Genomic DNA, 55,825 nt, shown 5'->3' on the forward strand with positions numbered 1-55,825 from the left:
GCCCCCGGGAGTTCAACTCCCGGGGGCCCGGCCCTTTCGTGTCCGTGGCGCCTCGGCGCTCCGCTGGATGTGGAGTGTTTCCGCCGCGGGCACGTCGTGGCCGGTCGCGCAGTTCCCCGCGCCCCTTCAGGGCGCTGCCCTGTCGCACCGGACTGCGGCGGGACCGCTCGGCCGACGAGGGGAGCGCCGGGTACGGCGATGCCCCCGGCACAGGGTGTGCCGGGGGCATCGCCGTGGTGCGTTACGCCTTGCGGAGGCGGAAGGTGAGCCCGAGGGGCTCGTCGGTGAAGGGGGTGCCGTAGGTGTCGTCCGCGTCGCCGGGGGCGAAGTCCGTGGCCAGGACCTCGTCGGCGATGAGGGCGGCGTGGTCGGTCAGGGCCGTACGCAGCTCCTGGTCGGCGGACTGCCAGCGCAGGGCGATGCGGTCGGCGACGTCCAGGCCGCTGTTCTTGCGGGCCTCCTGGATCAGGCGGATCGCGTCACGGGCCAGGCCGGCGCGGCGCAGCTCGTCGGTGATCTCCAGGTCGAGGGCGACCGTGGCACCGGAGTCGGAGGCCACCGACCAGCCCTCGCGCGGGGTCTCGGTGATGATGACCTCGTCGGGGGTGAGGGTGACGCGCTCGCCGTCGACCTCGACGGCGGCCTCGCCGGAGCGCAGCGCCAGGGACAGCGCCGCCGCGTCGGCGTCCGCGATCGCCTTGGCCACGGCCTGGACGCCCTTGCCGAAACGCTTGCCCAGGGCACGGAAGTTGGCCTTGGCGGTGGTGTCGACGAGGGAGCCGCCCACCTCCGAGAGGGAGGCCAGCGAGGAGACGTTGAGTTCCTCGGTGATCTGGGCGCGCAGCTCGGGGGAGAGGGACTCGAAGCCGCCGGCCGCGACCAGGGCGCGGGAGAGCGGCTGGCGGGTCTTGACCCCGGACTCGGCGCGGGTGGCGCGGCCCAGTTCGACCAGCCGGCGCACCAGCACCATCTGCGCGGACAGCGCCGGGTCGATGAGGGCCTTGTCGGCGGCCGGCCAGGTGGAGAGGTGGACGGACTCCGGGGCCTCGGGGGTGACCGGGACGACGAGGTCCTGCCAGACCCGCTCGGTGATGAAGGGGGTCAGCGGCGCCATCAGGCGGGTGATGGTCTCGATGACCTCGTGGAGGGTGCGCAGCGCCGCGGCGTCGCCCTGCCAGAAGCGGCGGCGCGAGCGGCGTACGTACCAGTTGGAGAGGTCGTCGACGAAGGCGGACAGCAGCTTGCCGGCGCGCTGGGTGTCGTACGCCTCCAGGGACCCGGTGACCTGCTCCACCAGGGTGTTCAGCTCGCCGAGCAGCCAGCGGTCCAGGATGGGGCGGTCGGCCGGGGCCGGGTCGGCCGCGGTGGGCGCCCAGTTGGAGGTGCGGGCGTACAGGGCCTGGAAGGCGACGGTGTTCCAGTACGTCAGGAGGGTCTTGCGGACCACTTCCTGGATCGTGCCGTGGCCGACGCGGCGGGCCGCCCACGGGGAGCCGCCGGCCGCCATGAACCAGCGGACCGCGTCGGCGCCGTGCTGGTCCATCAGCGGGATCGGCTGGAGGATGTTGCCCAGGTGCTTGGACATCTTGCGGCCGTCCTCGGCGAGGATGTGGCCCAGGCAGACCACGTTCTCGTAGGAGGACTTGTCGAAGACCAGGGTGCCGACGGCCATCAGCGTGTAGAACCAGCCGCGGGTCTGGTCGATGGCCTCGGAGATGAACTGCGCCGGGTAGCGCTTCTCGAAGAGGTCCTTGTTCTTGTACGGGTAGCCCCACTGCGCGAACGGCATCGAGCCCGAGTCGTACCAGGCGTCGATGACCTCGGGCACGCGCACGGCGGTCAGCGAGCAGCCGTCGGCGGAGCAGGTGAAGGTGACGTCGTCGATGAAGGGGCGGTGCGGGTCCAGCGCGGACTGGTCGGAGCCGGTCAGCTCCGACAGCTCGGCCAGCGAGCCGACGCAGGTGAGGTGGTTCTCCTCGCAGCGCCAGATGGGCAGCGGGGTGCCCCAGTAGCGGTTGCGGGACAGCGCCCAGTCGATGTTGTTGTTCAGCCAGTCGCCGAAGCGGCCGTGCTTGACGGAGTCCGGGAACCAGTTGGTGTTCTCGTTCTCGCGCAGCAGGGCGTCCTTGACGGCCGTGGTGCGGATGTACCAGGACGGCTGGGCGTAGTAGAGCAGCGCGGTGTGGCAGCGCCAGCAGTGCGGGTAGCTGTGCTCGTAGGCGATGTGTTTGAAGAGCAGGCCGCGCGCGTCCAGGTCGGCGACCAGGGCCTCGTCGGCCTTCTTGAAGAACTGGCCGCCGACGAGGGGGAGTTCCTCCTCGAAGGTGCCGTCGGGGCGGACCGGGTTGACGACCGGGAGGCCGTAGGCCTTGCAGGTCCTGAGGTCGTCCTCACCGAAGGCGGGGGCCTGGTGGACCAGGCCGGTGCCGTCGTCGGTGGTGACGTAGTCGGCGTTGACGACGAAGTTGGCGTCCGCCAGCTCCACGAGGCCGAAGGGGCGCTCGTAGGCCCAGCGCTCCATCTCGCGGCCGGTGAAGGACTGGCCGGTGGCCTCCCAGCCCTCGCCCAGCGCCTTCTCCAGCAGCGGCTCGGCGACGACCAGCTTCTCGTTGCCGTCGGTGGCCACGACGTAGGTGACGTCCGGGTGCGCGGCGGCGGCGGTGTTGGAGACCAGGGTCCAGGGCGTGGTCGTCCAGATCAGGAGGGCGGCCTCGCCGGCCAGGGGGCCGGAGGTGAGGGGGAGGCGGACGTAGACGGAGGGGTCGACGACGGTCTCGTAGCCCTGGGCCAGCTCGTGGTCGGAGAGGCCGGTGCCGCAGCGCGGGCACCAGGGGGCGACGCGGTGGTCCTGGACCAGCAGGCCCTTGTCGAAGATCTGCTTCAGGGACCACCAGACCGACTGGATGTAGTCGGGGTCCATGGTGCGGTAGGGGTTCTCCAGGTCCGTCCAGTACCCCATGCGCTCGGTCAGCTCGGCGAAGGCGTCGGTGTGGCGGGTCACCGACTCGCGGCACTTGGCATTGAACTCGGCGATGCCGAACGCCTCGATGTCCTTCTTGCCGTTGAAGCCCAGCTCCTTCTCCACGGCGAGCTCGACCGGGAGGCCGTGGCAGTCCCAGCCGGCCTTGCGGTCGACGTGGTAGCCCTGCATCGTGCGGAAGCGGGGGAAGACGTCCTTGAAGACGCGGGCCTCGATGTGGTGGGCGCCGGGCATGCCGTTGGCGGTCGGCGGGCCCTCGTAGAAGACCCACTCGGGCCGTCCCTCGGACTGTTCGAGGGTGCGGGCGAAGACCTTGTGCTCGCGCCAGAAGTCGAGCACGGCGTGCTCGAGGGCGGGCAGGTCTACCTGGGCGGGTACCTGGTGGTACTGGGGTGTGGAACTCATCGAGGTCTTCCTCCGGCGGACACGGTGTGCGTTCTCCGTCCGGAGGGACGAGAGCCTGGGCTCCCGCGGTACCACCCTCCTTGGCGGCAGGGCTCCGGCCCGCCGCCCCCTCATTGAGGTCGCGCTGCCGGTTCTACTCGCCCGCGGTGCCGCAGGGCACCGGCAGGGGGCTTTCTTCCGGCGGCTCCGGGGTGATCTTCATGTCGCGCACACCCCCGGGCTCACACCGTCCCCGGGTCGCTCATGGCTGCGTGCGGCACTACTCGTCCCATCAACGCCTTGTCGCTCCGCCCAGTGTACGGGGCGATACGGCGGGCGGCCGACCGGTTTTGCGGGCTGCGCCGAGTGAGGTAGCGCCCGCTGAGGGCTTGACCCGAATGGCGATACGCAGTGCGCCGGAGTGCGAAGGGCATGCGGCGCGCGTGCCTCGGCGTCCGGGCGTACCTGGTGGGCCGCCGGATTACCCGGCCGGGAGTGGGGCACAACGGATGCAGACCGGGCTCCCGGGCGGGGAGGCCGGGCGTCACAGGGCGGTGCGTCCCGTTGCCGCGTGCCTTGAGTCGATTTATCGTTCCGGTCACGATTCGCGCGCAAGATCACATACGTGAAGGGGTCGCGGCCATGGTGGCGAAAAAGACCACCGCGAAGAAGAGCACGGCGCCAGCCAAGAAGGCCGCGGCGAAGAAGCCCGAGCCGGCGGTGAAGAAACGTGCAACCGCTGCCACGGCACCGGCGAAGAAGACCACGGCGAAGAAGACCGCCGCCAAGAAGGCGGCGGTGAAGAAGGCCGCACCGGCGGAGCAGGCCGCCGAGGCGCCGGCCGCGGCCAAGAAGACCACTGCGAAGAAGGCCGCGGCCAAGAAGACCGCACCGGCCCACACGGCGGTGCCCGCGAAGAAGACGGGAGCCAAGACGGTGGCGAAGAAGACTCCGGGTGGGGCACCGGCCGCTGCGGCGGGCCACGGTGGGAGCAAGGACACCAAGGCCGCCGCGGTACCCAAGGCGCGCACGGTCGCCGGTACCCCCGGCGAACTGGCCGTACGGCCCGGCGAGGACCCCTGGACGCCCGCCGAGGTCGCCGAGGCACGCACCGGGCTGATGGACGAGGCGGGGCGGCTGCGCACCGAGATCCTGGCGTCCGAGGACGCGATCGCCGGGCTGATGCGGGACTCCGGCGACGGGGCGGGCGACGACCAGGCCGATACGGGCACCAAGAACATCACCCGCGAGCACGAGATGGCGCTGGCCTCCAACGCCCGCGAGATGCTGCTGCAGACCGAGCGGGCCCTGGAGCGGCTGGACGCGGGGACGTACGGACTGTGCGAGAACTGCGGCAACCCGATCGGGAAGGCGCGAATGCAGGCCTTCCCCAGGGCGACGCTGTGCGTGGAGTGCAAGCAGAAGCAGGAGCGCCGCTACTGACCGGTGCGTCCGGCGGCCGGCGCGGGGTGGTCCCGTGCCGTGCCGTGGGCGCGTACCCGGAGCTGCGGCGTCCGTACGGGTGTGCCGTACCCTCGTGCTCAGCCGGGCGCGGCCTGGCGCGCGGACTTCGACGGGCTGAGGGACTCACACGTGGCAGAGGCGGAACGCATCACCGGTACGCCGGACCCCGGAGGGGAACGGCAGACGGAGACGTCACAGCAGGCGGAGACGTCGCAGCAGCCGGAGGACGGCGCGGGCACGAGCGCGCCCCAGGGCAAAGGCAAGCGGCGGATCGCCGTGCTGCTGCTGGTCGCGGCCATCGCCTACGCCCTGGACCTGGGCACCAAGCTCCTGGTGGTCGCCAGGCTGGAGCACCACGAGCCGATCGACGTCATCGGGACGCTGCTGCGCTTCGATGTGATCCGCAACCGGGGCGCCGCCTTCGGCATCGGCGAGGCGCTGACGATCTTCCTCACCATCATCGCGGCGGCGGTGATCGTGGTGATCGCCCGGATCGCGCGCAAGCTCTACAGCCTGCCCTGGGCCATCGCGCTCGGCCTGCTGCTGGGCGGGGCCTTCGGCAACCTCACCGACCGGATCTTCCGCTCGCCGGGCGTCTTCGAGGGCGCGGTGGTCGACTTCATCGCGCCGAAGGGCTTCGCGGTGTTCAACCTCGCCGACTCGGCGATCGTGTGCGGCGGCATCCTGATCGTGATCCTGTCCTTCAGGGGCCTGGACCCGGACGGGACCGTCCACAAGGACTGACCGCGCTCCCGGGGCGGTGCGCACGGGCGTACGGGAGTGTCGCAGGGGACTGACATACTCGGTGATGTGAGCACCATTCCCGAGATCCGCACCCTGCCCGTTCCCGACGGCCTGGAGGGCGAGCGCGTCGACGCCGCCCTGGCCCGTATGTTCGGCTTTTCCCGTACGAAGGCGGCCGAGCTGGCGGCGGCCGGGAAGGTCCGGGTCGACGGCGCCGAGGTCATGAAGTCCGAGCGGGTGCACGGCGGAGCCTGGCTGGAAGTGGAGATGCCGCAGGCCGCGCCGCCCGTGGAGATCGTCGCCGAGCCCGTCGAGGGCATGGAGATCGTGCATGACGACGACGACATCGTCGTGATCGTCAAGCCGGTGGGCGTCGCCGCGCACCCGAGCCCCGGCTGGACGGGCACCACCGTCATCGGCGGGCTGGCCGCCGCCGGCTACCGCATCTCGACCTCCGGCGCCGCCGAGCGCCAGGGCATCGTGCACCGCCTGGACGTCGGCACCTCCGGCCTGATGGTCGTGGCCAAGTCCGAGCGCGCCTACACCCTGCTCAAGCAGCAGTTCCGCGAGCGTACGGTCGACAAGCGCTACAACGCGCTGGTGCAGGGCCACCCGGACCCGATGAGCGGCACCATCGACGCCCCCATCGGGCGCCACCCGCAGCACGACTACAAGTGGGCCGTGACCGCCGAGGGCAAGCCCTCGGTCACGCACTACGACCTCATCGAGGCCTTCCGCGCCGCCAGCCTGCTGGACATCAAGCTGGAGACCGGGCGCACCCACCAGATCCGGGTGCACATGTCCGCGCACCGCCACCCCTGCGTCGGCGACCTGACCTACGGCGCGGACCCCACGCTCGCCAAGCGCCTGGGCCTGACCCGCCAGTGGCTGCACGCCGTGCGCCTGGGCTTCGAGCACCCCTCCGACGGCCGCTGGGTGGAGTTCGAGAGCTCCTACCCCGAGGACCTTCAGCGCGCACTGGACAAGGTGCGGGCGGAGAGCGCGTGAGCGACCACGAGATCCGCGTCGTCGGCGAGGAGGGCCTCCAGGGCTGCTTCGCCGTGCGGCGCGAGGTGTTCGTGGCCGAGCAGGGCGTGCCCGAAGAGCTGGAGATGGACGCCTACGACGCGCACGCGGTCCATCTGCTGGCCCGCGGTCCGCACGGAGATCCGGCCGGGACGGCGCGGTTTTTGTACGGGCCGGCCGCCCGCCGCAAATACGCCGCGGCCGGGGTCGAGGACGATGTCACGGCGGTGCTGGGCCGGCTCGCGGTCGGCAGGGCCGCCCGGGGCACGGGCCTGGGCGCCGCTCTCGTACGGGCCGTGGAGGACGAGGCCCGGCGCCGCGGCCTGACCGGGGTGTATCTGGAGGCCCAGACCCATGCGCTGGGGTTCTACGAGCGCCTCGGATACACCGCCTGCGGACCGGAGTTCGCCGAGGAGGGCACCGGCATCCCGCACCGCGCCATGCGGCGGGGGCTTTCGTCGGCATAGGTGCCATAGACGGCGGCGGAGGGGTTTGACCGGCTTCGTGGCAGGCTTGGGGCAGTGATCGACTTTCCCCGAGCCGGAGCGTAACCACCGTGGACCAGCTGGCCCTGATGTTCGTGCTACTCCTGGGGGCCGTGGTCACGGTCCCCCTCGGCGACCGGCTGGGGCTTCCCTCACCGGTGCTGATGACACTGGCCGGAGTGGTGCTGGCGCTGATCCCGCAGGTGCCGAACGTGACGGTGCCGCCGGAGTACATCCTCCCGCTGGTGCTGCCGCCGCTGCTGTACGCCGCCGTACAGCGCACCTCCTGGCGGCAGTTCACCGCCAACATCCGGCCGATCTTCCTGCTCGCGGTGGCGCTCGTCTTCGCCACCACCGCGGCCGTCGCCGCCGTCGCGCACGCCGTGGTCCCCGGGCTGCCGGTCGCCGCCGCCGTGGCGCTCGGCGCGCTGGTGGCGCCGCCCGACCCGGTCGCCGCGACCGCCGTCGCCGGAAAGCTGGGCCTGCCCCGCCGCCTGGTCTCCATCCTGGAGGGCGAGGGGCTGTTCAACGACGTCACCGCGATCGTCCTGTACCACGTGGCGCTGGCCGCCGCCGTCAGCGGCACCTTCTCCGTGCCCTCGGCGGCCGGTGCGCTGGTGCTCTCCGCGGTGGTCGCCATAGCGGTCGGCCTGGTGCTGGGCTGGATCGCCAACAAGCTGATGGGCATGCTCGGCGACGCGACGCTGCAGATCGGGCTGACCCTGCTGGTGCCCTTCGTCGCCTACGTCCTGGCCGAGGAGCTCCACGGGTCGGGCGTGCTGGCGGTGCTCACCGCCGCGCTGTTCCTGGCGGAGTACGCGGTGGACGCGGACGACGTGATGGGCCGGCTCGCCGGCTACACCTTCTGGGAGATCGTCGACACCCTCGTCACCGGCGTCGCCTTCGGGCTGATCGGCCTGGAGCTGCACAACATCCTGGGCACCGCGGACGGCCGCTGGGGCGAGCTGCTGGGCGCGAGCGCGGCCGTGGTCGCTGTCGTGGTGGGCGTACGGCTGCTGTGGCTGCTGCCGGCCGCCTGGCTGGCCAAGCGCATGCACAAGCGCCGGGACTACGACGAGGAGATCCCGATGAGCTGGCGGGAGACCATCGTCATGTGGTGGTCCGGGATGCGCGGGGTGGCGTCCGTGGCGCTGGCGCTGGCCATCCCCTTCACCATCGAGGGCGGCGAGAACTTCCCGGCCCGCGACGAGATCCTCTTCGTCGCCTTCGCTGTGGTGCTCACCACTCTCGTCGTCCAGGGCCTCACCCTGCCCTGGCTGGTCAAGAAGCTGCGGGTACGCGCCGATTCGGAGGCCGAGGAGGCCCTGGAGAAGGAGCTGGCGCTGCGCGTGATCAAGGCCTCCAAGCGGCGGCTGAAGGAGATCTCGGAGGTCGAGGAGCTGCCGGAGGAGGTCATCGAGCGGCTCTCGCGCGGCGCGTACGACATCGGGGCGCGGATCTCGCCGGAGATCGTGGACGACGAGCGGCGGGAGTCCTTCGACAAGCGGGCCAACCGCATGAAGAAGGCCCAGCGCATCCAGGCCGAGATGATGTCGGCCGCCCGCCACGAGGTGCTGGCGGCGCGCAGCGAACCGGGCGCCGACCCGGAGGTGGTGGACCGGGTGCTGCGCCAGCTGGACATGCGCAGCCTGCGCAGCGCGCCCTGAGGCTCTTTTGACGGATCTCCGCGAGGCCGCGGAGATCCGTCAAAAGTCCCTAACCCTCCGGGAGTTCGGGGGCCGGGGCGGTGGTGACGCGGGGCAGGGCGTAGGGGTGTTCGGTGCGGAGCCAGTCGAGCATGCGCTCGCGGACGGCGCAGCGTACGACCCAGATGGCGTCCGCGTCACGGGCGGTGACCAGGGCGCGGACCACCATCGTGGAGGGGGTGGTGTCGGTGACCACCAGGGTCCAGCTGCGGCCGTCCCAGTCCTCGCAGCCCTGGAGGATCTCGTGCAGCTTGTCGCGCATCTTCTCCACCGGCGCGCTGTGGTCCAGGTGGAAGAAGACCGTGCCGGTCATCTGGGCGCCGCCGCGCGACCAGTTCTCGAAGGGCTTGCTGGTGAAGTAGGAGACCGGCATGGTGATCCGGCGCTCGTCCCAGGTGCGTACGGTCAGGAAGGTCAGGGTGATCTCCTCGACCGTGCCCCACTCGCCGTCCACGACCACGGTGTCGCCGATGCGGACCATGTCGCCGAAGGCGATCTGCAGGCCCGCGAAGAGATTGCCGAGGGTGGACTGCGCGGCGACACCGGCGACGATGCCCAGGATGCCGGCCGAGGCCAGCATGGAGGTGCCCACCGCCTTCATCGCGGGGAAGGTCAGCAGCATCGCGGCGGCCGCGACCACGATCACGACGGCGGTGACCACCCGCTGGATGAGCGTGACCTGGGTGCGTACGCGCCGTACCCGGGCCGCGTCGCGCGCTCCGGAGGCGTAGCGGGAGTAGGAGGACTCCACTATGGCCGCGGCGACCCGGATCACGAGCCAGGCGGTGGCGGCGATCAGGACGAGGGAGAGGGTCTGGCCGATCCCCGACTCGTGGTCCTCCACGATCTTGATCTTGGTCCGCTCGTAGGAGCTGCGCAGCAGGGCCGTCAGCAGGACGACCTGGAGCGGTATGCGGCAGCGGCGCAGCAGGCCCCACAGCGGAGTCTCCGGGCGCCGGGCGTCGATCCGGCGCAGCACCTGGTCGACGAGCCACCCCAGCAGTAGGGTCACCACGACCGACCCGCCGAGCACGACCAGTGGACGCATCACGTCCTCCATGGACACCTTGCCACTCCTTCCGGATCCGTGCGGACCCTCTACCCGGGGGTACCTTCTCGCGTCCTCCCCGAACCGTAACTGGCACGATGGGGGCAGTGCGATCCATCGACAGGGAAGTGAATCCAGTGGCCGCCTCTACGGCATCGACCCCGGCACCGGACCAGGACACCACGAAGGGCCCGGCGCCCTCGACCGTGATCCTGTTCCACTCGACCTACGGGCTGCGGCCCGCCGTACAGGCCGCGGCGGAGCGGCTGCGCGCGGCCGGCCACGAGGTGCACGTCCCCGACCTCTTCGATGGGCGCACCGCCGAGACCTCCGAGGACGGCATGGCCATCAAGGAGGAGATCGGCACCGACGAACTGCTGCGCCGCGCGGTGGCGGCCGTGGCGCCGTACTCCGACCGGGGGCTGGTCTACGCCGGGTTCTCGCTGGGCGGTTCGATCGCGCAGAACCTCGCGCTGGCGGACGAGAAGGCGCGCGGGCTGCTGCTGTTCCACGGCACCTCCGACATCGCGGACGACGCGGCCGTGGACGAGCTGCCGGTGCAGCTGCACGTCGCGGACCCGGACCCCTTCGAGCCGCACGACTGGCTGACCGCCTGGTACCTGCGGATGCAGCGGGCGGGCGCGGACGTGGAGATCTACCGCTACGCGGGCGCCGGGCACCTCTTCACCGACCCGGACCTGCCCGACCACGACGAAGAGGCGGCCCAGTCCGCCTGGAAGGTGGCCCTGGGCTTCCTGGCCGACCTGTAGGCCGGTGCGCGGGCGGGCCGTGGGGGCGGCTCAGGGGCGGACGCAGCGCCCGCTGCCGCCGGTGCCCGCAGCGGGCGCACAGATCGCCGAGCGGTCGCCCGCGCGGTGGCTGATGTAGCGCCCCAGGCAGCCGTTCTTCTTCGTACGGCCGCGCTCGGCGCACCAGTCGACCGCCGCGTGCCCGTCGGCGAACGGGCCCGGCGCGTAGAGGACCCAGTAGCCAGGGTTGAGCGAGGCGAAGTCGTCGCTGCGCAGCATCCGGGCCTCGGGCACCTGGCGGCGGACCAGCGCCAGACGGCGGTCCCGGGCGGCCGGGCCGGTGGAGACCGGCTCGGAGTACAGCTGGGCGACCCAGGTGTTCGCGACCCCGCCGGGCGGTGGCGGCGCGGGTGTGGAGGCGGCCGGAGGCGTGGTGGGCGCCGGCCGGGCAGGGGTGTCGGCGGAGCCGGCCGGGCGGCTCGGGGGAGCTTGGGGGGTGCGGGAGGCCGTCGGCGGGGGCTGGGTGGGGGAGGCGTCCGGTGCCGGGGGTGTCGGCGCGGCCGTCCGCTCCGTGCCGGCCTGCGGTCTCGCGCCGTCGTCGGAGGAGTTCACGCCGAGGTAGGCGCCGATGGCGACGAGCACCGCCGCGAGGGCGGCGGCCGGTACGGCCAGCCGGGCACGGCGGGCGGCGGAGCGGGGCGCGGCCGGGCGGGCGGTCGTGGCGGTCGGGCGGCCGTGGATGCCGTACGGGGGAGAAGTGGGGGAGGGGTCCGTGCCGTACGGGGGAGAAGTGGCGGAGGGACCGGTTCCGTACGAGGGCGGGGGCGGGGAGTCGGGCCGGGTCGGTACGTAGCCCGGCCGGTCCTCGGCGGCCTGTGCCAGCAGGGCGTCCAGCCGCGCCGCGTCGGGCCGGGCCGCCGGGTCGCGTACGAGCAGCGCGGACAGTACGGGCGCCAGCGGCCCGGAGCGCACGGGCGGTGGAACCGGGTCTTCCAGGACCGCGGCGAGTGTGGCCAGGGTGGTGGCCCGGCGCAGCGGGGAGACGCCCTCCACCGTGACGTACAGCGTCATGCCCAGCGACCACAGGTCGGACGCCGGGAGGTCGGCGGCGGTGCGGATGCGCTCGGGCGCGATGAACTCGGGCGAGCCGACCAGGTCGCCGGTGGCGGTGAGCGCGGTGGAGCCCTGGAGGGCGGCGATGCCGAAGTCGGTCAGGACGGCGCTGGGGCCGTCGCCCGGCCGGGAAGTGGCCGGGCGCAGCAGGATGTTGGCCGGTTTGACGTCGCGGTGGTGGATGCCGGCGGCGTGTGCGGCCGCGAGGGCGGCCAGCACGTCCCGGCCGATGCGGGCCGCCTCGGCGGGCGGCAGCGGGCCGCGGTCGATCAGGTCCTGGAGGCTGCCGCCGGGCAGCAGCTCCATCACCAGCCACGGGTGCGGAGAGTCGGCCGCGTCCACGATGTGATGGATCGTCACCACGTTGGGGTGGGACAGCCGGCCGAGCGCGCGTGCCTCGCGCAGCACGCGCTCGCGCAGGACCTGTGCGGCCTGCGGGCCGTCCGCCTCCTGCGAAGGGTCCGGGGGACGGACCTCCTTGATCGCGACCTCGCGCATCAGGGCGAGGTCGCGGGCCCGCCACACCGTGCCCATGCCTCCGCCGCCGAGCCGCTCCAGCAGCTCGAAGCGCCCGTCGATGATCCGTCCGTCGCGTCCCCCGGCCATGGGATCAGCGTACGGGCCGGTCCGTGCGCTCCACCCGCTGCGTCCCCGTCAACGTCCGGTAGGAGCGGGCGAGTCGGCTGGTGGCGTTCTTGTCCCGCTTGTCGGAGATGGTGAAGAAGTCCATCTGGGTCCGCTCGGCGGTGACGTCCAGGACGCCGTAGCCGTGCTCGTCCAGATCCGCCCACTTCACGTGCCAGTTGGCCGACTTGATGGCGGCGACCGCGGCGAGCGAGACGCTGTGGGTGGGGACGTGCAGCAGGTCGTCGAGGTTGTCGGAGGTCACCGACGTCACCACGAACTCGGTCGCCACGGTGCCCGATTCGGGGTAGGTGGCGGCGTCGTTGGGCACCTCGTTGGCCCACGAGGTGTGGATGTCGCCCGTCAGGAAGACCGTGTTGGTGATGGAGCGGTCCCGCAGCAGCTGAAGGATCTCGCGGCGGTCGTCGGTGTAGCCGTCCCACTGGTCGGTGTTGACCGCGATGCCGCCCTCCGGCAGGCCCAGGAGCTTGGCCAGCGGCTTGAGGAGGTGCGCGGGCAGCGAGGCGAAGGTGACGGGGGACATCATCACCGGGTTGCCGACCAGGTGCCAGGTGGTGTCCGAGCGTTCCAGTCCGGCCTTGAGCCAGTCCAGTTGGGCGCGTCCGGTCAGGGTGCGGTCGGGGTCGTCGACCTTGCCGCTGCCCACCTTGACCTGCTCGTCGCGGAAGGAGCGCAGGTCCAGCAGGTGCAGATCGGCCAGGGTGCCGAAGCGCAGCCGGCGGTAGGTGGTGCCCTCGATGGAGGGGCGGACCGGCATCCACTCGAAGTACGCCTGCTTGGCGGCGGCCACCCGCGCCGACCAGTCGCCCTCGGTGGCCGGGGTGTGGTTGGCGGCGCCGCCCGACCAGGCGTTGTCGGCGAACTCGTGGTCGTCCCAGATCGCGATGACCGGATGGGCGGCGTGCAGGGCCTGGGCGTCCGGGTCGGTCTTGTGCAGGCCGTGCCGGACGCGGTAGTCGGCGAGCGTGATGATCTCGTGGGCGGGGGAGTGCGCGCGCACGGTGTACTTGGCCGCCGGGTATTCGCCGGACCGGTACTCGTATATGTAGTCGCCGAGATGGAGCACCGCGTCCAGGTCGTCGCGGGCCGCCAGATGGCGGTAGGAGGAGAAGTGGCCCGCCTCCCAGTTGGCGCAGGAGACCGCGCCGAAACGGATGTTGGGCGCCGCGGCGTCGTGCGCGGGGGCGGTGCGGGTACGGCCGACGGGGGAGTGGGTGTCCCCGAAGGTGAAGCGGAAGTAGTAGGAGGTGGCGGGGCGCAGGCCGCGTACATCGGTCTTGACGGTGTGGTCGTGGGCGGCGGAGGCGGCCGCGGTTCCCCGCGCGACCACGTCACTGAAGGCCCGGTCCGTCGCCACCTGCCAACTCACCTGCGCAGCAGGGCCCTTGCCGGAGCCGGGGGCGGCCTCGGCGGTCGGGGTCAGGCGGGTCCACAGCAGGACGCCGTCGGGGAGCGGGTCGCCGGACGCCACGCCGTGCTGGAAGTACCGGTGCTGTGCTGCCTCTTGGGCGAAGGCGAGGGAGCCGCCCGCGAACGGGAGCAGGGCGGCGGTGGCGGCTACGGCCGTAACGGCGGTACGCCGGGAGATCTGGTCATGATCATTCACGGCGGATCACATTACTGGCCGGTATGGGCGATGGGGAGGGGGAATGCGCCACATTCCCCTTCCCTTCATCTCCCTACCTCTTTGTCACTTCTTCAACGTTCACGGTCACTTCTTCTTCGCCGGTCCGAACTCGTCGTCCAGCATCTTCTTGAAGTTGTCCTGCGAGGCCTTCGTGTACTGCGCCGGCGTCATCTGCTGTCCCCTGGGGACCTCGGCCATCGTCAGTTTCTTCTCGCCGTGCATGAAGGTCGGGGTGCCCTTGACGCCGTTGCGGCCGAACAGCGCGGTCATCTCCAGCGCCCAGCGGTCGTACGTGCCGTTCTCGACCGCCGCCCGGAAGGTCCTGTCGCCCTTCAGCTCGGGCACTTGGTCGGCGACCTTGAGCAGGGCGGAGTCCTTGGCGTACGCGTCGTCCCGCTCGTCGGGGTGGTTCTTGGCGGAATACAGCGCCGTCTTGTACTTCAGGAACGCCTCGGGGCTCTTGTTCAGGGCCGCGCCGAGCGCGCTGAGGGCGTTCTTGGAGCCCTCGCCGCCCGCGTTGGGGTCGATGAAGGTGTACATCGTGAAGCGGACCTTGAAACGGCCCTCCTCGATCTGCTGGTTGAGGATCTCGCCGTTGATCTGCTCGAAGGACGCGCAGGCCGGGCAGCGGACGTCCTCGAAGACCTCCAGGGTCTCCTTGGCGTCCTTCTTGCCGATGACGATCTCGGTGCCGTTCTTGCCCTGGGTGTTCTTCGGCGCCACGAGGTCGGCCTCCTTGGCCGCGTCCCAGCCGGTGGGCTCGTTCGCCTTCATGATGCCGAAGCCGATGCCGCCGGCGACGACGAGGACGCCGACCACGGCGCCCGCCACCAGGAGTTGGCGGCGTATCTTCGCGCGCTTCTTCTGGCGCTCGCGCTCGGCGCGTATGCGCTCGCGGGCGGCCTGCTTGCTGGCCTGGCTGTTGCGGTTGCTCATGGCTGCTTCCCCATTTCCTGATGCCCGCGGCGGGCGGGAGTGGACTGGTCGCCGGGTGGGTTCACACGGTGGCGGCGAACCGGTGGGGAGGTCCGCGGCGTACGACGCAGTGCACGAGCTGGGGGAGGGGGCGGGCGGCAGGCAGGCGGCGTACGGGCCGTGTGCGGCGCGGCGGCGGGGGCAGGGCGGCGGACGCCAGCGCGGCGGCGGCCCGCAGCGGCCGGGCGGCCAGGACGGCCACGGCGTCCAGCAGCCGGGCCAGGGCCGCGTCGCCGCGGTGCAGACCGGCCGCGGCCAGCAGCCCGACGGCCAGGTGCGCGCCGAGCAGCAGCCAGGGAGCGGACGGGGAGCCGGCCGCCGGCAGGGGCGAGCCGGGGTGCGCCGCGAGCCGGGCCAGCGGGGTGCCCAACTCCCCGCCCCTGCACAGCAGATCGACCCCGACCTGGCGCAGCGGGCCGGCCAGCGGGCCGCCCGCCGCCCCGTAACAGGTGTGCTGCCCCGCGGTGAAGACGGTGTCGGCGGCCAGTTCCAGCGGCACCAGCAGCGCCGCGACGGGGCCGTACCCGCGCTCGCGCCCGGCCAGTGCGTAGGAGAGGACGAAGACGGCGGCGCAGACCGGGACCAGCGTCATGGCCGGCACGGGCGCACGGGAGAGCAGGACGTGGGAGCCGGTGGACAGCGTCACGCACACCGCCGTGAACAGCGCGGCGCGCACGGCCCTCGGATGCGCTCCCGTCCCCTCCATGACGGGGAAGTCTGCCACGGGCGCGGCGAGTTGACGGGTCAAGATTTGGCATCACCTGGGCGGCGCCGGGCGGTGCGAACGGCGTCGGCCGGCACGCGGTGCGCGTGCCGGCCGAGGGTGGTGCGGGGTGGTGCGAAGGGTCAGGACTTCAGTTCCTTGGCGACCATCTCGTTGTAGCTGTCAGGCGTGGAGGGCGCGATGGTGCTGCCCTGCTGGCCGGGGGTGCCGATGACCTTGCCGTTCACCTTCACCGTCGGGGTGCTCTTGACGTCCTCGGCCTTGTTGAAGGCCTCCGACATCTCCAGCGCCCACCGGTCGTAGGTGCCCTCGCTCAGCGCCTTCTTGAAGGCGTCCTTGCCCTTCAGGGCGGGGACGGTGTCCGCCACCTTGATCAGGTAGTTGTCGTCGGCGAACTTGTCGGGGCCCCGCTCGTCGGGGTGGTACTCCTTGGAGAACAGCGCCTTCTTGTACTCCACGAACGCCTCGGGGCTGACGTCCAGGGCCGCGCCGAGCGCGCTGAGCGCGTTCTTCGAGCCGGTGCCCTGGAGGTTGTTGTCCAGGAAGGTGCCCAGGTGGACGGTGACCTTGTACTTGCCGTCCTTGACGTCCTTTTGGACGGTGTCGCCGACGTTCTGCTCGAAGCTCGCGCAGCCCGGGCAGCGCGGGTCCTCGTAGAGGTCGACGCTGTTCTTGGCGTCCTTCTTGCCGATGGTGATGGTCGTGCCGTCGGCGCCGGAGGTGTTGGCGGGCTTGACCAGCTTGGCGTCCTTGGCCTTGGCCCAGGTGTCGCCGCCACCGTCGCCGCCGGAGTTGGCGACGGCGACGCCTATGCCGCCCGCGACCGCGAGGACCGCGACGATCGAACCGGCGACGACCAGCTGCCGACGGGCCCGGTCCTTCTTGGCCTGCCGCTCGCGCTCGGCGCGCAGCCGCTCGCGTGCCGCCTGCTTGTTGGCCTGGCTGTTGCGGTTGCTCATGACTGTTTTTCTCCGTGTGGGTCCGTGAAAGTGTACGAGGGGTGGAGTCCGGAATTCCGGACGCCGCGTGCTGGTGCCGGTCAGGCAGCGAGCGCGCAGGGCGGTCCACGGCGTACGACGGAGTGCACGAGAAGAGGCAGCGCGCGGGCCGGGCGCTCGTCCCGGGAGGGAGCGGCGGCCGGGCGGCGCGGTGCGGGCGAGGCGCCGACGACCGCGACCGCGATCATCAGGGGCCGGAAGGCGAAGGCGGCCACCGCGCCCACGAGCCGGGCCAGCGCCGCCTCGCCGCGGCGCAGCCACGCCGCCGCCAGCAGCCCGATGCCCAGGTGGGCGGCGAGCAGCAGCAGCCAGGTGGAGGCGGGGGCCGGGCCGTCGGTGGACAGCCTCACCAGCGGTGCGCCGAGGTCGCCGCCACCGCAGAGCAGGTTCACGCCCAGGGAGCGCAGCGGACCGGCCACCGGCCCGCCCGCCGTCCCGTAACAGGCGTGCTGCCCGACGCTGAAGACGGTGTCGGCGGCCAGCTCCAGGGGAACCAGCAGGGCCGCGATGTGCCAGAAGCCGCGCTCCCGGCCGGCCAGCGCGTAGGAGATCGCGAAGACGCCGGCCGAGAGGGCGGCGACGGTGGTCAGCGGCAGCGGCATCCGGGAGAGCAGCACATGGGAGGCAGCGGACAGCGTCACGCACAGCGCCGTGAAGAGCGCCGCGCGCACCGCCCGCAGGTGTGCCGCCGAGATGTCCATTGCAGCGAGTCTCCCACGGTCCGGGGTAAGTGCGGCTTAAGGGTTATCAAACCGGCACTTACCCCTTCTCCGGGGACGGATCTGCGCTCCCCGGGGAACGGAGATCCGCGTCACAGCCCCGGTATCCGGCCGTTGCGGAACAGGTCCACGAAAATCTGGTGGTCGGCGCGGGCCCGGGCGCCGTAGGAGTGCGCGAAGTCCACCAGCAGGCCGCCGAAGCCCTCCTCGTCGGCGGCGATGGCCGCGTCGATGGCGCGCTCGGTGGAGAAGGGCACCAGGGAGTGGCCGCTCTCGTCGTCCGCCGCCGCGTGCATCGTGGCCGTCGCGCGGCCCAGGTCGGCCACGACCGCGGCGATCTCGGCCGGGTCGTCGATGTCGCTCCAGTCCAGGTCGACGGCGTACGGCGAGACCTCGGCGACCAGCTGTCCCGCGCCGTCGAGCTCCGTCCAGCCCAGCCAGGGGTCGGCGTGATCCTGGAGGGCGCGCTGGGAGATGACCGTGCGGTGCCCCTCGTGCTGGAAGTACTCGCGCACCTGCCGGTCGGTGATGTGCCGGGAGACCGCGGGGGTCTGCGCCTGCTTCATGTAGATGACGACATCGTTCTCCAGGGCGTCGCTGTTGCCCTCCAGGAGGATGTTGTACGAGGGCAGGCCCGCCGAGCCGATGCCGATGCCGCGCCGGCCCACCACGTCCTTGACGCGGTAGGAGTCGGGGCGGGCCAGGCTCGCCTCGGGCAGCGTCTCCAGATAGCCGTCGAAGGCGGCCAGGACCTTGTAGCGGGTCGCGGCGTCCAGCTCGATCGAGCCGCCGCCGGCGGCGAAGCGGCGCTCGAAGTCGCGGATCTCGGTCATCGAGTCCAGCAGGCCGAAGCGGGTCAGCGAGCGGGCGTCGCGCAGCGCGTCCAGCAGCGGGCCCTGGGCGGTGTCCAGGCTGAAGGGCGGCACCTCGTCATTCTTGGCGCCGGCGGCCAGACAGTGGATGCGCTCGCGGTAGGCGGCGGCGTAGATCCGCACCAGCTCGGTGATCTGCTCGTCGCTGAGCGCCTTGGCGTAGCCGATCAGCGCGATCGAGGCGGCGAAGCGCTTGAGGTCCCAGGTGAAGGGGCCCACGTACGCCTCGTCGAAGTCGTTGACGTTGAAGATCAGGCGGCCGGTGGCGTCCATGTAGGTGCCGAAGTTCTCGGCGTGCAGATCGCCGTGGATCCAGACCCGGCCGGTGCGGTCGTCCAGATACGGGCCGCCGTGGCGCTCGCGCTCCAGGTCGTTGTAGAAGAGGCAGGCCGTGCCGCGGTAGAAGGCGAACGCCGAGGCCGCCATTTTCCGGAACTTCACACGGAACGCCGCCGGGTCGGCGGCGAGCAGCTGCCCGAAGGCGGTGCCGAAGACGGTGAGGATCTCCTCGCCGCGCTCGTCGGCTCGCGCCTGCTGGTTCGACATCGCTGGGTGCCTCCTGAGGGTCTCGCACGGGAACGGATGTCCCGCTAGAGACCAACGCGCGAAACGACCTGCGCGGTTCCACGCCGGGACCGCTCCGTGCCCCGGCGCGGGGCCTGGCTGACAGTGGGGCCCGGTAACCTTCAGAGCTGTCCCCGCCGACCCGTCACCGACTCTTCCCCGGAGGTCTCCCGCTGTGGCAGCCCCGTCCAGGCCCCCGTTCACGCACCTGCACGTCCACACCCAGTACTCCCTGCTGGACGGTGCCGCGCGGCTGAAGGACATGTTCAACGCCTGCAACGAGATGGGCATGACGCATATCGCCATGTCCGATCACGGCAACCTCCACGGGGCGTACGACTTCTTCCACTCGGCGAAGAAGGCGGGGGTGACGCCGATCATCGGGATCGAGGCGTACGTGGCGCCGGAGTCGCGGCGCAACAAGCGCAAGATCCAGTGGGGCCAGCCGCACCAGAAGCGGGACGACGTGTCCGGTTCGGGTGGTTATACCCACAAGACGATCTGGGCGGCGAACAAGACCGGGCTGCACAACCTCTTCCGGCTGTCCTCGGACGCGTACGCCGAGGGCTGGCTGCAGAAGTGGCCCCGGATGGACAAGGAGACCATCTCCCAGTGGTCCGAGGGGCTGATCGCCTCGACCGGCTGCCCCTCGGGCGAGGTGCAGACCCGGCTGCGGCTGGGGCAGTTCGACGAGGCCGTGCAGGCCGCCAGCGACTACAAGGACATCTTCGGCGCGGGCCGGTACTTCCTGGAGCTGATGGACCACGGCATCGAGATCGAGCGCCGGGTCCGCGACGGGCTGCTGGAGATCGGCAAGAAGCTCGGCATCCCGCCGCTGGTCACCAACGACTCGCACTACACCTACGCCCACGAGGCGACCGCGCACGACGCGCTGCTGTGCATCCAGACCGGCAAGAACCTCTCCGACCCGGACCGCTTCCGCTTCGACGGCACCGGCTACTACCTGAAGTCGACGGACGAGATGTACGCCATCGACTCCTCCGACGCCTGGCAGGAGGGCTGCCGCAACACCCTCCTGGTCGCGGAGCAGATCGACACCAACGGCATGTTCGAGAAGCGCGACCTGATGCCGAAGTTCGACATCCCGGAGGGCTTCACCGAGGTCACCTGGTTCCAGGAGGAGGTGCGCCGCGGCATGGCCCGCCGCTTCCCCGGCGGCGTCCCCGAGGACCGGCAGAAGCAGGCCGAGTACGAGATGGACATCATCATCCAGATGGGGTTCCCGGGGTACTTCCTGGTCGTCGCCGACTTCATCATGTGGGCCAAGAACAACGGCATCGCGGTGGGCCCGGGCCGTGGCTCGGCGGCCGGCTCGATCGTCGCGTACGCCATGGGCATCACCGACCTCGACCCCATCGAGCACGGCCTGATCTTCGAGCGGTTCCTCAACCCCGAGCGCGTCTCCATGCCCGATGTCGACATCGACTTCGACGAGCGTCGGCGCGTCGAAGTGATCCGGTACGTCACCGAGAAGTACGGCGCCGACAAGGTCGCCATGATCGGCACGTACGGCAAGATCAAGGCGAAGAACGCCATCAAGGACTCGGCCCGCGTGCTGGGCTACCCCTACGCGATGGGCGACCGCCTCACCAAGGCCATGCCCGCCGACGTCCTGGGCAAGGGCATCGACCTCTCCGGCATCACCGACCCCAAGCACCCGCGCTACAGCGAGGCGGGCGAGATCCGGGGGATGTACGAGAGCGAGCCGGACGTCAAGAAGGTCATCGACACCGCCAAGGGTGTGGAGGGCCTGGTCCGGCAGATGGGTGTGCACGCGGCCGGCGTGATCATGTCCAGCGAGCCCATCGTCGACCACGCCCCGGTCTGGGTGCGGCACACCGACGGCGTGACCATCACGCAGTGGGACTACCCCCAGTGCGAGTCGCTGGGCCTGCTGAAGATGGACTTCCTGGGCCTGCGCAACCTGACCATCATGGACGACGCCGTCAAGATGGTGGAGGCCAACAAGGGCGTCAAGCTGGAGCTCCTCGAGGTCCCGCTGGACGACCCCAAGACCTTCGAACTGCTCTGCCGCGGTGACACCCTCGGCGTCTTCCAGTTCGACGGCGGCCCGATGCGCTCGCTGCTGCGCCAGATGCAGCCCGACAACTTCGAGGACATTTCCGCCGTCTCGGCCCTGTACCGGCCGGGCCCGATGGGCATGAACTCGCACACGAACTACGCCGAGCGCAAGAACGGCCGCCAGGAGATCACCCCGATCCACCCGGAGCTGGAGGAGCCGCTCAAGGAGACCCTGGGCCTGACCTACGGCCTGATCGTCTACCAGGAGCAGGTCCAGAAGGCCGCCCAGATCATCGCCGGGTACTCCCTGGGCGAGGCCGACATCCTGCGCCGCGTCATGGGCAAGAAGAAGCCCGAGGAACTGGCGAAGAACTTCACGATCTTCCAGGCGGGCGCCCGCAAGAACGGCTACAGCGACCAGGCGATCCAGGCGCTGTGGGACGTGCTGGTCCCCTTCGCCGGCTACGCGTTCAACAAGGCGCACTCCTCCGCGTACGGCCTGGTCACGTACTGGACCGCGTACCTGAAGGCGAACTACCCCGCCGAGTACATGTCCGCGCTGCTCACGTCCGTGCGCGACGACAAGGACAAGTCGGCGGTCTATCTGAACGAGTGCCGGCGCATGGGCATCAAGGTGCTGCCGCCCAATGTGAACGAGTCGCTGGCCAACTTCGCCGCCCAGGGCGACGACGTGATCCTCTTCGGCCTCTCCGCGGTCCGCAACGTCGGCACCAACGTGGTCGAGTCGATCATCCGCTGCCGCAAGTCCAAGGGGAAGTACACCTCCTTCCCCGACTACCTGGACAAGGTCGAGGCGGTGGTCTGCAACAAGCGCACCACCGAATCGCTGATCAAGGCGGGCGCGTTCGACGAGATGGGGCACACCCGTAAGGGGCTGATGGCCCACTACGAGCCCATGATCGACAACGTGGTGCAGGTCAAGCGCAAGGAGGCCGAGGGGCAGTTCGACCTCTTCGGCGGCATGGGCGACGAGGCGGACGACGACGGGCCGGGCTTCGGGCTCGACGTGGAGTTCTCCGACATCGAGTGGGACAAGACCTATCTGCTCGCCCAGGAGCGGGAGATGCTCGGTCTCTACGTCTCCGACCACCCGCTGTTCGGCCTGGAGCACGTGCTCTCCGACAAGGCGGACGCCGCGATCTCCCAGCTGACCGGCGGCGACTACTCCGACGGCTCGATCGTCACCATCGGCGGCATCATCTCGGGCCTGCAGCGCAAGATGACCAAGCAGGGCAACGCCTGGGCGATCGCCACCGTCGAGGACCTGGCCGGCTCCATCGAGTGCATGTTCTTCCCGGCGACCTACCAGCTGGTCTCGACCCAACTCGTCGAGGACACCGTGGTGTTCGTCAAGGGCCGGCTCGACAAGCGCGAGGACATCCCGCGGCTGGTCGCCATGGAGATGATGGTCCCCGACCTGTCCGAGGCGGGCACCAACGCGCCCGTGACGATCACCATTCCGACGGTCAAGGTCACCCCGCCGCTGGTGGAGAAGCTCGGCGAGGTGCTGACCAGCCACCGCGGTTCGACGGAGGTGCGCATCAAGCTGCTGGGCGCGCGCAAGACGACCGTGCTGCGCCTGGACCGGCACCGCGTCACCGCCGACCCGTCCCTCTTCGGCGATCTGAAGGTGCTGCTCGGCCCGTCCTGCCTGGCCGGCTGACGGCCGCCGCCCCACGGGGGCGCCAAGGACGCACGAGGGGCGTGCCCGATCCGGGCACGCCCCTCAACTGCTTTACTGCGACGGTCAGTTGTGACCGAAGCGGCGCTGGTGCTTACGGGCGACGTCCGCCGGGCTGCCCTGGGCCTGGGCCTGCGGCTGAGCCTGCGCCTCCATGGCCGACTTCTGCGCCTCCTGCTGGCCGCGCTCGGCGGCCTGGGCGCCCTTCTGCTGCTGATTACGGTCGCGGTTCTTGTTCTTGGCCATGATCTTCCTCCTGACGGGGATCCTGGGATCGGGGCCGCGACCAGACTTACACGCCCGACAGAACCCTGCATTTCGGGCAATTACCGTGAGTGATAAGGGGGGTCGCCGATGGTTTCCGGACGGCCCGGTGAATCCGCCACGCCGATGATCGAGTTCGGGCAGATAACCCCCGTACGGTCGGGCAGACTCGAAGGAAAGCCAGAGGAAAAAACCCGCGCCGGGCGCAGCCGCGCCGACGGCCGGGCTGGGGGGCGACCGTACTTCAGCACCTCAGGGAAGAGGGTGGAACGTGGATCGCTGCGTCGTCCTGGTGGACGCCGGATACCTGCTGGGCGCCGCCGCGAGCCTGCTCGCCGGAGAGCCCGCCCGCTCCCGCATCACCGTCGATCACGCCGCCCTCATCCAGGGGCTGCGCCAGCGCGCCGAGGCCGACACCGAGCGCCCGCTGCTGCGCATCTACTGGTTCGACGGCGCCCCCGACCGCGTACCGCAGCCCGAGCACCGCAGGCTGCGCGTGATGTCCCGGGTCACCGTCCGGCTGGGGGCACTGACCCGCAGCGACGGGCGGTGGGCGCAAAAGGGCGTGGACGCGGCGATGCACGCGGAGCTGACCGAACTGGCCCGCAACCGCGCGTGTTCGGACATTGTGCTGGTGACCGGCGACGGGGACCTGCTGCCGGGGCTGATGTCCGCCAAGGAGCACGGCGTCGCCGTCCACCTGTGGGCGGTGCAGGCCGCCGACGGCGACTACAACCAGTCCGAGGACCTGGTCGCCGAGGCGGACGAGCGCCGGGTGCTGGACCGCAACTGGATCACCCGGGCGGTCCGCGCCAAGGAGGTCCCCGGGCCCTGCGCGCCCGTATCGGTGCCCAGGCCCGAGATCGCCGCGATCCTCTCCGCGCCGCTGCCGGAGTCCGCCGTCGCCGCCGCGGCAGCGGCCGCCGCCGCAGCCGGGCAGGGACCGGAGCCCGGCGAGCGCGGCCACGAGCGCAACGGCTCCAACGGCACCGCCCGCCCGGCCGGCCCCGGCAGCACCGAGGAGGAGGCCGCCGCGGCCGGCGCGGGCGCCGGGCCGTGCGGATCGGCCAAGGGCGTCCCCACCCCCAAGGACCTCGCCGACCTGGGGCGCGGGCCCAGCGCCGGGGCCGCTGCGGTGCCCGCCCCCAGCGCCACCCTGCGCTGGTCCTCGGACAAAGGCTGGGTGGAGCGCGGCGGGCCCGTCGGCGAACCCTCCGAGACGGCCTCACTGCCCACCCTGGCGCAGCTGACCAGCGCGGAGCAGCGCTGGGCCGACCGCGAGGAGGACATCACCGCCGTCAGCGGCGACCCCTTCGAGGTCGGCCAGGTCTTCGCCCGCCGCTGGACCGACCGCCTCTCCGACACCGTCCACCTCCAGCAGCTCTCCACGGAATACCCCCGCATCCCGCACCGCATCGACGGCGAACTGCTGCGCTACGCCGCCCGGTTCGGCCTGCTGGCCCACAAGGACGACCAGATCGACGAGCACGACCGCTATGCGATCAGGGCCGGGTTCTGGCGGGAGGTGGACCTGCGCACCGCCGCCGAGCACGCCCCCGCCGGCGAATGAGGCAGCAGGACAAAGCGGTGTCCCGGGCGCCCCGCGGACGGAGGACGGCCCCGGGACGCGTACCCTCATTGCTCGTGAGGACGGGCGCGAAACAGGTGGAGCACGGCGAGCCGGTGTGTGCCGTGCGGGACCTGGTCAAGACGTACCCCGCGGTGCGCGGGCGCCGGGGAGCGGCGCAGGCGCCGGCGGTGCGCGCCAGCGACGGGATCAGCCTGGACGTGCGCCGCGGCGAGATCTTCGGGCTGCTGGGCCCCAACGGCGCGGGGAAGTCGACGCTGGTACGCCAGCTGACCGGCCTGATGCGCCCGGACTCGGGCACCGTGCGCGTCCTGGGCCATGACCTGGTACGCCATCCGGAGCGGGCCGCGCGGCTGCTGGGCTATCTGGGCCAGGAGTCCACCGCGCTGGACGAGCTGACGGTGGCGCTGGCCGTGGAGACCACCGGGCGGCTGCGCGGGCTGGCGGCCAAGGACGCCAGGGCCGGGCGGGACGCGGTGATCGAGGAACTGGGCCTGGGCGGGATCGCCGGGCGGCCTCTGAAGAAGCTCTCCGGCGGGCAGCGCAGACTGGCGTGCTTCGCGACGGTGCTGATCGGTGAGCGCCCGCTGCTGGTGCTGGACGAGCCGACCACCGGCATGGACCCGGTGGCCCGGCGCGCGGTGTGGGCCGCGGTCGACCGGCGCAGGGCAGGGCAGGGCACCACCGTCGTGCTGGTGACGCACAACGTCATCGAGGCGGAGAGCGTGCTGGACCGGGTCGCGGTGCTGGACCGCGGGCGGGTCATCGCCTGCGACACACCGGGCGGGCTCAAGGACGTGGTGGGGGACGAGGTACGGCTGGAACTGGTGTGGCGCGAGCGGGCCCCCATGGAGGTGCCCGAGGTCGCCGACCTGAGCGGCCGCGCGCAGGCCACCGGGCGCCGCTGGACCCTGCGCCTGTCCCCGGATCAGGCCCGCGCGGCCGTGTCCGCGGTCACCACCGGCCCCGCCTTCGCCGCCCTGGACGACTTCACTCTCGCGACGCCGAGCCTGGAGGATGTGTATCTGGCGCTGGGCGGGCGGGCCGAGGGGTTGGTCAAGGCGTGAGGCGAGGTATGCGGCCGGGGGGCCGGGGGTTGTCCTCCGGGGGTGAGCGGCACTCTCGCGACGCCGAGCCTGGAAGGTGTGTATCTGGCGCTGGGCGGGCGGGCGGAAGGGCTGGTCAAGGCGTGAGGTGGGTGGCTGTGGGCCGGGGGGCCGTACGCAGGAGGGCGTGGTGAAGGCGTGAGTGTGGTTCCCGCGGAAGCGGTGACCGGGGCAGGTGCCGGGCGGGCCGACAGCGGTGGCGCGCAGGCGCGACCCGAGAGCGGTGCGGCCGCCGCGCTGGCCCCGCGGGCGCGCCTGCTGCCGGCGCTGGCCGCCGTCTACCGCGCCCAGCTCTCCCGGGCCAGGGTCGCCCGTATCCCGCTGCTGTTCGTCGCCACCTTCCAGTCCGTCGGGATCATGATCCTGATGCGCGGGGTGGTGGACGGCGGCAGCGAGGCGCGGGCGGTGGTGTCCGGGTCGAGCGTGCTGGTCGTGGCGTTCGTCGCGCTGAATCTGCTCGCCCAGTACTTCGGGCAGCTGCGGGCCGGCGGCGGCCTGGACCACTACGCGACGCTGCCGGTGCCGCCGGCCGCCGTGGTGCTGGGGGCGGCCGCCGCGTACGCCTCCTTCACCGTGCCCGGCACGGCCGTGACCGCGGTGGTGGGCTGTGCCCTGTTCCAGCTGCCGATGACCCACCTGTGGGTGCTGGTGGCCGTCATCCCGCTTGCCGGAGCCGCGCTGGCCGGGCTCGGCGCCGCCCTCGGGCTGCTCGCGCCGCGCCAGGAACTGGCCACGCTCTGTGGCCAGTTGGGGATGTCGGCGGCGCTGCTGCTGGGCGTGCTGCCGGCCGACCGGATGCCCGTGGTGATCACCTGGGCGCGCGATCTGCTGCCCTCCACCTACGGCGTGGAGGCGCTGGCGCGCACCTTCGACGCGCGCCCCGACTGGGCGCTGGTCGGCATCGATCTGGGGGTGTGCGCGGCCGTGGGCGTGCTCTCGCTGGCCGTCGCGACACGGGCGTATCGGCGGGCGGCCGTCCGGTGAACGGGCGGCGGGGCCGAAACGGCCGTCCTGCTGCCGACCGTACGGCGCCGACCTGGCACGATGACGGGGTGACCGCACCGCTGACACCTCCCGGCCAACCGTCCGACCGCCCGCCCCACCAGCCGCCCGCGTACAGCCCCTGGTCCACGCCCGCCGGCGAGGAGGGGAACGTGCCCGAGTACGGCGAGGCCGGTGCCGACAGCGGTGACCTGCGCCGTGAGGTGCGCGAGGCCGTGGTGATCGCGGTCGTGCTGACGGTGCTCGGGGTGCTGCTCGGGGTGCTGTGGGCGTGGCTGGCGCCCAAGGTCCCGCTGATCTCGGACGGCCAGAACGTCTACCTGAAGAACACCGAGGGCGAGGAGGCGATCGGCGCGGACGGCACCTTCGTCCTGCTGGCGCTGGCCTTCGGCGTGCTGAGCACGGCGGCGGTCTTCCTCTTCCGGCGGCGCGGGGGCATTCCGCTGGTGGTGGCGGTCGCGGTGGGCGGGCTGCTCGCGTCGCTGCTGGGCTGGCAGGCCGGGATGTGGCTGGGCCCGGCGCAGGAGGTGGGCGCGCACGCCGCCCAGGTCGGCGCGGGTGTCACTTTCGATGCGCCGCTGCGGCTCCAGGCCAAGGGCGCGCTGCTGGCCTGGCCGGTCGCGGCGATGCTGGTTCAGCTGGCGCTGACCGGACTGTTCGGGCCGCGCGATCCGGAGCCGGCGCCGGTGGTGCCGGACTGGTCCGGCGCGCCGCCGACGCCGTCCGGGCCGCCGCAGTCGCCGTCCGGCGAGTAGGCCCCACGCGCCGGCTCGTGCCGCCGGGCCTCTTGCCGGACCCGCGCCCTGGCGGCGGGCTTGCTTGTGCCGCCGTGGTGCGGGTCCGGCGAGGCGCTCAGCGTCGCGCTGCCGGCGCGGTCGTGAAACCGCAGGCCGGTGGGGGCCGGTCGCGCAGTTCCCCACGCCCCTCAGGGGGCAGGCGTCATGCGGGACGTCGCCCGTGGTTGGCCTTGCCCTTTTTGATGCGCCACTTCCGCTTGCGGGTCTTCTTCGACATGTGCCGCCTCCCGTCTGCGGTGCCCGGGTGCGTACGGGATGACGTACGCGGGGAGCCGGGTCCTGACTGGGTCCTATCGGAGGCGGCCGGGCGCGTAAAGACCTTTGGCGCGCGCAGCGCCTCAGACCCGAGCGATCCGCGCCATCGTGGCGCCCGTGAGGGAGACCAGGTCGGCGGGGGCCAGTTCGGCCTCCAGGCCGCGGCGGCCCGCCGAGACACAGATGGTGCGGTGGGCGTCCGCGGAGGCGTCCACGACCGTGCGCAGCCGCTTGCGCTGGCCGAGCGGGGAGATCCCGCCCAGGACGTAGCCGGTGCTGCGCTCGGCCGCCGCGGGGTCGGCCATGGCGGCGCGCTTGCCGCCGACCGCGGCCGCCAGCGCCTTGAGGTCCAGCGAGCCGGACACCGGTACGACGGCGACGGTGAGGGTGCCGTCCACGTCGGCCAGGAGCGTCTTGAAGACCTGCTCGGGGCAGACGCCGAGGGCCTGTGCGGCCTCCTCGCCGTAGGAGGCGACGGCCGGGTCGTGCTCGTAGGAGTGGACCGTGAAGGGCACGCCCGCCTCGGCGAGGGCGACCGTGGCCGGGGTGCCGCCGGACTGCTTGGCCGCTGCGGACTTCTTGGACTTCTTCGCCAACGTGGCGCCGCCTAACGTCGGTTGGGGCCGTACCTCGGTCGGAGTCGTGCCTCAGTTGGGACTGGTCGGCTGCCGGGTCAGCTCCACGGCCGGCAGCGACGGGAGCTTACCGATCACCGCCGTCTCCTGGCGAAGCAGTTTCAGCTCTTCGGTGAGCCGGGACGCGGTGTCCGGCGCCTGGAGCAGCCGCTGCTTGGCGGGGATGTCCAGGACGGCGGCGGCCGCGACCAGGTAGGAGAGCACGGACGGGTCGGCGGGCAGGTCCTGCCCGGTGGTCAGGGTGCGCTCGTGCGCCCAGGCCAGCCGCTTCTGGTACGTACGGAAGGCCCGTACGACCCCGGAGGCCAGCGCACCGGCCCCCTCGCCCTGCTCCTCCTCCAGTTCCTCCACCTCGCCGACCAGATACGGCCCGGTGGCGTCCACGGAGCGCAGCCGGAAGCGGGTGGTGCCGGTGGCCAGCACCTCGTAGCCGCTCTTGCCGCCGGATGCCTTCTCGTCGTCCTTCTTCCGGATGGTGGCGGCGTCCGCCACGCACCCCACGGTGTGGAAGGCCTGGATCGGGTCGGTGCCGAAGCCCGCACCCGGGCCGTCGGCGGGCAGCGCGGTGCTGTCGGGCATGCCCGGCGCCGTGGGCGCGACCTCGCGGCCGTCGCGGATGGCGACCACCCCGAAGCGGCGCTCGTCCTCGGGCAGCGCGAGCAGGTCGCCCATCAGCGCCCGGTACCGCGCCTCGAAGACGTTCAGCGGGAGGACGAGTCCCGGGAACAGCACCGAGTTCAGCGGGAAGAGCGGTAGGCGCACGGAGGTCACAGTCCGTAAGCCTAGAGCCTGCGGAGACGAGGGCGGTTCACGGGCCGGTTCGTACGGGTTTCCCACGGGTTTCCCGGCGCTGCCGCGGAGCCCCGCGCCGAGGCCTCACTGGCGCCGCAGCAGCCGGGACGCGCCCGCCGCCACCGTCGTCGCCAGCACCCACCCCGCCATGATCAGCACCGCCGCCGCCCACTGCGCGGCGCCCTCCGGCTTCCAGGAGGTGTCCTGGTTGAGATTGATCACCGGCAGCAGCAGGTCGAGGGTGTAGATGTACGGGTTCCACGGCGGGGCCTCGCCGGCCTTGAGGGCGGGCGGCGGATTGCGCGAGAAGTAGACCGTGCCCACCGCCCACAGCACGACCATCCACACCGCGGCGCGGCCCGGCTTGTAGCCGTAGGCCACCGTCCAGTCCTGCAGATAACCCCACGCCTTCGCCGCCAGCGGCAGCGTCTCGCGGCGGCGGCGCTGCTTGGCCAGCAGCACATCCCGGGCGTCGGAGTCCTCGCCGCTGCGGCGCAGCGCCGCGGCGAGCATCTCGTACGGCTCGGGAGCGTACTCGGCGGTCGCCGCCGCCACCCACTGCAGCCGCAGCGCCAGCGGGAAGGGGCCGCGCGGTATCAGCGTCTCGTAGGCGAAGCCCGCCATCCACAGGCCGCCCACCCCCGGCCAGCTCGCCGACTTGTCGACGAGGTTCACGACCCGGGCGCCGGAGAGGATCACCCGGCCGCGCTGCGGGCGCTCGCACAGGAACCGCAGCTCGGGGACCTGGATACGGCGCAGCGACAGCTCCTGGTCGGACTCCATGGAGAAGCGGGCCATCTCGAAGTCGACCGCGTCGCCGAAGCGCCCGTCGTCCAGCCGTATCCCGCCCTCGCACTCGAAGCGCTGCAGGCGGGTGCCGCGGGTGGGGGTGAGCGGGATGCCGTACGGGGGAGTGGTGCCGGTGTTGGAGAACGGCGAGCCGGGCAGCCCGGCGGCCGTCAGGTACAGGGTGCGCTCCACCGTCAGCTGCGGGGCGTTCAGCGCCCGGCGCCCGTACGGGTTGCACAGCCGGCTGCCGCGCAGGCTCAGCGAGACGCCGACCGTCGCCCCGCGCAGCGAGAACTCGCCGTAGGACTCCATCAGTTCGGCCTGCAGGTCCTGGGTGACGGTCAGCCCGTCCGCCATGATCGACCGGCCTTGGCGGTCCTTGTGCACCACGGCCTGGTTGAGCAGGAGGTCCGTACCGATGTGGGCGTCGGTGAGCCGGATGCCGGAGCGGATCACACAGCGCGGCAGGTGCAGATCGCCTTCCGTGCGCAGCCGGGCCGCCTCGAAGCGCGGGATCGCGCAGCCGACCATGCGCAGGGTGGTGAAGTGGCTCTCCGGGAGCACCACCTCGTTCTGGAAGCGGCACCCGCGCAGCTCCACGAATGGCTTGATCGTGCCCCCCGCCAGGTCCAGAGTGTCCGTGATGTACGCACCGGTCAGCTTGAGGGCGGAGACCCGGCCCGGCTGCGCGGGCGGGCTCTCCAGGAGCAGTAAAGCGATCACCCGGGCCCGCACGCTGCGCTCGGGGCCCCACGCCGCCCGGCCGTGCGGGTCGTCCCCGGCGGTGTCCCGGGTGCGCAGATCGCAGGTGGAGCCGTTGCGGAAGGCCTGCCACATGCTCCACTCCGCGGAGGTCAGCTGCAGGTCGGCGGGTGCGTCGCCGTCCACGGGCGCGGTCATCGCGGCATCCCCCTCTTTCCCCGGCGATCTTCCGTACTTCTGTACGATCCCCATTCCCTCCAGGTGATCGCTTCAACGCGGGTGCGCGGGGCCAACTCCGGACAACTTCGCGGGGCCGTGCGGGCCGGGCCGGGGAGTATGTACCGCGCTGTGTATCACCCAGTGATACGGGCGACAGGGCGCGGGGGCGGGTCTGAGACACTGGGAGTGTGATCTCCCGAATCGATCTGCGCGGTGACGCCCTCCTTGAGGGCGGCGCCCTGCGCGACCTGCTGCCCCGTGCCGAGTTCGACGTGGAAGCCGCCCTGGAGAAGGTGCGGCCCATCTGCGAGGACGTGCATCATCGGGGCACGGCGGCGCTGATCGAGTACGCGGAGAAGTTCGACGGCGTGCGGCTGGAGCGGGTCAGGGTGCCCGCGAAGGCGCTGGCCGAGGCCCTGGAAGGCCTCGACGCGGCCGTGCGCGCGGCCCTGGAGGAGTCGATCCGGCGGGCCCGGATCGTGCACCGCGCCCAGCGCCGCAGCGAGCACACCACCCAGGTCGTGCCCGGCGGCACGGTCACCGAGAAGTGGGTGCCGGTCGAGCGCGTGGGCCTGTACGCCCCCGGCGGCCGGTCCGTCTACCCCTCGTCCGTGATCATGAACGTCGTCCCGGCCCAGGAGGCGGGCGTCGAGTCGATCGCGCTGGCCTCCCCGCCGCAGGCCGAGTTCGGCGGACTGCCGCACCCGACCATCCTCGCCGCCTGCGCCCTGCTGGGCGTCGACGAGGTGTACGCCGTCGGCGGCGCCCAGGCCGTGGCGATGTTCGCGTACGGCACGGTGCGTGCCGGAGACCCCGACGGGTGCGCCCCGGCCAACATGGTCACCGGCCCCGGCAACGTCTGGGTCGCCGCCGCCAAGCGCTACTTCACCGGCCGTATCGGCATCGACACCGAGGCCGGGCCGACCGAGATCGCGGTGCTGGCGGACGACACCGCCGACCCGGTGCACGTGGCCGCCGACCTGATCAGCCAGGCCGAGCACGACCCGCTGGCCGCCGCCGTCCTGGTCACCGACTCCGTCGAGCTGGCGGACGCCGTCGACAAGGAGCTTCAGCCGCAGATCGCGGCCACCAAGCACATCAGCGACCGGATCGTGCCCGCCCTTGAGGGCAAGCAGTCCGCCATCGTGCTGGTCGACGGCATCGAGCAGGGCCTGCGCGTCGTGAACGCGTACGGCGCCGAGCACCTGGAGATCCAGACCGCCGACGCGAGCGCGGTCGCCGTCCGGGTCCGCAACGCCGGAGCGATCTTCGTGGGCCCCTACGCCCCCGTCTCGCTCGGCGACTACTGCGCCGGGTCCAACCACGTGCTGCCCACCGGCGGCTGCGCCTGCCACTCCTCGGGTCTGTCGGTCCAGTCCTTCCTGCGCGGCATCCACGTCGTGGACTACTCCCGCGACGCGCTGGCCGAGGTGACCCACCATGTGGTGACCCTCGCCGAGGCCGAGGACCTCCCGGCCCACGGCGCAGCCCTCAAGGCACGATTCGGGTGGAAGGTTCCGCAGAGCACGTGACCGGCATTGACGATCTCCCCATCAGGGACGAACTGCGCGGCAAGTCCCCGTACGGCGCCCCGCAGTTGGACGTCCCCGTACGTCTGAACACCAACGAGAACCCCTACCCGCTGCCCGAGCCGCTGGTACGGCGGATCGGCGAGCGGGTCACCGAGGCCGCCCGCCACCTCAACCGCTACCCGGACCGGGACGCGGTCGAGCTGCGCACGGCGCTGGCCGCGTACCTCACCCGCACGGCGGGCCACGAGGTCGCGATGGCCAACGTATGGGCCGCCAACGGTTCCAACGAGGTCATCCAGCAGCTGCTGCAGACCTTCGGCGGTCCCGGCCGCAGCGCCATCGGCTTCGAGCCCTCGTACTCGATGCACGGCCTGATCTCGCGCGGCACGGGCACGGAGTGGATCTCCGGCCCGCGCAACGAGGACTTCACCATCGACGTCGAGGCGGCCAAGGCCGAGATCGCGGCCCGCCGGCCCGACGTGGTCTTCGTCTGCTCGCCCAACAACCCCACCGGCACGGCCGTCGAGGCCGAGACGGTCCTCGCCCTGTACGAGGCCGCGCAGGCCGCCAAGCCCTCCCTGGTGGTCGTCGACGAGGCGTACGGCGAGTTCAGCCACCGCCCCTCGCTGCTCCCGCTGATCGAGGGCCGGCCCAATCTGGTCGTCTCGCGGACCATGTCCAAGGCGTTCGGCGCGGCCGGGCTGCGGCTGGGCTATCTGGCGGCGGACGCGGCCGTCGTGGACGCCGTACAGCTGGTACGCCTGCCGTACCACCTCTCGTCCGTCACCCAGGCCACCGCGCTCGCGGCCCTGGAGCACACCGATACGCTGCTCAAATACGTCGAGCAGCTCAAGGACGAGCGGGACCGCTTGGTGAGCGAGCTGCGGGCGACGGGCTGCGAGGTCGTGGAGTCCGACGCCAACTTCGTACAGTTCGGCCGCTTCGATGACGCCCACGCCGCCTGGCAGGCCATCCTCGACCGAGGCGTACTGGTCCGAGACAACGGCGTACCGGGCTGGCTGCGGGTGACCGCCGGCACCCCCGCCGAGAACGACGCGTTCCTCGACGCGGTTCGCGCAGTGATGAAGGAGAATCGATGACCCGCGTTGGGCGCGTGGAGCGCACCACGAAGGAGACCTCGGTGCTCGTCGAGATCGATCTCGACGGCACCGGGCAGGTGGACGTGTCGACCGGGGTCGGCTTCTACGACCACATGCTCGACCAGCTCGGCCGCCACGGCCTGTTCGACCTCACGGTCAAGACCGACGGCGATCTGCACATCGACACCCACCACACCATCGAGGACACCGCCCTCGCGCTGGGCGCCGCCTTCAAGCAGGCGCTCGGCGACAAGGTGGGCATCTACCGCTTCGGCAACTGCACCGTCCCGCTGGACGAGTCCCTGGCGCAGGTGACCGTGGACCTCTCCGGGCGCCCCTACCTGGTGCACACCGAGCCCGAGGGCATCGCGCCCATGATCGGCACGTACGACACCACCATGACCCGGCACATACTCGAGTCCTTCGTCGCGCAGGCGCAGATCGCCCTGCACGTGCACGTGCCCTACGGGCGCAACGCCCACCACATCGTGGAGTGCCAGTTCAAGGCCCTTGCCAGGGCGCTGCGTTACGCCAGCGAGCGCGACCCGCGCGCCGCCGGAATCCTCCCGTCGACCAAGGGTGCGCTGTGAACGGCCTGTCCACCGTCTTCATCGTCCTGGGGCTGTTCCTCCTGGGCGGGGTCTACTCCTTCAAGAAGCAGGGCATGCCCAAGAGCGTGATCGTCCTGCTGTGCATCGGCTCGGCGATGTGCCTGGCCGCCGGCATCCTGCGGCTGGAGGTGTGGAATTGAGCCCTTCGCGCAAGAAGGTCGTGGTCTTCGACTACGGCTTCGGCAACGTACGTTCCGCGGAGCGCGCCCTGGCACACGTCGGCGCCGATGTGGAGATCACCGGTGACTACGACCGGGCCATGAACGCCGACGGGCTGCTGGTCCCCGGCGTCGGCGCCTTCGCCGCCTGCATGCAGGGCCTGCGCGCGGCGCGCGGCGACTGGGTCGTGGGCCGGCGGCTGTCCGGCGGGCGCCCGGTGATGGGCATCTGCGTCGGGATGCAGATCCTCTTCGGGCGCGGCATCGAGCACGGCGTGGAGACTTCAGGCCTGGACGAGTGGCCCGGCACGGTCGGACCGCTCAAGGCCGAGGTCGTCCCGCACATGGGCTGGAACACCGTCGAGGCCCCCGCCGACACCCGGCTCTTCGCCGGGATGGACGCCCAGGACCGCTACTACTTCGTGCACTCCTACGCGGTGCACGACTGGGAGCTGGAAGTGGGCAACGCCCATATCCGCGCGCCGAAGGTCACCTGGGCCACGCACGGCGAGCGGTTCGTGGCCGCCGTGGAGAACGGCCCGCTGTGGGCCACCCAGTTCCACCCCGAGAAGTCCGGCGACGCCGGCGCCCAGCTCCTGACCAACTGGATCAACACCCTGTGAGCCCCCAGATGCCGAAGCTTGAACTCCTTCCCGCCGTCGACGTCCGCGACGGCCAGGCCGTACGCCTCGTCCATGGCGAGTCCGGCTCCGAGACCTCCTACGGCGACCCGCTGCAGGCGGCGCTGGCCTGGCAGCGGGCGGGCGCCGAGTGGCTCCATCTGGTCGACCTGGACGCGGCGTTCGGCACCGGCGACAACCGCGCGCAGATCGCCGAGGTCGCCCGCTCCATGGACATCAAGGTCGAGCTGTCCGGCGGCATCCGTGACGACGCGTCGCTGGCCGCCGCGCTCGCCACCGGCTGCACCCGGGTCAACCTGGGCACCGCGGCGCTGGAGACCCCCGACTGGGTCGCCAAGGTCATCGCCGAGCACGGCGACAGGATCGCGGTCGGTCTGGACGTGCGCGGTACGACGCTGCGCGGCCGCGGCTGGACCCGCGACGGCGGCGACCTGTACGAGACCCTGGCCCGCCTGGACTCCGAGGGCTGCGCGCGCTACGTGGTCACCGACATCAACAAGGACGGCACGCTCCAGGGCCCCAACCTGGAACTGCTGCGCAACGTCTGCGCCGCCACCGACAAGCCGGTGGTGGCCTCTGGCGGCGTCTCCTCCCTTGACGATCTGCGTCAGCTTGCGACTCTGGTACCGGACGGCGTCGAGGGCGCGATCGTCGGAAAGGCGCTGTACGCCAAGGCGTTCACCCTGGAAGAGGCACTGGCCGCCGTGTCCTAGCCGGCACGGCCCGAGATGAAGGGCAGCGTCATGGCCATCGAGCGTGCGAGAAGCGACAGTTCCCGGGAGTCCTGGGAGGAGACCATCGGCTTCGCGCGTGCCGTGGCCGCCGGTGACCGGGTCCTGGTCGCCGGGACGATGCCCCTGGTGGACGGCGTGCTTTACGGCGAGGGCGACCCCTACGAGCAGACCAAGGTCGCCTTCGCCAACGCGCTCGCCGCGCTGGAGCCCTTCGGCCTCGGCGCCGAGGCCGTCGTCCGTACCCGGATGTACCTCACCCACCTGCGTGACGTGGACGAGGCGGGCCGGGCCCACAAGGAGTTCTTCGACGCCGTGCGTCCCGCCACCACCCTGCTGGTGGTGTCCGGTTTCGTCGACTCCCGGGTCCTGGTCGAAGTTGAACTAGAAGCGTATCGAGAGGCCTGAAACACCATGACCCTGGCGGTCCGAGTCATCCCCTGCCTGGACGTCGAAGGCGGCCGGGTCGTCAAGGGCGTGAACTTCCAGAACCTGCGCGACGCGGGCGACCCCGTCGAAATGGCCAAGATCTACGGCCAGGAGGGCGCCGACGAGCTGACCTTCCTGGACATCACCGCCTCCTCCGGCAACCGCGAGACCACCTACGACGTGGTGCGCCGCACCGCCGAGCAGGTCTTCATCCCGCTCACCGTCGGCGGCGGCGTCCGCACGCCGGAGGACGTCGACAAGCTGCTGCGGGCCGGCGCGGACAAGGTGGGCGTCAACACCGCCGCCATCGACCGCCCCGAGCTGATCCGCGAGATCGCCGAGCGCTTCGGCAGCCAGGTGCTGGTGCTCTCCGTGGACGCCCGCCGCGGCGAGTCGGGATCCTTCGAGGTCACCACGCACGGCGGGCGCCGCTCCACGGGCATCGACGCCGTCGAATGGGCGCACCGCGCCGCGGAGTTGGGGGCCGGGGAGATCCTGCTGAACTCCATGGACGCGGACGGCACCAAGGACGGCTACGACACCGAGATGATCAAGGCGGTCCGGGCGCATGTCTCGGTGCCGGTCATCGCCAGCGGCGGCGCGGGAAAGCTCGCCGACTTCGCGCCCGCTGTGGACGCGGGCGCCGACGCGGTGCTGGCCGCCTCCGTCTTCCACTTCGGCGATCTGCGCATCGGCCAGGTCAAGGACGCGCTGCGGGACGCCGGGCACCCGGTCCGCTGAGGCGGCGCCCGCCGAGCCGGGCTCAAGTCCTCTGGCCTGACGACGGCTCAAGTCCTCTGGCCTGACGACACGTTCGTATGATCGTCGGTGACTTCTTGATCGCTCCGTAGTTGATCACGGTGAACGGGGCCGCACCGGCCGGCCCTTCAGGGTGACGGATCAAGGAGTCATGCAGTGAACGACACGATCGGCAACGGACCCAAGAAGCTGTCCCGCTGGGTGGCGCTGGCGGCGGTCGCGGTGGTGGCGACCGGGGTGGCGGCCGGTCCGGCGTACGCCGACGAATACCCCCGCAACTCCCACAACGCCCCCCGCGTCGCCCTGATCAACACCGGCCAGATCGACGACCCGATGGAGGACGTGCTGGAGCACTTCCTGCTCTTCGGCGACGGTTACACCTGGGACTGACCGGCCTCCGCCAGTAAAGGGAGGGCATCTCTGCTTGACGTGGAGGTGTCCTCCCTTTCTGTTGGGCGGGCGCTCTGCCGGTGGATTCCCCGTGTCCTCGGGGTGGCCGCATCCCGCGCCACACTCGTTACCGACCGTGCGAATACAGATTCGGTAGCGGATCTGGTAGTGATCTTGGTGGTGCGCGGCCTACTCTGGCCGCATGCCTGGAATCACGATCGAATTCACCGAGGAAGAGCTGGCTGAGCTGCGCGCGGAGGCCAAGGAGCGGGGCTTGGCGATCAAGCGGCTGGCCCACGACATACTGACCGAGGATGTGGTGCGGCGGCGGCAGAAGCAGCGCTTCGTCGAGGGCGCGGTACGGAAGGCCTTCGAGTACAAGGCGGAGTTCGAGCAGGTCTTTCCGGAGGGGCAGAGGTGATCCTTGACGTCGACGCCGGGTGGATCCTCAATGTCCAGATCGAGGTCTCGCCGCCGAACACGCCCGTACGGGACTGGGGAGCTCTGCACTGCATGGCTGGGCGGCACCGGTACGAGCGCTTTGCGGGAGAGGCGTACTACGAGGAGGCGGCCACCCGGGCCGCCACCTTCCTGCACACCGCGTTGGTGCTGAAGCCGTTCTCCGACTACAACGCCACGATCGGAGCGGCCTGTGCTGATACCTACATGGGCGACTCCGGAGAGCCGATCGCCCCGCCACCCGGCGCCATGGCGCACCTTGTGAGCGAGATCCGCCGAGAAGAAGCGGGCCTGCTGGAAGCGGCACTGCGGCTCCGGGAATGGACGGTCAAGTAACCGCCGCCCGGCCACCGTTCACGGGAAAACGGACGGTGGCAGGGCCGATGGTTGCCCCAGGAGCGGCGCGCGGTGTGGTGGTGTTCATGATGGCGGCGCGCAACGGATAGCGGTGTCCCTGTGGGCTGGCGTGGGCGCGGCGTAGGGGGACGCACGCAGGGCGCGGGGTGGGCGGCGGGTCGCCGGATCCACCGGGGGCGTGCCGCGCCGTGTGCCGGTCGTGACGGCATGCGCCCTGGCATGGGTGCGGGCCGGACCGCACGATGGAGTCCGTCGGCGGGGCCGGCCGGGCCGGATGATGCGGCCGGGGGTGAAATCCCGTGAGAGCGGGCGGAGTTCGAAAGGGGCGGCAGCTGTCCGAGGAGCGGCGTGCGATGTGGTTGTGTTCATGATGGCGGCGCGCTTAGCGTGCACCGCGTTCGAGTGGAGCACTTATCGGAGCACCTTGGACACTCTCGGAAGGGAAACTTTCCATGGCTTCGTCCTCCGGCCGCCACCGTGCGCCCCGGCCCCGCAGCGGCGCCCGACGCCTGCTGGCGAGGGTTTCGGCCGCCGGCGCCACCCTGGCCCTGCCCGTCGCCGGTGCCACCGCCGCGAGCGCGGCGGACTCCGGCAGCTACACCGTCGCCCCCGGTGACAGCCTCTCCCGGATAGCCGAGAAGGCCGGCGTCAGCTGGCACCGGCTCTACGAGCGCAACAGGTCCGTGATCGGCAGCGATCCGGACCTCATTCGTGTCGGGACCACCTTGCGGCTGAGCGGCCAGCGGGCCGCGCGCGCGGGCTCGGGCCGCTCCCATGCGCTGCGCTCGCAGGCCGTACGGCCCGTCAACGGGGGGTTCGCGACGGCCGGTTACCAGGCGGGCGGCAGTCGCTGGGCCAACGGCCACACCGGGCAGGACTTCGCGGTGCCCATCGGGACCCGGGTGCTCTCCGCCATGTCCGGCACCGTGGTCAAGGCGGGCTGGGGCGGCGCGTTCGGCTACGAGGTCGTCATCCGGCACCGCTCCGGCTCCTACACCCACTACGGGCATCTCTCGCGGATCCTGGTCTCCGAAGGGCAGCCGGTGGCCGCGGGACAGCGCATCGCCCGCTCCGGCAACACCGGCAACACCACAGGACCGCACCTGCACTTCGAGGTCCGTACGGGCCCCGGCTTCGGTACGGACGTCAACCCGGTGGCCTGGCTGAACCGGCACGGCGTACGGCTGTGAGGCGCGGCGGGGCGCCCGGGGGCGCCCCGCGCTGGGCCGGTTACCGCTTGCGGGCGGCGCGGACGAACTCGCGGTTCATCTTGGTGATGCTGAACAGCGGGATGCCCTTGGGGCAGGCGGTGGCGCACTCGCCGGTCAGGGTGCAGCCGCCGAAGCCCTCGTCGTCCATGGTGGAGACCATGTCCAGGACCCGGCTCTCGCGCTCGGGGGCGCCCTGCGGCAGCACGTTCAGATGGTTGATCTTCGCCGAGGTGAACAGCATCGCCGAGCCGTTGGGGCAGGCCGCCACGCACGCGCCGCACCCGATGCACTCGGCGTGCTCGAAGGCGAAGTCGGCGTCCGGCTTGGGCACGGGGGTGGCGTGCGCCTCGGGCGCGGCGCCGGTCGGCGCGGTGATGTAGCCGCCGGACTGGATGATCCGGTCGAAGGCGGAGCGGTCCACCACCAGGTCCTTGACGACCGGGAAGGCCGAGGCGCGCCAGGGCTCGACGTCGATGGTGTCGCCGTCGGAGAAGGAGCGCATGTGCAGCTGGCAGGTGGTGGTGCGCTCGGGGCCGTGGGCGTCGCCGTTGATGACCAGGCTGCACGCGCCGCAGATGCCCTCGCGGCAGTCGTGGTCGAAGGCGATGGGCTCCTCGCCCTTGAGGATGAGCTCCTCGTTGAGGGTGTCGAGCATCTCCAGGAAGGACATGTCGGGGGAGATGCCCTCGACGTCGTAGGAGGCCATGGCGCCGGGTGCGTCGCCGTTCTTCTGGCGCCAGACGCGCAGGGTGAGCTTCATGCGTAGCTCCGCTGAGTGGGGTGGACGTACTCGAAGACCAGGTCTTCCTTGTGCAGGACGGGGGCGTCGCCGGTGCCGGTGAACTCCCAGGCGGCGGCGTAGGTGAACTCCTCGTCCACGCGGGCGGCCTCGCCGTCCGGGGTCTGGGACTCCTCGCGGAAGTGGCCGCCGCAGGACTCCGCGCGGTGCAGCGCGTCCAGGCACATCAGCTCGGCCAGCTCCAGGTAGTCCACGATGCGGTTGGCCTTCTCCAGCGACTGGTTGAACTCCTCGCCGGTGCCCGGCACCTTGATGCGGCGCCAGAACTCCTCGCGGATCTGCGGGATGCGCTCCAGGGCCTTGCGCAGCCCCGTGTCGGTGCGGGCCATCCCGCAGAACTCCCACATCAGCTCGCCGATCTCGCGGTGGAAGGAGTCCGGGGTGCGGTCGCCGTCGACGGCCAGCAGCTTCGCCAGCCGCTCGTCGGTCTCCCGTACGGCCTCGGTGACCGCCGGGTGGGAGGCGTCCAGATCGTCCTCGGAGGCGCGGTGCGGGTTGCGGGCGAGGTAGTCGTTGATGGTGGAGGGCAGCACGAAGTAGCCGTCGGCCAGGCCCTGCATCAGCGCGGAGGCGCCGAGCCGGTTGGCGCCGTGGTCGGAGAAGTTGGCCTCGCCGATCGCGAACAGGCCGGGGACGGTGGTCTGCAGGTCGTAGTCGACCCACAGCCCGCCCATCGTGTAGTGGACGGCCGGGTAGATGCGCATGGGCACCTTGTACGGATCCTCGTCGGTGATCCGCTGGTACATGTCGAAGAGGTTGCCGTACTTCGCCTCGACGGCCTTCTTGCCCATCCGCTGGATGGCGTCGGCGAAGTCGAGGTAGACGCCCTGGCCGCCGGGGCCGACGCCACGCCCCTCGTCGCAGACGTTCTTGGCGGCGCGCGAGGCGATGTCGCGCGGGACGAGGTTGCCGAAGGAGGGGTAGATGCGCTCCAGGTAGTAGTCGCGCTCGTCCTCGGGGATCTTGTTGGCCGGGCGGTCGTCGCCCTTGGCCTTGGGCACCCAGATACGGCCGTCGTTGCGCAGCGACTCGCTCATCAGCGTCAGCTTGGACTGGTGGTCGCCGGTGCGCGGGATGCAGGTGGGGTGGATCTGGGTGAAGCAGGGGTTGGCGAAGTACGCGCCGCGCCGGTGCGCCCGCCAGACTGCCGTCGCGTTGGAGTTCATGGCGTTGGTCGACAGGTAGAAGACGTTGCCGTAGCCGCCGGAGGCCAGCACGACCGCGTCGGCGACATACGTGTCGATCTTCCCGGTGATCAGGTCGCGGGCCACGATCCCGCGGGCCTTGCCGTCCACCACGATCAGGTCGAGCATCTCGGTGCGCGGGTGCATCTCGATATTGCCGGCCGCGATCTGCCGGGACAGCGCCTGGTAGGCGCCCAGCAGCAGCTGCTGGCCCGTCTGGCCGCGCGCGTAGAACGTACGGGAGACCTGGACGCCGCCGAAGGAGCGGGTGTCCAGCAGGCCGCCGTACTCGCGGGCGAAGGGGACGCCCTGGGCCACGCACTGGTCGATGATCTCCACCGAGATCTGCGCGAGGCGGTGCACGTTGGACTCGCGGGCGCGGAAGTCGCCGCCCTTGACGGTGTCGTAGAACAGCCGGTGGATGGAGTCGCCGTCGTTGCGGTAGTTCTTGGCGGCGTTGATGCCGCCCTGCGCGGCGATGGAGTGGGCCCGGCGCGGCGAGTCCTGGTAGCAGAACTGCACGACGTGGTAGCCCTGTTCGGCCAGCGTGGCGCCCGCGGCGCCGCCCGCCAGGCCGGTGCCGACCACGATCACGGTGTTCTTGCGGCGGTTGGCCGGGTTGACCAGCTTGGCCTCGAAGCGGCGCTTGTCCCAGCGCTCGGCGATGGGCCCCTGGGGGGCCTTGGTGTCGACGACCGGTTCGCCGGTCGCGTACTGGGCGAATTCGCTCATGTCAGCTCACCACTCCGGTCATGACGGCCACGGGTACGCAGATGAAGCCCACCGTCAGCGCCAGCGCGAGGAGGTTGGCGGTGGCCTTGAGGATGCGGTCACGGGTGGCGTTGCCCGCGCCGAGCGTCTGTGCCGCGCTCCAGAACCCGTGCCGGATGTGCAGGCCCAGGGCGAGCATCGCGACGATGTAGATGACGTTGCCGTACCAGGTGGAGAAGGTCGCGACGACGTTCTCGTACGGATGGCCCGGCTGGGCGTTGGGGTTCACCGTCAGCGCGGTCAGGTCCAGGATGTGCCAGACGATGAACAGGCCGAGGATGATGCCGCCCCAGCGCATGGTGCGGGTGGCGTAGCTGGCGCGCCTGCGCCTGTGCTCGTACTTCCGCGGGCGGGCCGCGATGTCGCGGCGGCTGAGCTGGTACGCGGCGACCGCGTGCACCACCACGGCCAGGACCAGGCCGACCCGGGCGATCCAGATGAACCACTCGTAGTGCAGCAGGGGCTCACCGATGGTGCGCAGCCAGTGCGCGTAGCCGTTGAAATCCCCGGAGCCGAAGAAGATCTTGAGGTTGCCCAGCATGTGGACGACCAGGTAGAGCAGCATGGCGAGGCCGCTGAGGGCCATCGCCGTCTTCTTGCCGACGGTGGAGTGCCACAGCAGGCCCGCGAAGGAGCGCCTGCGGTCCGGTCGCCCGTCCGGCCGCCGCCCCGCCTGGGGTTTCCGAGTGTCCAGTGCCATGGGTCCTGACGGTAAGGACCGTAACCGCCATCAGTCCAAGACATGGTTTCGAATATGTCAATAGGCGTTCTCTATCGACGCGTATGCTCGCCCCATGCAGCTGCAGCAGCTCCGCTATTTCGCCGCCGTCGCCGACACCCGGCACTTCACCCGCGCCGCGGAGCGCGAGCACGTCGCCCAGCCCTCGCTGTCCCAGCAGATCCGGGCCCTGGAGCGGGAGCTGGGCGCCGAGCTGTTCCACCGCGCCCGCGGCCACATCACGCTCACCGACGCGGGACAGACGCTGCTGCCGCTGGCCCGCCGCATCCTCGCCGACGCCGAGAGCGCCCGCCTGGAGGTGCAGGACGTGGCCCAACTGCGGCGCGGGCGGCTGCGGCTGGGGGCACCGCCCAGCCTGTGCGCGAGCCTGGTGCCCGATGTGCTCAGCATCTTCCACGCCGCCTATCCGGGCGTGGACCTGGTCGTCCACGAGGACGGCTCGCAGGACCTGGTACGGGTGCTGGCCGACGGCGAACTCGACCTCGCGCTGATCATCACCCCGCTGCCCGTGCAGGCCCCGGCCCTGGCCACCTCCGAGCTGCTGCGCGAGGAACTGGTCGTGGTCTCCGCGCCCGACCGCCCGGCGCCCGTGGGCCGCCGGCGCATCCGGGTGGAGGATCTGCGCGGGCGCCCGCTGGCGATGTTCCGGCGCGGCTACGACCTGCGGGAGTTCACCACGGCCGCGTGCCGGTCGGCCGGCTTCGAGCCGGTCTTCACCGTCGAGGGCGGCGAGATGGACGCGGTGCTCGGCTTCGTACGGGCCGGCCTGGGCCTCGCCGTCGTCCCCAGCATGGTCGCCGAGCGCTCCGGGCTGCGCGTCACCCGCTTCGCCGAGCCCGCGCTGTACCGCACCGTCTCCGTCGCGCACCGCGGCGATGTCTCGCCGCCGCGGGCCGCCCGCGAGCTGCGGCGCATCCTGATGGCACACCTGGGACTGGAACTGCCGGAGGACTGAGGGGACTTGGCGCGTCCGCGCGCCCGCCCGGCGCGCGGGGCAGGGGTGTCTTTCGGCCACCCTGTCGCGATGGCGCGGGGGTCGGTGCAAGGCGGCGCGCAGGTAGCGGGGGCGCGCGGACCGGCGCACGGCACAGTGGCCCCAAGGTGAACGGGCTGTTTCCAGGCAGAAATATGGGCAGCCATTGCCTTGTATACGTTTGCGGCGGTAATAATGCTTCACTTGCCAAGAAACGGCACAGCAATGGGCACACGGGGGAACGGGGAATGCCGATGTTGCTGGAACAGGTATACGCGGGTGCGCCGACCGTAAAATCGGGGCGGCACCTGACCACGGTCAATGAATTCACCGACCAATCACCCGCGCTCCGCCCGGAAGTTCTCGCGGAGGCCACCAGGCGGCTGGTCGAGATGGGCGACTTCGACTCCGGGAAGATCCTGGTCGAGGAGGACAAGGGGGCCATCCTCGGCAGCGCGGTCTCACTGGCCGTGGGACTGCCGCTCGCCGTGGCCCGCTGGTACACCTACGACCTGAGCGGGCACGGCATCTCGGTGCCCGTCGACAGCGAGTACTTCGCGGGCACGCTCTACATCAACGGCATCGAGGCGGGGGACCGGGTGACGATCGTGGACGACACGATCAGCACCGGCGGCACGCTGATCGCCCTGATCGAGGCCGTACGGGCGGCAGGCGCGCAGGTCCAGGAAGTCCTGGTGGCGGTGGAGAAGCCGGAGAACGGCGGCCGGGAGCGCGTCGCGGAGCGCTTTGGCATCGAGGTCCGCTCCGTCATCCGTATCGCCGTCGACCCGCGCTCCGCGCGCGTGGTCGTCATGGGCTGACGCCGCGCGCACAGCGGCACCGCACACCACAGGACCGCACGGTCCCGCCTGCCCAGCACGACGGTTCGCACCTGCCTTGAGGAGTCCCGTGTGAGCACGCCCAGCCCCGGCGCCGAGACCGGCGGCACGCAATTGTACGAACTGCGCCACATTGCCGAACCGGGCGCCGCCCGTATATTCGCCAAATGCGAATTCCGCAATCCCACCGGAAGCCACAAGGACCGCGTCTTCTCCTACATGATCGACGAGTTGGAGAAGGCGGGATCGATCAGCCCCGGAATGACCTTGGTCGAATGCTCGACCGGAAATGGCGGCGCCGCGCTGTCCCGGGTCGGCGCACAGCGCGGCTACCGCATTCTCATCGTCATGCCCGAAGGCATGACCGAAGAACGCCGGAAACAGATCGCCTCGTTCGGCGGCGCGGTCGTGGAGACCTCGGCGGACGGCTTCCTGCTGGAGGGCGAGGAGACCGCCCGGCGGTACGTGGCCGAGCACCCCGGCAGCCACTTCCTGGACCAGTCCACCAACCAGCTCAACTGGCGCGCCTGGCGCTCCTGCGGCCACGAGATCGTCACCGCCCTGCGCGAAGCGGGCCTGGTCCCAGGCCACTTCATCTGCTCCATCGGCACCGGCGGCACCTTCACCGGGATCGCCGACGTCCTGAAGGAGGCCCACCCCGCCCTGCGGACCCGGGCCGTCGAAGTGGACCGCTCGGCCGCCCTGTACGCCAAGCGCAACGGCCTGCCCTTCGAGCACCACACCCACAACCTGATGGGCCTGGGCCCGGGCAAGGTGCCGGCCAACCTGCGCGAGGAACTCGTCGACGAGGTCGAGCTGATCACTGGCGACGACGGCTGGAACACCATGAAACGCCTCATCGCCGACGAGGGCCTGCCCGTCGGCCCCACCGCGGGCGGCAACATCTTCGCCGCGCAGCGCCTGGCCAGGAAGCTGACCCCCGAAGAGGTCGTGGTCACCGTGCTGTTCGACTCCGCCTGGAAGTACTTCAGCATCTGGGACGGCCGCTACGAGCAGTACCGGACGGGACCGGACGCATGACACCTGACCGCCCGGCCACGGCGGGGCCCGACCCCGCCGCCCGCCTTCTCGCCGTCACCCGCCGCCTCCACCAGGCCTGCGCACGCGCCGGGGCGGCGCCCGGGGACGTACGGCTCGTCGCCGTCAGCAAGTTCCACGGCCCGCCCGCGATCACCGCCGTACTGGAGGCCGGACAGCGCGCCTTCGGCGAGAGCCGCGTCCAGGAAGCACAGGCCAAATGGCCACCCCTGCGCGCGCGTCACCCCGGCATCCGGCTCCACCTCATCGGCCCGCTGCAGACCAACAAGGCCACCGCGGCCGTCCGCGGCTTCGACGTCGTGCACAGCCTGGACCGCACCCGCCTGGCCGCGGCCCTGGCCACCGCCATGGAGCGCACCGGGCGCCGCCCGGACTGCTTCGTCCAGGTCAACACCGGCGACGAGGCGCACAAGAGCGGAGTGCCCGTCGCCGAGACGGACGCGTTCGTCAAGGAGTGCCTGGGCACCTACGGGCTGCCCGTCGTCGGCCTGATGTGCATCCCGCCCTACGGACGCGATCCGCGCCCGCACTTCAGGCTGTTGCGCGCATTGGCCCACGCGTCGGGCCTCGGGGAACTCAGTATGGGGATGAGCGCCGACTTCGAGACCGCGGTGGCCGAGGGAGCGACCACGGTCCGGGTCGGCGAGGCGGTCTTCGGGCCGCGCCCGCGACCCTGAGGAGGCGCCGTGACCGCGCTCTTCGTCTTCAGCCTCTTCTCCGCCCTGGTGGACGTCTTCGCCTCCGAGCGCCTGCAGCACGTGGACCCCGGAAGCGTGGCCGCGGTCGCCTTCACCCTCACCGGAATCTTCTTCTGCGTGCTCGCCGCCGTCCGGCTGCGCCCGGCCCAACTGCTCGCGGTGATCCGGGCGCACGCCGTGGACCTCGCCGTACTGAACGTCACCACCGCCGTGACCTGGCTGACCCTGCTGTACGCCCTCAAGCTCATGGAACCGGCCGTCACCAACGTCGTGTCCATCGCCATCGGCCCGGCCTTCACCGTCCTGCTCCAGGTCCTGTGGTGGAAGCGGGACCGCGTACTGCCGATGGAACTGCTCAGCGCGCTCGGCATCCTGATCACCCTGGCCGGACTGGTCTGGGCGTCGCTGGACGGCCGCAGCGGCGTGGGCGACCGCGCGGCGCTGGCCATGACGCTGGGCCTGTGCGCCGCCGTCGCCTCCGGCGCGGGCGGGGCCGCCAATGTCGTCTTCTCCGCCCGCCTGGGCGCGGCCGGGGTGGACGTACCCACCGTCATGGGCCTGCGCTTCGGCCTGGTGGCGGCCGTCGGCTGGACACTGGCCGCCTTCTCCGGCGCCGAGCAGCTGGGCCGGGCGCTGGTGCCGGGCGCGGTGGTGGCCGTCATCGGCGTCTCCATCCCCGCCTATCTGGTGCAGATCGGGGTGCGCAAGGTGACCCCGATGACCGCCTCCATGATCTGCTCGCTGGCCCCGGCCCTGACCCTGCTGATCCAACTGGCCGACTCCCGGCTGACGTTCTCGGTGCCGTCGACCATCGGCATCGCCGTGATCACCGTCTTCATCGCGATCGGACTGCTGGCCCGCCGGGGCGCACCCCCGGCCTCGGCGCTCCAGGAAGGCAAGATCCATGCAGTGTCTGATAGTTGACGCCTACTCCACCGGCCGCTTCCTGCCCGCCGCCCTCGCCGAACGCGGGGTCAAGTGCCTGCACGTACAGAGCACCCCCGGCATCCCCGACTACCTCCAACGGACCTTCCCCCAGGGCGCGTTCACCGAGAGCCTGGTGTACGACGGCGACCTGGAGGCGCTGCTGGCGGCGGTGCGCCCGGCCGCCCCCGCCTTCGTCCTGCCCGGCAACGAGACCGGCGTCGACCTCGCCGACACCCTCGCCCGCCGCCTCGGCCTGCCCGGCAACGCCCGCGACGAGCGGCGGGTGCGGCGCGACAAGTACGACATGGCCATGGCCGTACGGGCCCACGGGCTGCGCGCCCCCGACACCCTGCGCACCTCCCGCTTCGACGCCGCCCTCTCCTGGGCCAGGGCCCACGGCCGCTGGCCGCTGGTGGTCAAACCCGCCGACAGCGCGGGCACCGACAACGTCTTCTTCTGCGCCGATCCGGTCGAACTGTGTACCGCCTTCGGCCACATCCTGTGCTCGACCAACGTCCAGGGCGCCCGCAACAAGACCGTCGTCATCCAGGAACACCTGGCGGGCACCGAGTACTTCGCCAATACCGTCAGCGTGGCGGGCCGCCACCACATCGCGGAGATCTGGCGCTACCACAAGCGGCGCGGCCGCGGCGGGGCGGCGATCTACGACTACGAGGAGCCGCTGACCGCCGACGACCCGGCCGCCGCCGCCCTCAGGCCCTACCTCCTGGGCGTCCTGGACGCACTCGGCGTACGGCACGGACCCGCCCACTCGGAGGTGATGCTCACCGCCGAGGGGCCGGTCCTGATCGAGACCGGCGCCCGGCTGGCCGGCAGCATCCTGCCGCACGTGGTCAGCCGCTGCTTCGGCACCAACCACGTGGAGCTGACCGCCCTGGCCAGCAGCGACCCGGCCGCCTTCGCCGCGCGGACCACGGGGTCGGCCGAGCCGCGCACCGGGCTGCGCTATGTCTCGCTGATCTCGCCGTTCGCCGGGCGGCTGACGTCCCTGGACGGCTTCGAGCGGCTGCGCGAACTGCCCTCCTACGCCGACCACTTCCTCGGCATCCGGGCCGGCGACTACCTCAACCCCACGGTGGACGCGGCGACGTCGCCCGGCGTCTGCTACCTCCTGCACGAGGACGAGCGGCAGATCGAGGCGGACTACCGGCGGCTGCGCGCGCTGGAACTGAAGGGGGCGGGCGGCCTCTACGAGGTCGAGAGAGCGCGGTGAGCGCCCGGGGGCCGGCGGCGTCCGCCCCCGGCCCCGGCTCTTGCCTCGTACGCCTACAGGCCGAGCTTGGCGTCCAGCACCTTGGCCACCGCGTCCTTGTCGCCGTCCAGCTCGACACCGGCCGCGGCCTGCCTGCCGTAGACGAACAGCAGCAGCTCGCCCGGCTCGCCGGTGGCCGTGACGACCGGCGTGCCGCGATGGGCCACCGCGGTCTGGCCGTTGGGGCGGCGCAGCACCAGGCCGACCGGGGACCTGCGGCCCAGGACCCGGGCCATCTTCTCCAGCCGGGACCACAGCGCGTCGGCGAAGACGGGGTCCAGCTCGCGCGGCGTCCAGTCCGGCCGCCCGCGGCGCACGTCCTCGGAGTGGACGTAGAACTCCACGGTGTTGGAGGCCTCGTCGATCTGCTTGAGCGAGAACGGGGAGAGCCGGGGCGGCCCGGTCCGGATGAGCTGGATCAGTTCCTCGTACGGCTTGGCGGCGAACTCGCTCTGCACCCGCTCCAGCCGGGCGGCCAGCGGCTTGACCAGAAGGCCGCCCGCCGCGTCCGCGCGCCGCTCGCGCACCACGACGTGTGCGGCCAGGTCCCGCGTGGTCCAGTTCTCGCACAGGGTCGGTGCGTCGGGCCCTGCACCCTCCAACAGGTCGGCCAACAGGAGTCGTTCGCGCTTGGCATGGGTCGACATACCGCCAGCCTACGACCGGGGCGCGGCCGGTGCCACGGCGCCGCGCTCCGGGGGCCTTCGCCGACGGGCCCAGGGCCCGGGGTGTACCGCAGGGCGGCTGCGGCGGGTGCCGTACGGCCCGCGGGCCCCGTGGCGTAGCGGCCTCTACGCCCCCTACGGGGAAGTCCGGCGCGGTACCGCGCCCCTTGAGGGGCGCGGGGCTGTGTCGATATGCGGCTCCGCCGCGTGGGCGCGACCAGCCACGGACGGCCCGCAGCTGAACGACCGCCTTCCAGGGCGCACCGGAAGGCCCGTCAGCGGCGCAGCAGCACCGCCGTGACAACGATGACCGCGGCGACGAAGACGGCACACAGCAGGACGGTGGCGACCTTGGCGGCGCGGTCCGGCGCCGGAGGAGGCGGCGGCGGACCCGGCTGCGGCTGCGCGTACGGGTACACGGGCGCGGACGGATAGGCGTACGGGCCGGGCGGACGCTGGGCGAACTGCGGCGGCGGGCCCGCCGGGGCGTGCGGCGGCTGCGGGCCCGGCCCGGTCGGGGGCGTGGGCGGGCCCGGCTGGTGGTCAGGCGGGGGCGGAGCCTGCTGGTAGGTCATACGGGCAGCATGCCGCACGGCACAATGGGGCGTATGAGCAGCCGTGTCTCCCCCGCCGACTCCGCACTGGACCCCGCCGTCGCCGCCCGCCTCAAGCGCGACGCGGACGGCCTGGTCCCCGCCGTCGCCCAGCAGTACGACACCGGCGAGGTGCTGATGCTCGGCTGGATGGACGACGAGGCGCTGCACCGCACCCTGACCACGGGCCGCTGCACCTACTGGTCCCGCAGCCGCCAGGAGTACTGGGTCAAGGGCGACACCTCGGGCCACTTCCAGCACGTGAAGTCCGTCGCCCTGGACTGCGACGCCGACACGATCCTGGTCAAGGTCGACCAGGTCGGCGCGGCCTGCCACACCGGCGCCCGGACCTGCTTCGATGAGGACCAGCTCTCCCTGGGGCGATAGGCTCCGCTGGCATGACCACGGGAACCACCGGCACCGCCACCCCTGACCTGGAGCACTTCCGTACGCTCGCGAAGGACCGCCGGGTCATCCCGGTCACCCGCCGCCTGCTCGCCGACGGGGACACCCCCGTGGGCCTGTACCGCAAGCTCGCGGCCGAGCGCCCCGGCACCTTCCTGCTGGAGTCGGCCGAGAACGGCCGTACCTGGTCCCGCTATTCGTTCATCGGCGTACGCAGCGCCGCCACCCTGACCGCGCGCGACGGACAGGCGCACTGGCTGGGCACCCCGCCCGTCGGCGTCCCCACCGACGGCGACCCGCTGGCCGCGCTGCGCGCCACCGTGGAGACCCTGCACACCCCGCACGATCTCATCGAGGGCCAGGGCCTGCCGCCCTTCACCGGCGGCATGGTCGGCTACCTCGGCTACGACATCGTGCGCCGCCTGGAGAAGATCGGCGACCGCACCGCCGACGACCTGCGCCTGCCCGAGCTGACCATGCTGCTCACTTCGGACCTGGCCGTACTGGACCACTGGAACGGCACGGTCCTGCTGATCGCCAACGCCATCAACCACAACGACCTGGACACGGGCGTGGACGAGGCGTACGCGGACGCGGTGGCCCGCCTGGACGTGATGGCCGAGGACCTCGCCCGGCCCGCGCCCGCCAGCGCCGCGGCCCTGCCGCCCTCGCAGCTGCCGCCGTACACCGCCAAGTGGGGCGGCCCCTCCTACCAGGACGCCGTCGAGGACATCAAGGAGCGCATCCGGGCCGGAGAGGCCTTCCAGGTCGTGCCCTCCCAGCGCTTCGAAACCCCGTGCACGGCAAGCGCGTTGGACGTCTACCGGGTGCTGCGGGCCACCAACCCCAGCCCGTACATGTACCTCTTCCGCTTCGAGGGCGACGACGGCGAGCCCTTCGACGTCGTCGGCTCCAGCCCCGAGGCGCTGGTCAAGGTCGAGGGCGGGCAGGCCATGCTGCACCCCATCGCCGGCACCCGCCCGCGCGGCGCCACCCCGCAGGCCGACCAGGCCCTGGCGGACGAGCTGATGGCCGACCCCAAGGAGCGCGCCGAGCACCTGATGCTGGTGGACCTGGGCCGCAACGACCTGGGCCGGGTCTGCGAGCCCGGCAGCGTCGAGGTCGTCGACTTCATGACCATCGAGCGCTACAGCCACGTCATGCACATCGTCTCCACGGTGACCGGGCGGCTCGCGCCGGACCGCACCGCCTTCGACGTGCTGACCGCCTGCTTCCCGGCCGGGACCCTCTCGGGCGCCCCCAAGCCGCGGGCGATGCAGATCATCGAGGAGCTGGAGCCGAGCCGGCGCGGCCTGTACGGCGGCTGCGTGGGCTATCTCGACTTCGCCGGCGACTCCGACACCGCCATCGCCATCCGCACCGCCCTGCTGCGGGGCGGCACGGCCTACGTCCAGGCCGGCGCGGGCGTGGTCGCCGACTCCGACCCGGCCGCGGAGGACACCGAGTGCCGCAACAAGGCGGCGGCGGTCCTGCGGGCGGTGCACACGGCCAACGGCCTGGGGCGCTAGGTCCAGGCGTCGCAGGCCAGAGGGGACTTCGACGACAGGCCCTGGGCGCAGCTACGGGCTGCGGCACCCCGTCCGCACGGGCCGGTGCGGCCGTGCGGGATAGTGGGGGGTGTGAGTGCCCTTCCTCAGCCCCGTACAGGCAGCGAGACCGAGACCGGCGCGCCGGCCGGGCCCGAGATCACGTCCGCGGGCGCGGGGCGGTCCGCGTCCCGCGGCGCCCGGCGCAGTCTCGCCCTCGCGCTGCTGCTCGGCGCGGCCGGTGCCGCGCTCGTCCTGCTCGCCTCCGGCCGTACCTGGTCCAGCGCCACCGCGGCCCTCGCGCAGGGCGACCTGCCGCAGACCGCCAGCGGCCAGGACGTCACGGGCGTGCCCGGCGCGCTGGCCGTCGTCGGACTGGCGGCCCTCGTCGCGATCTTCGCGGTGCGCGGGGCGGGACGGTACGCCGTCGCGGCCCTGCTGGCCCTCAGCGGCCTGGGCGCCGCCCTGAGCACCGTCCTCGGCTACGCCGACACCTCCGCGCTCAAGGAGAAGGCCGCCACCGCGACCGGCCTGGCCGGCACCGACGTCCACCAGGTCAGCCACACCTTCTGGCCGTGGGTGGCGGTGGCCGGCGGCGTGCTGCTGCTGGGCGCGGGGCTGCTGGCGCTGGTCCGCGGGCGGCACTGGCCCGCGATGTCGGGCCGCTACGAGCGCGGTACGGGCGGCGCCCGCGGCCCGCGCCGCGCGGCGGCGGCACCGGACATGGAGCGCCCCGAGGAGATCTGGAAGTCCCTGGACCGCGGCGAGGACCCCACGGCCCGGTAGCGCCCGGCGGCGCCCGCCGTCCGCGCAGGTCCCGCCCGGCGTCACCGCAGGGCCGACCCGGTCGCGAAGGGGCCCCGCGCATCGGGGACAATGGACGATGAGCGATCACTGCGCCCGGACCGCCCGGAGCCTGGCGCGATAGAGCAACGAGGAGCACTCATGTCGAGCAGTGGCCACGGACACACCCCCGCCGCCTGGACCGGCGTCATCATTTCGTTCATCGGCTTCTGTGTCGCCGGCGTCTTCATCGTCTTGGCCAACGTGCCCGGCTTCTGGGCCGGCATGGTCCTGATCGGTCTCGGCGCCGTCGTGGGCGGCCTGATGCGCGCCGCCGGCATGGGCCAGGCCAAGCGCACCGCGCAGCCCGCCAAGGCGCAGCCGCAGCAGGGCTGACCCGAGCGGCCCTGACCGGCTCCCGGCGACCCTACGAAGGCGCAGCTTCCCGGCTTCCCGTACGCACCGATCCCGTACGGGCGCCGAGATGCTGCGCCTTCGCGCATGCCACAGCACAATCGGCACCGTGAGCGACCCCGTGACCCAGCCCGGCCCGCCTGTCAGCCCGGCCGCCACACCGGCCCCTGCGCCGCCGGACCGGGCCGCCCCCGCGCGGCGCGGCCCGCTGCGCCGCCTGGCCGCTCCCGCCGGCACCCTGGCCGCCGCCGTCGCCGCCTTCGCCTACGTCGGCGCCGTCGACCCCAACGAGCCCGGGCACTACCCCGTGTGCCCGCTGCTGCACTTCACCGGCCTGTACTGCCCCGCGTGCGGCGGGCTGCGCAGCGCGCACGCCGTCGCGCACGGCGATCTGGCCACCGCGCTGGGCGCCAACGCACCCGCCGTCGCCGGCTACGCCGCCTTCGCGCTCTTCTGGGTGATCTGGTGCACACGGGCGGCCGGCGGGCTGCCCACCCGCGGACCGCGGCTCGGGACCGTCCACTGGTGGGCGCTCGGCGGGCTGCTGCTGGCCTTCACCGTGCTGCGCAATCTCCCCTTCGCCTCGGCTCTGATCCCCTGACCGGCCCAGCGGCCCGCCCCGGGGACGAGGGGGTCGTACGCGGCTTCCGGCGGGCCCGCGGCGGCCCGTATATGTCCAGGTTGTGGGACCGCCGTCAACCGGGTGCGAGACCTGTGCCCCTCGCCGGATACCATCGTCAGAGCCTGAGGGGACGGCATCTCGCCCCCAAGGGCGACTGTCACCCTCCACCGCTCAAGAAGGAGGCCGCTCGCGTGAGTGTGCTCGACGAGATCATCGAGGGAGTCCGCGCCGACCTCGCAGAGCGGCAGGCGCGTGTCAGCCTCGACGAGCTCAAGGAGCGGGCCCTAAAGGCGCCGCAGGCCAAGGACGGCGTGGCGGCCCTCAAGGGCGACAGCGTCACGGTGATCTGCGAGGTCAAGCGCTCCAGCCCCTCCAAGGGCGCGCTGGCCGCGATCGCCGACCCCGCGGGGCTCGCCGCCGACTACGAGGCGGGCGGCGCGGCGGTCATCTCCGTCCTCACCGAGCAGCGCAAGTTCGGCGGCTCGCTGGCCGACCTGGAGGCCGTCCGCGCCAAGGTCGACATCCCCGTCCTGCGCAAGGACTTCATCGTCACCGCCTACCAGCTGTGGGAGGCCCGTGCGTACGGCGCCGACCTCGCGCTGCTGATCGTCTCCGCGCTGGAGCAGGAGGCCCTGGTCTCGCTGATCGAGCGCGCCGAGTCCATCGGGCTCACCCCGCTGGTCGAGGTCCACGACGAGGACGAGGTCGCGCGGGCGGTGGACGCGGGCGCACGGATCATCGGCGTCAACGCGCGCAACCTGAAGACCCTGGAGGTCGACCGCGGCAACTTCGCCCGGGTCGCCCCCGAGATCCCCGACCACATCGTCAAGATCGCCGAGTCGGGGGTGCGCGGGCCGCACGACCTGATCGCGTACGCCAACGACGGCGCCGACGCCGTACTGGTCGGCGAGTCCCTGGTCACGGGCAAGGACCCGCGGACCGCCGTCGCCGACCTCGTCGCGGCGGGCTCCCACCCGGCCATCCGCCACGGGCGGGCCTGAGGGCCGGATCGCCGACATGACCGCCGCCTCCCGCCGCCGCACGAGCCCGGGCACCTGCCCGGGCCCCGTCGGCGTGCGCGCGGCGGCGGCCTGCGATCCGTACGCGGCCCTGAGCCGCGGCTGCCGCCCGCGGGGCTGCCGGGCTCCCGCGCGGCGCGTCCACGGACGCCGCGTCCGCTACCACATCGGCTCCGAGCCGGGGCAGATCAACGGCCGCCGATGGCGGGCGGGCGCTGCGCGCTGAGTCGGCTTTTTCCGCGCCCCACTCATCCCCCCACCCCCGAACCCACCCCCCGCCCCCTCCCCCTTTAGGGGGAGGAGGGGGGAGGGGGCGGGGGAGCCGCGCGGCGGGGATTCGGCGACGCCGGGCGGACCCTGGCTGATGTCCGCGGCGGGCCTTGGCTGATCTCTGTGGTGGGGCTCGGCCGATCTCCGCGGTGGGCTCGGTCGACCGCCGTGGTGGGCCTCGGCCGACCGTCGTGGCGGCCTCTGCGGTCTCCGTGGCAGCCGTCATGGTGGTTGGTCCCCGTGGTTTCCGTGGCGGTCCTGTGGTCTCTGCGGTGGTCCCGTGGTCTTCGCGGCAGTCCCGTGGCGGTCCTTGCGGTCTCCGCGGCAATCCCGTGGCGCGGCCCCTGTGATCCCCGCGGCAGCCGCCGTGGCGGCCCCTGTGGTCTCCGCGGCAGCCCCGTGGCGGTCCGTGTGGTTTCCGTGGTGGTCTTCGCGGCCGCTGTGTGCCCGAGCCGAGGCGCAGCAGTTGTCTCCGTGTATGTCCTGTATGTCCATACCGTGATGTCCGTATATCGAGACTTCCCGGGGCGATGAGCCCTGGACGAGGAGTGCGACCCATGTCGTCCGACTTCTTCATTCCCGACCCCGAGGGTCGAGTCCCCAGTGCCGAGGGCTACTTCGGCGCGTTCGGTGGCAAGTTCATCCCCGAGGCGCTGGTCGCCGCCGTCGACGAGGTCGCGGCGGAGTACGAGAAGGCCAAGGCGGATCCCGCTTTCGCCGCCGAGCTGAACGACCTGATGGTCAATTACACGGGGCGGCCCAGTGCCCTGACCGAGGTGCCGCGGTTCGCCGAGCACGCGGGCGGCGCGCGGGTCTTCCTCAAGCGCGAGGACCTCAACCACACCGGATCGCACAAGATCAACAACGTGCTGGGGCAGGCGCTGCTGACCAAGCGCATGGGCAAGACCCGGGTGATCGCCGAGACCGGAGCCGGCCAGCACGGGGTCGCCACGGCCACCGCCTGCGCCCTGTTCGGCCTGGAGTGCACCATCTACATGGGCGAGGTCGACACCCAGCGCCAGGCGCTGAACGTCGCCCGTATGCGGATGCTCGGCGCCGAGGTCATCGCCGTGAAGTCCGGCAGCCGCACGCTCAAGGACGCCATCAACGAGGCGTTCCGCGACTGGGTGGCCAACGTCGACCGTACGCA

General features: G+C 71.8%; 56 protein-coding genes (1 of these 56 cut by a window edge). 37 read left to right on the top strand and 19 right to left on the bottom strand.

What is annotated here, in order from left to right:
* Positions 1 to 241: 241 nt before the first annotated feature.
* Complete coding sequence (gene ileS, locus AC4IJH_RS14820) at positions 242 to 3,385, bottom strand: isoleucine--tRNA ligase (protein ID WP_490852135.1); 3,144 nt, start codon at positions 3,383 to 3,385, stop codon at positions 242 to 244.
* A 621-nt stretch (positions 3,386 to 4,006) separates the two neighbouring features.
* Between ileS and AC4IJH_RS14825 the strand changes: the two genes are divergently transcribed.
* The 5 genes from AC4IJH_RS14825 to AC4IJH_RS14845 all read left to right on the top strand — a co-directional run bounded on the left by AC4IJH_RS14825 (position 4,007) and on the right by AC4IJH_RS14845 (position 8,750).
* Positions 4,007 to 4,807 carry a TraR/DksA family transcriptional regulator gene (locus AC4IJH_RS14825; RefSeq protein ID WP_490852136.1) on the top strand — a complete coding sequence of 267 codons (801 nt, stop codon included), beginning with the start codon at positions 4,007 to 4,009 and terminating at the stop codon, positions 4,805 to 4,807.
* Positions 4,808 to 4,957: 150 nt separating this feature from the next.
* Positions 4,958 to 5,572, top strand: coding sequence for a signal peptidase II (lspA, locus tag AC4IJH_RS14830; protein WP_490852137.1), 615 nt, complete (start codon positions 4,958 to 4,960; stop codon positions 5,570 to 5,572).
* Positions 5,573 to 5,638: 66 nt separating this feature from the next.
* Positions 5,639 to 6,580: an RluA family pseudouridine synthase gene (locus tag AC4IJH_RS14835; RefSeq protein WP_490852138.1), complete on the top strand. Its 942-nt coding sequence runs from the start codon at positions 5,639 to 5,641 to the stop codon at positions 6,578 to 6,580.
* Positions 6,577 to 7,065 carry a GNAT family N-acetyltransferase gene (locus tag AC4IJH_RS14840; RefSeq protein WP_490852139.1) on the top strand — a complete coding sequence of 163 codons (489 nt, stop codon included), beginning with the start codon at positions 6,577 to 6,579 and terminating at the stop codon, positions 7,063 to 7,065. The genes AC4IJH_RS14835 and AC4IJH_RS14840 overlap by 4 nt, the downstream gene beginning before the upstream one ends.
* Before the next feature lie 107 nt (positions 7,066 to 7,172).
* On the top strand, positions 7,173 to 8,750 hold the full coding sequence (locus AC4IJH_RS14845; protein ID WP_490852219.1) for a Na+/H+ antiporter: 1,578 nt from the start codon (positions 7,173 to 7,175) through the stop codon (positions 8,748 to 8,750).
* A 49-nt stretch (positions 8,751 to 8,799) separates the two neighbouring features.
* Here the strand turns inward: AC4IJH_RS14845 and AC4IJH_RS14850 are convergent, their stop codons facing one another.
* Positions 8,800 to 9,849 (bottom strand): mechanosensitive ion channel family protein, encoded by a 1,050-nt coding sequence (locus AC4IJH_RS14850; RefSeq protein WP_490852220.1) that lies wholly within the window; start codon positions 9,847 to 9,849, stop codon positions 8,800 to 8,802.
* 194 nt (positions 9,850 to 10,043) lie between these two features.
* Between AC4IJH_RS14850 and AC4IJH_RS14855 the strand changes: the two genes are divergently transcribed.
* Positions 10,044 to 10,607, top strand: a complete 564-nt coding sequence (locus AC4IJH_RS14855; RefSeq protein ID WP_490852221.1) for a dienelactone hydrolase family protein — start codon at positions 10,044 to 10,046, stop codon at positions 10,605 to 10,607.
* 30 nt (positions 10,608 to 10,637) lie between these two features.
* On the opposite strand, the gene AC4IJH_RS14860 is transcribed toward AC4IJH_RS14855, so the two are convergent.
* The 7 genes from AC4IJH_RS14860 to AC4IJH_RS14890 form a co-directional block, all read right to left on the bottom strand.
* Positions 10,638 to 12,305, bottom strand: coding sequence for a serine/threonine-protein kinase (locus tag AC4IJH_RS14860; RefSeq protein WP_490852140.1), 1,668 nt, complete (start codon positions 12,303 to 12,305; stop codon positions 10,638 to 10,640).
* A gap of 4 nt (positions 12,306 to 12,309) precedes the next feature.
* On the bottom strand, positions 12,310 to 13,950 hold the full coding sequence (locus AC4IJH_RS14865; RefSeq protein ID WP_490852141.1) for an alkaline phosphatase D family protein: 1,641 nt from the start codon (positions 13,948 to 13,950) through the stop codon (positions 12,310 to 12,312).
* Between the two features lie 105 nt (positions 13,951 to 14,055).
* A complete protein-coding gene (locus tag AC4IJH_RS14870; protein ID WP_490852142.1) occupies positions 14,056 to 14,907 on the bottom strand; it encodes a thioredoxin domain-containing protein in 852 nt (283 codons plus the stop codon).
* 61 nt (positions 14,908 to 14,968) lie between these two features.
* Positions 14,969 to 15,652: a hypothetical protein gene (locus tag AC4IJH_RS14875; RefSeq protein ID WP_490852222.1), complete on the bottom strand. Its 684-nt coding sequence runs from the start codon at positions 15,650 to 15,652 to the stop codon at positions 14,969 to 14,971.
* Positions 15,653 to 15,792: 140 nt separating this feature from the next.
* Positions 15,793 to 16,629, bottom strand: a complete 837-nt coding sequence (locus AC4IJH_RS14880; RefSeq protein ID WP_490852143.1) for a thioredoxin domain-containing protein — start codon at positions 16,627 to 16,629, stop codon at positions 15,793 to 15,795.
* An 80-nt stretch (positions 16,630 to 16,709) separates the two neighbouring features.
* Positions 16,710 to 17,369 (bottom strand): hypothetical protein, encoded by a 660-nt coding sequence (locus AC4IJH_RS14885; RefSeq protein WP_490852144.1) that lies wholly within the window; start codon positions 17,367 to 17,369, stop codon positions 16,710 to 16,712.
* Positions 17,370 to 17,479: 110 nt separating this feature from the next.
* Positions 17,480 to 18,805, bottom strand: coding sequence for a DUF2252 domain-containing protein (locus tag AC4IJH_RS14890; RefSeq protein ID WP_490852145.1), 1,326 nt, complete (start codon positions 18,803 to 18,805; stop codon positions 17,480 to 17,482).
* A gap of 193 nt (positions 18,806 to 18,998) precedes the next feature.
* On the opposite strand from AC4IJH_RS14890, the gene dnaE reads away from it, so the two are divergent.
* Complete coding sequence (dnaE, locus tag AC4IJH_RS14895) at positions 18,999 to 22,550, top strand: DNA polymerase III subunit alpha (protein ID WP_490852146.1); 3,552 nt, start codon at positions 18,999 to 19,001, stop codon at positions 22,548 to 22,550.
* Positions 22,551 to 22,634: 84 nt separating this feature from the next.
* Here the strand turns inward: dnaE and AC4IJH_RS14900 are convergent, their stop codons facing one another.
* Positions 22,635 to 22,814 carry a hypothetical protein gene (locus AC4IJH_RS14900; protein ID WP_490852147.1) on the bottom strand — a complete coding sequence of 60 codons (180 nt, stop codon included), beginning with the start codon at positions 22,812 to 22,814 and terminating at the stop codon, positions 22,635 to 22,637.
* A gap of 289 nt (positions 22,815 to 23,103) precedes the next feature.
* Between AC4IJH_RS14900 and AC4IJH_RS14905 the strand changes: the two genes are divergently transcribed.
* The 4 genes from AC4IJH_RS14905 (at position 23,104) to AC4IJH_RS14920 (ending at position 27,283) form a co-directional block, all read left to right on the top strand.
* Entirely contained in the window at positions 23,104 to 24,402 is a 1,299-nt protein-coding gene (locus AC4IJH_RS14905) for an NYN domain-containing protein (protein WP_490852148.1), read from the top strand.
* 95 nt (positions 24,403 to 24,497) lie between these two features.
* A complete protein-coding gene (locus tag AC4IJH_RS14910) occupies positions 24,498 to 25,487 on the top strand; it encodes an ABC transporter ATP-binding protein (RefSeq protein ID WP_490852223.1) in 990 nt (329 codons plus the stop codon).
* 276 nt (positions 25,488 to 25,763) lie between these two features.
* Positions 25,764 to 26,510, top strand: a complete 747-nt coding sequence (locus AC4IJH_RS14915; RefSeq protein WP_490852224.1) for an ABC transporter permease — start codon at positions 25,764 to 25,766, stop codon at positions 26,508 to 26,510.
* Positions 26,511 to 26,578: 68 nt separating this feature from the next.
* Complete coding sequence (locus AC4IJH_RS14920) at positions 26,579 to 27,283, top strand: ABC transporter permease (RefSeq protein ID WP_490852149.1); 705 nt, start codon at positions 26,579 to 26,581, stop codon at positions 27,281 to 27,283.
* A gap of 184 nt (positions 27,284 to 27,467) precedes the next feature.
* Here AC4IJH_RS14920 and AC4IJH_RS14925 read toward each other — a convergent pair whose 3' ends face one another.
* From AC4IJH_RS14925 to AC4IJH_RS14940, 4 genes are all read right to left on the bottom strand, one after another.
* Positions 27,468 to 27,542, bottom strand: a complete 75-nt coding sequence (locus AC4IJH_RS14925; RefSeq protein WP_465270599.1) for a hypothetical protein — start codon at positions 27,540 to 27,542, stop codon at positions 27,468 to 27,470.
* Between the two features lie 121 nt (positions 27,543 to 27,663).
* Positions 27,664 to 28,176 carry a Cys-tRNA(Pro) deacylase gene (gene ybaK, locus AC4IJH_RS14930; RefSeq protein ID WP_490852150.1) on the bottom strand — a complete coding sequence of 171 codons (513 nt, stop codon included), beginning with the start codon at positions 28,174 to 28,176 and terminating at the stop codon, positions 27,664 to 27,666.
* A gap of 51 nt (positions 28,177 to 28,227) precedes the next feature.
* On the bottom strand, positions 28,228 to 28,986 hold the full coding sequence (locus tag AC4IJH_RS14935) for an LON peptidase substrate-binding domain-containing protein (protein ID WP_490852151.1): 759 nt from the start codon (positions 28,984 to 28,986) through the stop codon (positions 28,228 to 28,230).
* Positions 28,987 to 29,091: 105 nt separating this feature from the next.
* Entirely contained in the window at positions 29,092 to 30,696 is a 1,605-nt protein-coding gene (locus AC4IJH_RS14940) for an oxidoreductase (protein WP_490852152.1), read from the bottom strand.
* Between the two features lie 209 nt (positions 30,697 to 30,905).
* Between AC4IJH_RS14940 and hisD the strand changes: the two genes are divergently transcribed.
* From hisD to AC4IJH_RS15000, 12 genes are all read left to right on the top strand, one after another.
* Positions 30,906 to 32,249: a histidinol dehydrogenase gene (hisD, locus tag AC4IJH_RS14945; RefSeq protein ID WP_490852153.1), complete on the top strand. Its 1,344-nt coding sequence runs from the start codon at positions 30,906 to 30,908 to the stop codon at positions 32,247 to 32,249.
* The gene (locus tag AC4IJH_RS14950) at positions 32,246 to 33,349 is read left to right on the top strand and encodes a histidinol-phosphate transaminase (protein WP_490852154.1); all 1,104 of its coding nucleotides are present in this window, start codon (positions 32,246 to 32,248) and stop codon (positions 33,347 to 33,349) included. Before hisD ends, AC4IJH_RS14950 begins: the two co-directional genes overlap by 4 nt.
* A complete protein-coding gene (gene hisB / locus AC4IJH_RS14955; protein WP_490852155.1) occupies positions 33,346 to 33,939 on the top strand; it encodes an imidazoleglycerol-phosphate dehydratase HisB in 594 nt (197 codons plus the stop codon). The genes AC4IJH_RS14950 and hisB overlap by 4 nt, the downstream gene beginning before the upstream one ends.
* Complete coding sequence (locus tag AC4IJH_RS14960; protein ID WP_490852156.1) at positions 33,936 to 34,100, top strand: hypothetical protein; 165 nt, start codon at positions 33,936 to 33,938, stop codon at positions 34,098 to 34,100. Before hisB ends, AC4IJH_RS14960 begins: the two co-directional genes overlap by 4 nt.
* A complete protein-coding gene (hisH, locus tag AC4IJH_RS14965) occupies positions 34,097 to 34,741 on the top strand; it encodes an imidazole glycerol phosphate synthase subunit HisH (protein WP_490852157.1) in 645 nt (214 codons plus the stop codon). The genes AC4IJH_RS14960 and hisH overlap by 4 nt, the downstream gene beginning before the upstream one ends.
* 8 nt (positions 34,742 to 34,749) lie before the next feature.
* Complete coding sequence (gene priA / locus AC4IJH_RS14970) at positions 34,750 to 35,472, top strand: bifunctional 1-(5-phosphoribosyl)-5-((5-phosphoribosylamino)methylideneamino)imidazole-4-carboxamide isomerase/phosphoribosylanthranilate isomerase PriA (protein WP_490852158.1); 723 nt, start codon at positions 34,750 to 34,752, stop codon at positions 35,470 to 35,472.
* A gap of 30 nt (positions 35,473 to 35,502) precedes the next feature.
* Complete coding sequence (locus AC4IJH_RS14975; protein WP_490852159.1) at positions 35,503 to 35,898, top strand: RidA family protein; 396 nt, start codon at positions 35,503 to 35,505, stop codon at positions 35,896 to 35,898.
* 6 nt (positions 35,899 to 35,904) lie between these two features.
* Entirely contained in the window at positions 35,905 to 36,660 is a 756-nt protein-coding gene (gene hisF, locus AC4IJH_RS14980; RefSeq protein WP_490852160.1) for an imidazole glycerol phosphate synthase subunit HisF, read from the top strand.
* A gap of 207 nt (positions 36,661 to 36,867) precedes the next feature.
* Positions 36,868 to 37,068 carry a hypothetical protein gene (locus AC4IJH_RS14985; protein ID WP_490852225.1) on the top strand — a complete coding sequence of 67 codons (201 nt, stop codon included), beginning with the start codon at positions 36,868 to 36,870 and terminating at the stop codon, positions 37,066 to 37,068.
* A gap of 202 nt (positions 37,069 to 37,270) precedes the next feature.
* The gene (locus tag AC4IJH_RS14990) at positions 37,271 to 37,489 is read left to right on the top strand and encodes a hypothetical protein (RefSeq protein ID WP_490852161.1); all 219 of its coding nucleotides are present in this window, start codon (positions 37,271 to 37,273) and stop codon (positions 37,487 to 37,489) included.
* Complete coding sequence (locus tag AC4IJH_RS14995) at positions 37,486 to 37,863, top strand: hypothetical protein (RefSeq protein ID WP_490852162.1); 378 nt, start codon at positions 37,486 to 37,488, stop codon at positions 37,861 to 37,863. Before AC4IJH_RS14990 ends, AC4IJH_RS14995 begins: the two co-directional genes overlap by 4 nt.
* A gap of 473 nt (positions 37,864 to 38,336) precedes the next feature.
* Positions 38,337 to 39,074 carry a M23 family metallopeptidase gene (locus tag AC4IJH_RS15000; protein WP_490852163.1) on the top strand — a complete coding sequence of 246 codons (738 nt, stop codon included), beginning with the start codon at positions 38,337 to 38,339 and terminating at the stop codon, positions 39,072 to 39,074.
* A 40-nt stretch (positions 39,075 to 39,114) separates the two neighbouring features.
* Here the strand turns inward: AC4IJH_RS15000 and AC4IJH_RS15005 are convergent, their stop codons facing one another.
* From AC4IJH_RS15005 to AC4IJH_RS15015, 3 genes are read right to left on the bottom strand one after another with little or no spacing between them, the layout of a single operon-like run.
* Entirely contained in the window at positions 39,115 to 39,855 is a 741-nt protein-coding gene (locus tag AC4IJH_RS15005) for a succinate dehydrogenase/fumarate reductase iron-sulfur subunit (protein WP_490852164.1), read from the bottom strand.
* Positions 39,852 to 41,810: a fumarate reductase/succinate dehydrogenase flavoprotein subunit gene (locus tag AC4IJH_RS15010; protein WP_490852165.1), complete on the bottom strand. Its 1,959-nt coding sequence runs from the start codon at positions 41,808 to 41,810 to the stop codon at positions 39,852 to 39,854. Before AC4IJH_RS15010 ends, AC4IJH_RS15005 begins: the two co-directional genes overlap by 4 nt.
* A gap of 1 nt (position 41,811) precedes the next feature.
* Entirely contained in the window at positions 41,812 to 42,549 is a 738-nt protein-coding gene (locus AC4IJH_RS15015) for a succinate dehydrogenase (protein ID WP_490852166.1), read from the bottom strand.
* A 94-nt stretch (positions 42,550 to 42,643) separates the two neighbouring features.
* On the opposite strand from AC4IJH_RS15015, the gene AC4IJH_RS15020 reads away from it, so the two are divergent.
* The 6 genes from AC4IJH_RS15020 (at position 42,644) to AC4IJH_RS15045 (ending at position 48,318) form a co-directional block, all read left to right on the top strand.
* Positions 42,644 to 43,543, top strand: a complete 900-nt coding sequence (locus AC4IJH_RS15020) for a LysR family transcriptional regulator (protein ID WP_490852167.1) — start codon at positions 42,644 to 42,646, stop codon at positions 43,541 to 43,543.
* A gap of 266 nt (positions 43,544 to 43,809) precedes the next feature.
* Complete coding sequence (locus AC4IJH_RS15025) at positions 43,810 to 44,382, top strand: phosphoribosyltransferase family protein (RefSeq protein ID WP_490852168.1); 573 nt, start codon at positions 43,810 to 43,812, stop codon at positions 44,380 to 44,382.
* A gap of 90 nt (positions 44,383 to 44,472) precedes the next feature.
* Positions 44,473 to 45,441: a PLP-dependent cysteine synthase family protein gene (locus tag AC4IJH_RS15030; protein WP_490852169.1), complete on the top strand. Its 969-nt coding sequence runs from the start codon at positions 44,473 to 44,475 to the stop codon at positions 45,439 to 45,441.
* Positions 45,438 to 46,136, top strand: coding sequence for a YggS family pyridoxal phosphate-dependent enzyme (locus AC4IJH_RS15035; RefSeq protein WP_490852170.1), 699 nt, complete (start codon positions 45,438 to 45,440; stop codon positions 46,134 to 46,136). Before AC4IJH_RS15030 ends, AC4IJH_RS15035 begins: the two co-directional genes overlap by 4 nt.
* Before the next feature lie 9 nt (positions 46,137 to 46,145).
* Entirely contained in the window at positions 46,146 to 47,081 is a 936-nt protein-coding gene (locus AC4IJH_RS15040; protein WP_490852171.1) for an EamA family transporter, read from the top strand.
* On the top strand, positions 47,062 to 48,318 hold the full coding sequence (locus AC4IJH_RS15045) for an ATP-grasp domain-containing protein (RefSeq protein WP_490852172.1): 1,257 nt from the start codon (positions 47,062 to 47,064) through the stop codon (positions 48,316 to 48,318). Before AC4IJH_RS15040 ends, AC4IJH_RS15045 begins: the two co-directional genes overlap by 20 nt.
* A 53-nt stretch (positions 48,319 to 48,371) precedes the next feature.
* Here AC4IJH_RS15045 and AC4IJH_RS15050 read toward each other — a convergent pair whose 3' ends face one another.
* Positions 48,372 to 49,004, bottom strand: a complete 633-nt coding sequence (locus tag AC4IJH_RS15050) for a TIGR03085 family metal-binding protein (protein WP_490852173.1) — start codon at positions 49,002 to 49,004, stop codon at positions 48,372 to 48,374.
* A gap of 293 nt (positions 49,005 to 49,297) precedes the next feature.
* Positions 49,298 to 49,597 carry a hypothetical protein gene (locus AC4IJH_RS15055; protein WP_490852174.1) on the bottom strand — a complete coding sequence of 100 codons (300 nt, stop codon included), beginning with the start codon at positions 49,595 to 49,597 and terminating at the stop codon, positions 49,298 to 49,300.
* A 33-nt stretch (positions 49,598 to 49,630) separates the two neighbouring features.
* On the opposite strand from AC4IJH_RS15055, the gene hisI reads away from it, so the two are divergent.
* The 8 genes from hisI to trpB form a co-directional block, all read left to right on the top strand.
* Complete coding sequence (gene hisI, locus AC4IJH_RS15060) at positions 49,631 to 50,002, top strand: phosphoribosyl-AMP cyclohydrolase (protein ID WP_490852175.1); 372 nt, start codon at positions 49,631 to 49,633, stop codon at positions 50,000 to 50,002.
* Between the two features lie 11 nt (positions 50,003 to 50,013).
* Positions 50,014 to 51,549, top strand: a complete 1,536-nt coding sequence (locus AC4IJH_RS15065; protein ID WP_490852176.1) for an anthranilate synthase component I — start codon at positions 50,014 to 50,016, stop codon at positions 51,547 to 51,549.
* A 111-nt stretch (positions 51,550 to 51,660) separates the two neighbouring features.
* A complete protein-coding gene (locus AC4IJH_RS15070) occupies positions 51,661 to 52,353 on the top strand; it encodes a TIGR02234 family membrane protein (protein ID WP_490852177.1) in 693 nt (230 codons plus the stop codon).
* A 159-nt stretch (positions 52,354 to 52,512) separates the two neighbouring features.
* Positions 52,513 to 52,746 (top strand): HGxxPAAW family protein, encoded by a 234-nt coding sequence (locus tag AC4IJH_RS15075; RefSeq protein ID WP_490852178.1) that lies wholly within the window; start codon positions 52,513 to 52,515, stop codon positions 52,744 to 52,746.
* 127 nt (positions 52,747 to 52,873) lie between these two features.
* Positions 52,874 to 53,365, top strand: a complete 492-nt coding sequence (locus AC4IJH_RS15080) for a DUF2752 domain-containing protein (protein WP_490852179.1) — start codon at positions 52,874 to 52,876, stop codon at positions 53,363 to 53,365.
* 212 nt (positions 53,366 to 53,577) lie between these two features.
* A complete protein-coding gene (gene trpC, locus AC4IJH_RS15085; RefSeq protein WP_490852180.1) occupies positions 53,578 to 54,387 on the top strand; it encodes an indole-3-glycerol phosphate synthase TrpC in 810 nt (269 codons plus the stop codon).
* Between the two features lie 16 nt (positions 54,388 to 54,403).
* Positions 54,404 to 54,631, top strand: coding sequence for a tryptophan biosynthesis modulator TrpM (trpM, locus tag AC4IJH_RS15090; protein WP_490852181.1), 228 nt, complete (start codon positions 54,404 to 54,406; stop codon positions 54,629 to 54,631).
* A 601-nt stretch (positions 54,632 to 55,232) separates the two neighbouring features.
* A protein-coding gene (gene trpB / locus AC4IJH_RS15095) for a tryptophan synthase subunit beta (protein WP_490852182.1) crosses the window boundary here: on the top strand, positions 55,233 to 55,825 show its beginning. Its footprint extends 646 nt past the window's final position; 593 of the gene's 1,239 nt are visible here — the first part of the coding sequence; it begins with the start codon at positions 55,233 to 55,235; the stop codon falls past the right edge of the window.

The organism is Streptomyces sp. UF-297 (assembly GCF_058245575.1).

What these genes read in the sequence shown, in the direction of transcription:
- ileS (WP_490852135.1), bottom strand. Translation starts at nt 3,385, where the DNA reads ATGAGTTCCACACCCCAGTACCACCAGGTACCCGCCCAGGTAGACCTG.
- AC4IJH_RS14825 (WP_490852136.1), top strand. Translation starts at nt 4,007, where the DNA reads ATGGTGGCGAAAAAGACCACCGCGAAGAAGAGCACGGCGCCAGCCAAG.
- AC4IJH_RS14845 (WP_490852219.1), top strand. Translation starts at nt 7,173, where the DNA reads ATGTTCGTGCTACTCCTGGGGGCCGTGGTCACGGTCCCCCTCGGCGAC.
- AC4IJH_RS14850 (WP_490852220.1), bottom strand. Translation starts at nt 9,849, where the DNA reads ATGGAGGACGTGATGCGTCCACTGGTCGTGCTCGGCGGGTCGGTCGTG.
- AC4IJH_RS14860 (WP_490852140.1), bottom strand. Translation starts at nt 12,305, where the DNA reads ATGGCCGGGGGACGCGACGGACGGATCATCGACGGGCGCTTCGAGCTG.
- AC4IJH_RS14870 (WP_490852142.1), bottom strand. Translation starts at nt 14,907, where the DNA reads ATGAGCAACCGCAACAGCCAGGCCAGCAAGCAGGCCGCCCGCGAGCGC.
- AC4IJH_RS14875 (WP_490852222.1), bottom strand. Translation starts at nt 15,652, where the DNA reads ATGGAGGGGACGGGAGCGCATCCGAGGGCCGTGCGCGCCGCGCTGTTC.
- AC4IJH_RS14880 (WP_490852143.1), bottom strand. Translation starts at nt 16,629, where the DNA reads ATGAGCAACCGCAACAGCCAGGCCAACAAGCAGGCGGCACGCGAGCGG.
- AC4IJH_RS14885 (WP_490852144.1), bottom strand. Translation starts at nt 17,369, where the DNA reads ATGGACATCTCGGCGGCACACCTGCGGGCGGTGCGCGCGGCGCTCTTC.
- AC4IJH_RS14890 (WP_490852145.1), bottom strand. Translation starts at nt 18,805, where the DNA reads ATGTCGAACCAGCAGGCGCGAGCCGACGAGCGCGGCGAGGAGATCCTC.
- AC4IJH_RS14900 (WP_490852147.1), bottom strand. Translation starts at nt 22,814, where the DNA reads ATGGCCAAGAACAAGAACCGCGACCGTAATCAGCAGCAGAAGGGCGCC.
- AC4IJH_RS14940 (WP_490852152.1), bottom strand. Translation starts at nt 30,696, where the DNA reads ATGACCGCGCCCGTGGACGGCGACGCACCCGCCGACCTGCAGCTGACC.
- hisB (WP_490852155.1), top strand. Translation starts at nt 33,346, where the DNA reads ATGACCCGCGTTGGGCGCGTGGAGCGCACCACGAAGGAGACCTCGGTG.
- priA (WP_490852158.1), top strand. Translation starts at nt 34,750, where the DNA reads ATGCCGAAGCTTGAACTCCTTCCCGCCGTCGACGTCCGCGACGGCCAG.
- AC4IJH_RS14975 (WP_490852159.1), top strand. Translation starts at nt 35,503, where the DNA reads ATGGCCATCGAGCGTGCGAGAAGCGACAGTTCCCGGGAGTCCTGGGAG.
- hisF (WP_490852160.1), top strand. Translation starts at nt 35,905, where the DNA reads ATGACCCTGGCGGTCCGAGTCATCCCCTGCCTGGACGTCGAAGGCGGC.
- AC4IJH_RS14990 (WP_490852161.1), top strand. Translation starts at nt 37,271, where the DNA reads ATGCCTGGAATCACGATCGAATTCACCGAGGAAGAGCTGGCTGAGCTG.
- AC4IJH_RS15000 (WP_490852163.1), top strand. Translation starts at nt 38,337, where the DNA reads ATGGCTTCGTCCTCCGGCCGCCACCGTGCGCCCCGGCCCCGCAGCGGC.
- AC4IJH_RS15005 (WP_490852164.1), bottom strand. Translation starts at nt 39,855, where the DNA reads ATGAAGCTCACCCTGCGCGTCTGGCGCCAGAAGAACGGCGACGCACCC.
- AC4IJH_RS15010 (WP_490852165.1), bottom strand. Translation starts at nt 41,810, where the DNA reads ATGAGCGAATTCGCCCAGTACGCGACCGGCGAACCGGTCGTCGACACC.
- AC4IJH_RS15015 (WP_490852166.1), bottom strand. Translation starts at nt 42,549, where the DNA reads ATGGCACTGGACACTCGGAAACCCCAGGCGGGGCGGCGGCCGGACGGG.
- AC4IJH_RS15020 (WP_490852167.1), top strand. Translation starts at nt 42,644, where the DNA reads ATGCAGCTGCAGCAGCTCCGCTATTTCGCCGCCGTCGCCGACACCCGG.
- AC4IJH_RS15025 (WP_490852168.1), top strand. Translation starts at nt 43,810, where the DNA reads ATGCCGATGTTGCTGGAACAGGTATACGCGGGTGCGCCGACCGTAAAA.
- AC4IJH_RS15035 (WP_490852170.1), top strand. Translation starts at nt 45,438, where the DNA reads ATGACACCTGACCGCCCGGCCACGGCGGGGCCCGACCCCGCCGCCCGC.
- AC4IJH_RS15045 (WP_490852172.1), top strand. Translation starts at nt 47,062, where the DNA reads ATGCAGTGTCTGATAGTTGACGCCTACTCCACCGGCCGCTTCCTGCCC.
- AC4IJH_RS15050 (WP_490852173.1), bottom strand. Translation starts at nt 49,004, where the DNA reads ATGTCGACCCATGCCAAGCGCGAACGACTCCTGTTGGCCGACCTGTTG.
- AC4IJH_RS15055 (WP_490852174.1), bottom strand. Translation starts at nt 49,597, where the DNA reads ATGACCTACCAGCAGGCTCCGCCCCCGCCTGACCACCAGCCGGGCCCG.
- hisI (WP_490852175.1), top strand. Translation starts at nt 49,631, where the DNA reads ATGAGCAGCCGTGTCTCCCCCGCCGACTCCGCACTGGACCCCGCCGTC.
- AC4IJH_RS15065 (WP_490852176.1), top strand. Translation starts at nt 50,014, where the DNA reads ATGACCACGGGAACCACCGGCACCGCCACCCCTGACCTGGAGCACTTC.
- AC4IJH_RS15075 (WP_490852178.1), top strand. Translation starts at nt 52,513, where the DNA reads ATGTCGAGCAGTGGCCACGGACACACCCCCGCCGCCTGGACCGGCGTC.
- trpM (WP_490852181.1), top strand. Translation starts at nt 54,404, where the DNA reads ATGACCGCCGCCTCCCGCCGCCGCACGAGCCCGGGCACCTGCCCGGGC.